This is a genomic window from Salinicola lusitanus, assembly GCF_038648475.1.
Lineage (GTDB): Bacteria > Pseudomonadota > Gammaproteobacteria > Pseudomonadales > Halomonadaceae > Salinicola > Salinicola lusitanus.
Genome location: NZ_CP151919.1, coordinates 2,334,536 through 2,392,206 on the forward strand (window position 1 = coordinate 2,334,536; position 57,671 = coordinate 2,392,206).

At 64.3% G+C, this 57,671-nt stretch carries 44 protein-coding genes (2 of these 44 running past the window's edge); 24 read left to right on the top strand and 20 right to left on the bottom strand.

Features of this window, described 5'->3' with window-relative positions:
• Nucleotides 1–212 carry the 5' portion of a nicotinate phosphoribosyltransferase gene (gene pncB, locus AAGT95_RS10775; protein ID WP_342596486.1) on the bottom strand. It extends 961 nt beyond the left edge of the window, so 212 of the gene's 1,173 nt are visible here — the first part of the coding sequence; the start codon lies at nucleotides 210–212; its stop codon lies beyond the left edge, outside the window.
• 72 nt (nucleotides 213–284) lie between these two features.
• On the bottom strand, nucleotides 285–584 hold the full coding sequence (locus AAGT95_RS10780) for a DUF4190 domain-containing protein (protein WP_232822170.1): 300 nt from the start codon (nucleotides 582–584) through the stop codon (nucleotides 285–287).
• 121 nt (nucleotides 585–705) lie between these two features.
• Between AAGT95_RS10780 and AAGT95_RS10785 the strand changes: the two genes are divergently transcribed.
• From AAGT95_RS10785 to AAGT95_RS10795, 3 genes are all read left to right on the top strand, one after another.
• Nucleotides 706–1,848, top strand: coding sequence for a GNAT family N-acetyltransferase (locus tag AAGT95_RS10785; protein WP_342596487.1), 1,143 nt, complete (start codon nucleotides 706–708; stop codon nucleotides 1,846–1,848).
• Nucleotides 1,849–1,951: 103 nt separating this feature from the next.
• Nucleotides 1,952–3,832, top strand: a complete 1,881-nt coding sequence (locus AAGT95_RS10790) for a monovalent cation:proton antiporter-2 (CPA2) family protein (RefSeq protein WP_342596488.1) — start codon at nucleotides 1,952–1,954, stop codon at nucleotides 3,830–3,832.
• A complete protein-coding gene (locus AAGT95_RS10795) occupies nucleotides 3,783–4,628 on the top strand; it encodes a fructosamine kinase family protein (RefSeq protein ID WP_342596489.1) in 846 nt (281 codons plus the stop codon). The genes AAGT95_RS10790 and AAGT95_RS10795 overlap by 50 nt, the downstream gene beginning before the upstream one ends.
• A gap of 13 nt (nucleotides 4,629–4,641) precedes the next feature.
• Here the strand turns inward: AAGT95_RS10795 and AAGT95_RS10800 are convergent, their stop codons facing one another.
• Nucleotides 4,642–5,598: an SMP-30/gluconolactonase/LRE family protein gene (locus AAGT95_RS10800; RefSeq protein ID WP_342596490.1), complete on the bottom strand. Its 957-nt coding sequence runs from the start codon at nucleotides 5,596–5,598 to the stop codon at nucleotides 4,642–4,644.
• Between the two features lie 128 nt (nucleotides 5,599–5,726).
• Nucleotides 5,727–6,377 (bottom strand): TetR family transcriptional regulator, encoded by a 651-nt coding sequence (locus AAGT95_RS10805; RefSeq protein ID WP_110601144.1) that lies wholly within the window; start codon nucleotides 6,375–6,377, stop codon nucleotides 5,727–5,729.
• A 168-nt stretch (nucleotides 6,378–6,545) separates the two neighbouring features.
• On the opposite strand from AAGT95_RS10805, the gene AAGT95_RS10810 reads away from it, so the two are divergent.
• The 10 genes from AAGT95_RS10810 (at nucleotide 6,546) to glgB (ending at nucleotide 26,138) form a co-directional block, all read left to right on the top strand.
• Nucleotides 6,546–7,835, top strand: coding sequence for an efflux RND transporter periplasmic adaptor subunit (locus tag AAGT95_RS10810; protein WP_240612391.1), 1,290 nt, complete (start codon nucleotides 6,546–6,548; stop codon nucleotides 7,833–7,835).
• Nucleotides 7,835–11,023: an efflux RND transporter permease subunit gene (locus AAGT95_RS10815; protein WP_110601147.1), complete on the top strand. Its 3,189-nt coding sequence runs from the start codon at nucleotides 7,835–7,837 to the stop codon at nucleotides 11,021–11,023. Before AAGT95_RS10810 ends, AAGT95_RS10815 begins: the two co-directional genes overlap by 1 nt.
• 461 nt (nucleotides 11,024–11,484) lie before the next feature.
• Nucleotides 11,485–12,975, top strand: a complete 1,491-nt coding sequence (gene glgA / locus AAGT95_RS10820; protein WP_342596491.1) for a glycogen synthase GlgA — start codon at nucleotides 11,485–11,487, stop codon at nucleotides 12,973–12,975.
• A gap of 80 nt (nucleotides 12,976–13,055) precedes the next feature.
• Nucleotides 13,056–14,315, top strand: coding sequence for an alpha amylase C-terminal domain-containing protein (locus AAGT95_RS10825; RefSeq protein ID WP_342596492.1), 1,260 nt, complete (start codon nucleotides 13,056–13,058; stop codon nucleotides 14,313–14,315).
• Nucleotides 14,312–16,165: a malto-oligosyltrehalose trehalohydrolase gene (gene treZ, locus AAGT95_RS10830; protein ID WP_342596493.1), complete on the top strand. Its 1,854-nt coding sequence runs from the start codon at nucleotides 14,312–14,314 to the stop codon at nucleotides 16,163–16,165. The genes AAGT95_RS10825 and treZ overlap by 4 nt, the downstream gene beginning before the upstream one ends.
• Entirely contained in the window at nucleotides 16,162–18,300 is a 2,139-nt protein-coding gene (gene malQ / locus AAGT95_RS10835; protein WP_342596494.1) for a 4-alpha-glucanotransferase, read from the top strand. Before treZ ends, malQ begins: the two co-directional genes overlap by 4 nt.
• The gene (gene treY / locus AAGT95_RS10840; RefSeq protein WP_342596495.1) at nucleotides 18,297–20,999 is read left to right on the top strand and encodes a malto-oligosyltrehalose synthase; all 2,703 of its coding nucleotides are present in this window, start codon (nucleotides 18,297–18,299) and stop codon (nucleotides 20,997–20,999) included. The genes malQ and treY overlap by 4 nt, the downstream gene beginning before the upstream one ends.
• Before the next feature lie 106 nt (nucleotides 21,000–21,105).
• Nucleotides 21,106–21,573, top strand: a complete 468-nt coding sequence (locus AAGT95_RS10845) for a DUF2934 domain-containing protein (RefSeq protein ID WP_342596496.1) — start codon at nucleotides 21,106–21,108, stop codon at nucleotides 21,571–21,573.
• Between the two features lie 125 nt (nucleotides 21,574–21,698).
• Entirely contained in the window at nucleotides 21,699–23,822 is a 2,124-nt protein-coding gene (glgX, locus tag AAGT95_RS10850; protein WP_240612393.1) for a glycogen debranching protein GlgX, read from the top strand.
• A gap of 36 nt (nucleotides 23,823–23,858) precedes the next feature.
• On the top strand, nucleotides 23,859–26,138 hold the full coding sequence (gene glgB, locus AAGT95_RS10855; protein ID WP_342596497.1) for a 1,4-alpha-glucan branching protein GlgB: 2,280 nt from the start codon (nucleotides 23,859–23,861) through the stop codon (nucleotides 26,136–26,138).
• On the opposite strand, the gene treF is transcribed toward glgB, so the two are convergent.
• On the bottom strand, nucleotides 26,109–27,665 hold the full coding sequence (treF, locus tag AAGT95_RS10860; RefSeq protein ID WP_342596498.1) for an alpha,alpha-trehalase TreF: 1,557 nt from the start codon (nucleotides 27,663–27,665) through the stop codon (nucleotides 26,109–26,111). The two genes, glgB and treF, sit on opposite strands and share 30 nt — an antisense overlap.
• A gap of 52 nt (nucleotides 27,666–27,717) precedes the next feature.
• Nucleotides 27,718–28,482 (bottom strand): SDR family NAD(P)-dependent oxidoreductase, encoded by a 765-nt coding sequence (locus tag AAGT95_RS10865; protein WP_110601160.1) that lies wholly within the window; start codon nucleotides 28,480–28,482, stop codon nucleotides 27,718–27,720.
• A gap of 264 nt (nucleotides 28,483–28,746) precedes the next feature.
• On the opposite strand from AAGT95_RS10865, the gene AAGT95_RS10870 reads away from it, so the two are divergent.
• The 3 genes from AAGT95_RS10870 (at nucleotide 28,747) to AAGT95_RS10880 (ending at nucleotide 35,011) form a co-directional block, all read left to right on the top strand.
• Nucleotides 28,747–30,975 (top strand): mechanosensitive ion channel domain-containing protein, encoded by a 2,229-nt coding sequence (locus AAGT95_RS10870; RefSeq protein WP_342596499.1) that lies wholly within the window; start codon nucleotides 28,747–28,749, stop codon nucleotides 30,973–30,975.
• 124 nt (nucleotides 30,976–31,099) lie between these two features.
• Nucleotides 31,100–34,459: an ammonium transporter gene (gene amt / locus AAGT95_RS10875; RefSeq protein ID WP_342596500.1), complete on the top strand. Its 3,360-nt coding sequence runs from the start codon at nucleotides 31,100–31,102 to the stop codon at nucleotides 34,457–34,459.
• A 390-nt stretch (nucleotides 34,460–34,849) separates the two neighbouring features.
• Nucleotides 34,850–35,011 (top strand): hypothetical protein, encoded by a 162-nt coding sequence (locus tag AAGT95_RS10880; protein ID WP_157958421.1) that lies wholly within the window; start codon nucleotides 34,850–34,852, stop codon nucleotides 35,009–35,011.
• Nucleotides 35,012–35,096: 85 nt separating this feature from the next.
• Here AAGT95_RS10880 and AAGT95_RS10885 read toward each other — a convergent pair whose 3' ends face one another.
• The gene (locus AAGT95_RS10885) at nucleotides 35,097–35,486 is read right to left on the bottom strand and encodes a hypothetical protein (protein ID WP_342596501.1); all 390 of its coding nucleotides are present in this window, start codon (nucleotides 35,484–35,486) and stop codon (nucleotides 35,097–35,099) included.
• 181 nt (nucleotides 35,487–35,667) lie between these two features.
• Between AAGT95_RS10885 and AAGT95_RS10890 the strand changes: the two genes are divergently transcribed.
• Nucleotides 35,668–35,997 (top strand): DHCW motif cupin fold protein, encoded by a 330-nt coding sequence (locus AAGT95_RS10890; RefSeq protein ID WP_110601165.1) that lies wholly within the window; start codon nucleotides 35,668–35,670, stop codon nucleotides 35,995–35,997.
• Nucleotides 35,998–36,012: 15 nt separating this feature from the next.
• On the opposite strand, the gene AAGT95_RS10895 is transcribed toward AAGT95_RS10890, so the two are convergent.
• From AAGT95_RS10895 to AAGT95_RS10905, 3 genes are all read right to left on the bottom strand, one after another.
• Nucleotides 36,013–36,918, bottom strand: coding sequence for a LysR substrate-binding domain-containing protein (locus AAGT95_RS10895; protein WP_110601167.1), 906 nt, complete (start codon nucleotides 36,916–36,918; stop codon nucleotides 36,013–36,015).
• A 74-nt stretch (nucleotides 36,919–36,992) separates the two neighbouring features.
• Nucleotides 36,993–39,017, bottom strand: coding sequence for a CocE/NonD family hydrolase (locus tag AAGT95_RS10900; RefSeq protein ID WP_342596502.1), 2,025 nt, complete (start codon nucleotides 39,015–39,017; stop codon nucleotides 36,993–36,995).
• Nucleotides 39,014–40,579, bottom strand: a complete 1,566-nt coding sequence (locus AAGT95_RS10905; RefSeq protein ID WP_342596503.1) for a BCCT family transporter — start codon at nucleotides 40,577–40,579, stop codon at nucleotides 39,014–39,016. Before AAGT95_RS10905 ends, AAGT95_RS10900 begins: the two co-directional genes overlap by 4 nt.
• 189 nt (nucleotides 40,580–40,768) lie before the next feature.
• Here AAGT95_RS10905 and AAGT95_RS10910 point away from each other — a divergent pair, with 189 nt between their 5' ends.
• Complete coding sequence (locus AAGT95_RS10910) at nucleotides 40,769–40,975, top strand: DUF3820 family protein (protein WP_110601171.1); 207 nt, start codon at nucleotides 40,769–40,771, stop codon at nucleotides 40,973–40,975.
• 46 nt (nucleotides 40,976–41,021) lie between these two features.
• Here the strand turns inward: AAGT95_RS10910 and AAGT95_RS10915 are convergent, their stop codons facing one another.
• The 3 genes from AAGT95_RS10915 to AAGT95_RS10925 form a co-directional block, all read right to left on the bottom strand.
• Complete coding sequence (locus tag AAGT95_RS10915; RefSeq protein WP_342596504.1) at nucleotides 41,022–41,429, bottom strand: hypothetical protein; 408 nt, start codon at nucleotides 41,427–41,429, stop codon at nucleotides 41,022–41,024.
• Nucleotides 41,422–42,435: a J domain-containing protein gene (locus AAGT95_RS10920; RefSeq protein ID WP_342596505.1), complete on the bottom strand. Its 1,014-nt coding sequence runs from the start codon at nucleotides 42,433–42,435 to the stop codon at nucleotides 41,422–41,424. The genes AAGT95_RS10915 and AAGT95_RS10920 overlap by 8 nt, the downstream gene beginning before the upstream one ends.
• 148 nt (nucleotides 42,436–42,583) lie before the next feature.
• Nucleotides 42,584–43,570 (bottom strand): sugar-binding transcriptional regulator, encoded by a 987-nt coding sequence (locus AAGT95_RS10925; RefSeq protein WP_342596506.1) that lies wholly within the window; start codon nucleotides 43,568–43,570, stop codon nucleotides 42,584–42,586.
• A gap of 206 nt (nucleotides 43,571–43,776) precedes the next feature.
• Here AAGT95_RS10925 and AAGT95_RS10930 point away from each other — a divergent pair, with 206 nt between their 5' ends.
• From AAGT95_RS10930 to AAGT95_RS10940, 3 genes are read left to right on the top strand one after another with little or no spacing between them, the layout of a single operon-like run.
• A complete protein-coding gene (locus AAGT95_RS10930; protein WP_342596507.1) occupies nucleotides 43,777–45,078 on the top strand; it encodes an MFS transporter in 1,302 nt (433 codons plus the stop codon).
• Nucleotides 45,079–45,110: 32 nt separating this feature from the next.
• Nucleotides 45,111–46,547: a sulfatase family protein gene (locus AAGT95_RS10935; protein ID WP_342596508.1), complete on the top strand. Its 1,437-nt coding sequence runs from the start codon at nucleotides 45,111–45,113 to the stop codon at nucleotides 46,545–46,547.
• A 14-nt stretch (nucleotides 46,548–46,561) separates the two neighbouring features.
• Entirely contained in the window at nucleotides 46,562–47,524 is a 963-nt protein-coding gene (locus AAGT95_RS10940) for a formylglycine-generating enzyme family protein (RefSeq protein ID WP_342596509.1), read from the top strand.
• Here the strand turns inward: AAGT95_RS10940 and AAGT95_RS10945 are convergent.
• From AAGT95_RS10945 to AAGT95_RS10975, 7 genes are all read right to left on the bottom strand, one after another.
• Nucleotides 47,499–47,996: a GNAT family N-acetyltransferase gene (locus AAGT95_RS10945; protein WP_342596510.1), complete on the bottom strand. Its 498-nt coding sequence runs from the start codon at nucleotides 47,994–47,996 to the stop codon at nucleotides 47,499–47,501. The two genes, AAGT95_RS10940 and AAGT95_RS10945, sit on opposite strands and share 26 nt — an antisense overlap.
• Nucleotides 47,997–47,999: 3 nt before the next feature.
• Nucleotides 48,000–48,437, bottom strand: coding sequence for a cytidine deaminase (locus AAGT95_RS10950; protein ID WP_342596511.1), 438 nt, complete (start codon nucleotides 48,435–48,437; stop codon nucleotides 48,000–48,002).
• Nucleotides 48,434–49,162 (bottom strand): purine-nucleoside phosphorylase, encoded by a 729-nt coding sequence (gene deoD, locus AAGT95_RS10955; protein WP_342596527.1) that lies wholly within the window; start codon nucleotides 49,160–49,162, stop codon nucleotides 48,434–48,436. The genes AAGT95_RS10950 and deoD overlap by 4 nt, the downstream gene beginning before the upstream one ends.
• Nucleotides 49,162–50,382: a phosphopentomutase gene (locus tag AAGT95_RS10960; RefSeq protein ID WP_342596512.1), complete on the bottom strand. Its 1,221-nt coding sequence runs from the start codon at nucleotides 50,380–50,382 to the stop codon at nucleotides 49,162–49,164. The genes deoD and AAGT95_RS10960 overlap by 1 nt, the downstream gene beginning before the upstream one ends.
• 13 nt (nucleotides 50,383–50,395) lie before the next feature.
• Nucleotides 50,396–51,727: a thymidine phosphorylase gene (gene deoA / locus AAGT95_RS10965; protein WP_342596513.1), complete on the bottom strand. Its 1,332-nt coding sequence runs from the start codon at nucleotides 51,725–51,727 to the stop codon at nucleotides 50,396–50,398.
• A gap of 27 nt (nucleotides 51,728–51,754) precedes the next feature.
• A complete protein-coding gene (gene deoC, locus AAGT95_RS10970) occupies nucleotides 51,755–52,528 on the bottom strand; it encodes a deoxyribose-phosphate aldolase (protein WP_342596514.1) in 774 nt (257 codons plus the stop codon).
• A gap of 114 nt (nucleotides 52,529–52,642) precedes the next feature.
• Complete coding sequence (locus AAGT95_RS10975) at nucleotides 52,643–53,914, bottom strand: NupC/NupG family nucleoside CNT transporter (protein WP_110601189.1); 1,272 nt, start codon at nucleotides 53,912–53,914, stop codon at nucleotides 52,643–52,645.
• Nucleotides 53,915–54,383: 469 nt separating this feature from the next.
• On the opposite strand from AAGT95_RS10975, the gene AAGT95_RS10980 reads away from it, so the two are divergent.
• From AAGT95_RS10980 to AAGT95_RS10990, 3 genes are all read left to right on the top strand, one after another.
• Nucleotides 54,384–55,391: a nucleoside-specific channel-forming protein Tsx gene (locus AAGT95_RS10980; RefSeq protein WP_240612395.1), complete on the top strand. Its 1,008-nt coding sequence runs from the start codon at nucleotides 54,384–54,386 to the stop codon at nucleotides 55,389–55,391.
• A 174-nt stretch (nucleotides 55,392–55,565) separates the two neighbouring features.
• Nucleotides 55,566–56,342: a DeoR/GlpR family DNA-binding transcription regulator gene (locus tag AAGT95_RS10985; protein WP_110601193.1), complete on the top strand. Its 777-nt coding sequence runs from the start codon at nucleotides 55,566–55,568 to the stop codon at nucleotides 56,340–56,342.
• A gap of 119 nt (nucleotides 56,343–56,461) precedes the next feature.
• A protein-coding gene (locus AAGT95_RS10990; RefSeq protein WP_342593802.1) for an NAD-dependent succinate-semialdehyde dehydrogenase crosses the window boundary here: on the top strand, nucleotides 56,462–57,671 show its 5' portion. The gene runs 275 nt beyond the window's last position; the window shows 1,210 of its 1,485 coding nt (coding positions 1–1,210); its start codon is at nucleotides 56,462–56,464; its stop codon lies off the right edge, out of view.

Here is a 57,671-nt window from a genome sequence, read left to right on the forward strand (position 1 = left end):
GTGGCTTCGAGATAGCGCTTTTCGGCGTCGCTCAGGACCAGGTTGGCCATCGCATCCACCTCGCGTCGTAGCGCGTCGCCAAACCCGTCGGGGAACTCATGCTCGCCACGATTGATGAAGGCGTAGCGGGCCTGGGCGTAGGGGAAGCGCTTGATCACGGCGTTCTGCATCGTGATCTTGTAGAAGTCGTTGTCGAGAAGCGAAGTCAGCATGGGAACTCGTCATCAGCGTAGGCAGAACCCGCGGTCGTTGTTTGCCGGCGAGCGTTTCTTCAATGAAATCGGCTACAGGAAAGCCATGACACCGAACATTGTCACGATGAAGCCGCCAAACAGCAAAAGTCCCGCCAGCGACAACAGGATCAACAAATAGCCTAGTATCAAGCCGGCCAGGGCCCAGCTATCGCCGGATTCCTGCTTTTGGCGAATCTGGCGTCGAGCGAGATGACCGCACACGACGCCGCCCAGCGCTGCAGGGGGGACGAAGGTGCCCAGCACGCTCAACGCGAACGCCGCCAGTGCCATGGTATTGGTGGGGCCTGGTGGCGGTGTCGGCTGGCCGGGAGGGGAGGCAGCGGGTGTCATCGTGCTGTACATCTCGCGAGCTGGAACTGTCGGTAGAGTATCGCACGCTTGTCCGCGGCTCTCGAAGTTTTCAACATGAGCAGCGGGCGACGGGAGTTGAATGAACGACGGGAGGAAGGGAATGGCATTGCGGGTCGAGAATATCGGCAGCCTGGCTGCCGTCAGTGCGTCGCGCTGGAATGCCGTGGTCGGTGCCCGCTATCCGTTTCTTCGCTACGAGTTTCTGGCCGCGCTGGAAGCTTGCGGATGCGCCCACACCGAGACCGGTTGGGAACCGGACCATCTGATGGTTTTCGAGGGCGAGCGAGCGGTGGCGGTGCTGCCGCGCTACGCCAAGTATCACTCGCGGGGAGAGTACGTGTTCGACTGGTCCTGGGCGGATGCCTGGGAGCGCGCGGGCGGCGATTACTACCCCAAGTCGCTGTCGGCGATTCCGTTCACGCCTGCGATCGGGCCGCGACTGGCGGTGGTCGAGGATGTCGACCGGCGTGCCGTCATCGCCGCACTGGCGCCGCTGATTCGCGACACCGGTCTGCAGAGCTGGCACCTGCTGTTTGCCGATAGCGACGAGGTTGACGACTGGCAGGCCGCGATCGGCGCGCCACTGCTGGAACGCCAGGCGGTGCAGTTCGCCTGGCAGGACGACGGCTTCGGCGACTTCGACGGCTTCCTGGCGCGCATGAGTTCGCGCAAGCGCAAGGAGATACGTCGAGAGCGGCGCAAGCTGTCCGATCAGGGATTCGTGTTCGAGCGCCTGACAGGAGACCGGATCGATGACCAGGTGCTGGCGCAGTTCTATCGCTGCTACTGCATGACCTACCTCGAACGAGGGCAGCGACCCTACCTGTCGCTCGAATTCTTCACTCGACTGCGTGACGGCATGGCCGACTGCCTGGTGCTGGTGCGTGCCAGCATGGCGGGTCGGGCGGTGGCTGCCGCGCTCTGTCTCCAGGGTGGCGACACCCTCTATGGCCGATACTGGGGGAGCGAGGTAGAGGCCGACTTCCTGCACTTCGAGACCTGCTACTACCAGGGGATAGAGCACTGCCTCGAGCGTGGCCTGACAAGGTTCGACCCGGGTACCCAAGGGGAACACAAGCTGACCCGAGGGTTCGCGCCGGTCATCAGCCGATCGCTTCACTATCTCGAACATGAGGGGTTTCGCGAGGCGGTCGCCGAGTTCTGTCGCGAGGAGCGGGTCTACGTCCACACCTATCTCGAACAGTGTCGGCTACGCCTGCCGTTCAAGGACCCGCCGTCATAGCCCGGTGATCGCGATGGCTGCACCCGGTCGCAGCCCCGGTTAGTGATACTCTGCACCTGGACCCACTTGGGCGGCGCTCCGCCGCGACGAGGATAGAAGGTAGATGGACTTTCTCAATGAGGCGGCCGTTCTGCTCGGGGCGGCCATCATCGCGGTGCCCCTGTTTCAGCGCCTGGGACTAGGGTCGATTCTGGGCTATCTCTGTATCGGCCTGCTGACCGGGCCATCGGTGACCGGGTTCGTATCCGAGCCGGAGTCAGTGCTGCATTTCTCCGAGTTCGGCGTGGTGATGTTGCTGTTCATCATCGGTCTGGAGCTGGAACCCAAGCGGTTGTGGTCGATGCGCAAGCGGCTGCTGGGACTGGGATCGTTGCAGATGGCCGGCTGCGCAGCCCTGCTGATGCCGATCGGGCTGCTGCTCGATCTGCCGCTGAGTATCGCCATCTTCCTCGGCTTGACGCTGGCGCTATCGTCGACCGCCTTCGCGCTGCAGGTCCTCAACGAGCGCCGGCAGCTGGCGACGCCACATGGCCAGAGCGCCTTCGCCATGCTGCTGTTCCAGGACCTGGCAGTGATACCCCTGCTGGCGCTGCTGCCGTTCCTGGCCGGACGCGCGGACGCGGCGCCGGACGATGGCTGGGTCATTGCGCGCAGCATCGGTGTGGTGATTGCCGCCATCGCTTTCGGCCGCCTGGTCTTCCCCCGCGTGCTGGCGTTGATCGCGCGAAGCGACGTGCATGAGATATTTACCGCCGCCGCGCTGTTCCTGGTGCTGGCGATGGCTCTGGTCATGCAGTGGGCGGGCCTGTCGATGGCGCTGGGCGCCTTTCTGGGCGGTGTCATGCTGGCCGATACCCCATACCGGCATGAGCTCGAGGCCAACATCGAGCCGTTCAAGGGGCTACTGCTGGGGCTCTTTTTCATCGCCGTCGGGATGTCGGTCGATCTATCGCTGGTGTTGGGCAACATCCTGCTGGTCTTGGGGCTCGCCGTCGCCATGACCCTGGCCAAGACCGTGGTGCTGGCGATCATCGGCTGGGTGACCCGGTTGCCTCGCACGGAAATTCCCAGGCTGGCGACGATCATCGCCCAGGGCGGAGAGTTCGACTTCGTGCTGCTGACCGCGGCCGTGGCTGCCGGTGTCATCGATCAACGCATCGCCAGCCTCTGCATCGCCGCGGTGACCCTCAGCATGGCCGCGACGCCGTTTCTGTACCAGTTGGGCGAGAAGCTTGGCAACCGACTCAAGGAGAGTCGCCCTTACGACACCGACTTCGGCGATGACACGCCGCCGGTGATCATTGCCGGTCTCGGACGCTTCGGGCAGATGGTGGGGCGCATGCTGAAAATGCAGGGCATCAACTTCACCGCGCTGGATCCCAACATCACCCAGGTCGAATTCATTCGCCGCTTCGGTTCCCGCATCTTCTACGCCGACGCCACGCGTCTCGACCTGCTGCGTGCTGCGGGTATCGACAAGGCCCGGCTGCTGGTGATCGCGGTCGATAGCGAGAGCGCCGCACTGACCATCGCCCGCCTGGCCAAGACCCATTTCCCGGAGCTGTCCGTCTACGCCCGTGCCCGCAACCGCCACCACGCCTGGCAACTGATGGAGATCGGCGTCGACGGCGTGGTGCGGGAAACGTTCGCCTCGAGCATGGAAATGAGCGTCGAGGTACTCAAGGGGCTTGGTTATCCCAGCTCGAACGCCATCAATGCGGTGCGAACTTTCCGCGACTTCGACAACCAGCTGCTCAAGGATACCTATGCCCACCGCAACGACACGGAGCGGTTGATGGCGACCGAGAAGGCGGCGATGGCGGAACTGAGGTCCTTGTTCCAGCAGGAGCTCAACCGGGGCCGTGGCAACAAGGAGAGCGCGCGCGAGGAAGCCGCTGCCAACGATAGCGATGACGTGAACGAGGAGGTAGGTGATGACACAGGTGCTGAGAGAGCGGCTGGCGGCCCTGGGAATGTCCGTTGATGGCGCCGCGATCACACCACTCTCCGGTGGCGACAGTGGGGCAGCGCTATGGCGGGTCGACGGGGCGACGCCCTGTATCGTCAAGCGGGATACGCCCGAGCGTGTCGCCGGCGAGGCCGACGGCCTGCGGGCGTTGAGTGGCGCCTGCCGCAAGCTAATCGTGCCGGAGGTGCTGGCCGAGGACGACGATCTGCTGGTGATGCAGTTCCTGGAGGGCACGGGGAAGCGTGATGGCGCGGCGCTGGGTGAAGGCTTGCGCCAACTGCACCGGGATTCCCGCGACGCTGACGCCGGGCATGGCTGGCCGCGGGACAACGCCTGTGGCTTGACCCCGCAGCCCAACGCCCCGCTGGCCGACGGACGTGCCTTTCAGCGCGACCGTCGTCTGCTGCCGCTGATGAGAGGCTGTCGCGAGCGGGGAGCGCTGGATGCCGCGCTCGCCGGGCGTGTCGAGCGGGCCGCCGACTCGCTGGAGCGCTGGCTCGAACAGGCACCGCCGTCGCTGGTACACGGTGACCTCTGGTCCGGTAACGTGCTGTTCACGCCGCAGGGGCCGGCAATCATCGACCCCGCCGTCTACCGGCACTATCCCGAGGTGGACGTGGCCATGCTGACGCTCTTCGGCGGGCCGGGCGACGCCTTCTTCGAAGCCTACTGGGATGGCGACCGACCCGCGGACTGGGAGCGGCGGGAAGCGCTGTTCCAGCTCTACCCGCTGCTCAACCATCTCTATCTGTTCGGCGGCACCTATCGCCAAGGTGTGGCGCGGGCGGCCGATCGCATTCTGGCCGGCTGACGGCAGTCGCCGATCAGGCGCGTGCCGGAGCGCGAATATCGGTAGGGGCGACGGCCTCGCCGATGACGTGATGCCCTCGGGTATTGAGGGGCACTGCGTAGAGCGACGTGGTGGCGCAGACGTAGAGCCGATTGCGGCTGATGCCGCCGAAGCAGACGTTGGCCACGGTCTCCGGGATCAGGATGCGACCGAGGCGAGTGCCATCCGGGGCATAGCAGTGAACACCGTCGCCGGCGCTGGTCCACAGGTTGCCGGCGATATCCAGGCGAAAACCGTCGAAGAGACCGCAGTCCGACACGGCGAACACCTCGCCGCCCTGCAGGCGATGATTCTGGTCGACGCGGAATCTCCGGAGATGTCGGGGCCCGTCGGCGCGATGCGTCGCGCCGGTATCTGACACGTAGAGCCAGGATTCATCGGGGGAGAAGGCGAGGCCGTTGGGCTTCTCGAAATCGTCGGCCACGCGGCGCAGTTCGCCGCCGGGGGTGAGGCAGTAGACGTGGCAATCCAGCTCGGAGCGTCGCTTGCCACCTTCGTAATCGCTGTCGATGCCGTAGCTGGGATCGGTGAACCAGACCGAACCATCGGACTTGACCGCGACATCGTTGGGCGAGTTGAGCCGGTGGCCCTCGAAGGCATCCGCCAAGGTGGTGATACGGCCGTTGTGCTCGGTGCGAGTGACGCTGCGGCTGCCGTGCTCGCAGGTGATGAGGCGGCCTTCCCGGTCCAGCGTCTGGCCGTTGCTGAAGGCAGCGGGTTGGCGAAACACGGAGACGTGACCGTCATTTTCGTCGTAGCGCAGGATACGGTCGTTGGGGATGTCCGACCAGAGCAGGTAGCGCCCGGCGGCGAAGTAGGCTGGCCCCTCGCACCAGCGGCCGGCCTGCCAAAGTCGCTCGAGCTGGCCGTTGGGCAAGACCAGCGAGGAAAAGCGGTCGTCCTCGACGACTAGCCAGTCTGGATAGGTCATGATCGAAAGCCTCCGGCACAAAGACCGCCCAGTGTCGAGGGTCGAAACGGTGGTGTCTTTGCGACGAAAGTCGTGTCTTCGCCGCCGCCGGCCTGATCGATGGCGCTGCCCGCCCGCGCGGCCGGCATTCAGGAAGAAGAGTGGGGCGGCGAGGTGCAGTGGGGCGTGCATGGCGAGATGCGCTCGAAGAAGGTGTCGATCATGCGCGGGCCGATATCGCCAATATCATAGCGTGTCGGATCGCGCAGCCAGTCGTGCATCAGGCCGCCGAACATCGACATGAGCATGCGGCAGGCGATTTCCGGTTCGATGCTCGCTATCATCGTGCCGGTACGGTTTGCCTCCTCGAAGCGTTCCAGCATGGTCTCGTGGCAGTCGTCGGCGAGCCGTTGATGCAGCTCGAGAATGTCGACGTCGCTGGAGGCCTCGCAGCAGTGAAACAGGATCGTGTGCACCCGCCGGGAGCGTGGACCCTGCAGCCGCTCCAATGCGTGCAGCGCAGCCAACCGCAGACTCTCCAGCGGTGCGCGCGGACGTTCGAGGTCCTCGACATCATCCAGTAACTGACGAAGCGGCATCTTGACGCGATCCAGCATGGCGTGGAACAGGTCGGACTTGTTCTTGAAATGCCAGTAGACGGCGCCGCGGGTCATGCCCGCCTGGCGAGCGATCTGCTCGAGCGAGGTTCTCGAAACGCCGCGCTCGAGAAAAATCACTTCGGCGGCGTCGAGCAGGGCCTCTCGGGTGGCTTCGGCTTCAGCCTTGGTGCGTTTGGGCATGGTGATGTCGTCGCTGGCGTGAGTGAGTCATGGCGAATGGCTTTTCTTATGGGCGGATTAAAGTCGGCAAGATGCAGCATAACGAATTATCGGCAAGTTTACATTCATGTATGTATGCCTGTAAGCTCGCTACATTCCTTTAGGCACCCCTTTCCAGGACGGAGACTCATGCGCCCTAATTTCATGAATGGCACCCTCGGTTTCGGTGGGGCGATGTTGCTGTCGTTGGCATTGGCCGCCTGCGGTGGAGACGATCAGCAGAGTGCTCAGCAAGGTGGGGGGCAACAACAGAAGCCGCCCACCAAGGCTGAAGTGTTGGAGGTCGAGGCCCACGATGTCGCGCTCTCCAAGGAGTATCCCGCCCAGCTTCGGAGTAACCGCGAAGTCACCGTGATGGGGCGCGTGGAGGGGATTCTCGAAGCCCGCCACTATCGCGAGGGGAGCATGGTCGAAAAGGGTGACAAGCTCTTCACCATCGAGCAGGCGCCCTACGAGGCGACGGTCGCTCAGAACCAGGCCGACGTGCAGAGCGCGCAGGCGGAGGTGTATCGCGCCCAGCGCGACGCCGAGCGCTACCAGCGTCTTTACAACCAGAACTCCGTCAGCCAACAGCAGCGCGATCAGGCCCAGGCGGATCTGCGGACCGCGCAAGCCGCCCAGGCCCAGGCCCAGGCGGCGCTGGACAGTGCCCAGATCGATCTCAGCTACACCCAGGTCAATGCGCCGGTCAGCGGCATGATCAGCTTGAGCGAGGTCAATGTCGGTAACCTGGTGCAGCCGCCTCAGGAACTGGCGACCATCACGCCGCTGAATCCGATCGAGGTGCGTTTTTCGCTGCCTGCCGATGATGCGTTTTCCCTCCGTCGCCAGCGTCAACGGGGCGATGCCGAACAGGCCGACGTTGCTGTTTTGACCGCACCGGGCACCGAAAGTGCCAGTCACGAGGCGCTTCAATTGCAGGGCAAGCTCGACTTCCTCGGGTCGAGAGTCGACGAATCCACCAGCACGGTCCAGGCCGAAGCCGTGTTCCAGAACGACGACCAGCTCTTCCTGCCAGGGCAGTTCGTGCGGGTCAAGCTGCCCAACGTGATGCGTTACGACGTCTACGCCGTACCCGCCATCGCGGTGACCGAGGGACTCAAGGGACCCCAGGTCTTCGTCGTCAACGGTGAGGGCAAGGCCGAGTCACGTTTCGTGTCGCTGGGCGAGATCGCGGGAGACTGGCAGATCATTACCGACGGGTTGAATCCGGGCGACCGAGTCGTCGTGTCGGGCATCGGTAGCGTCTCCGCTGGCGACGAGATCGACGCCCAAGCCTTCAACGGCCAAGTGCCGCAGCCGCAGAACAACGCCGGCGAGAATCCCTCCCAGGAGGCCGATGCCCAGGGCGGTGAGGGCGTCGAGGGCGCCCATCGCGATGCGCAAGAGGCGAAAGACGGACAGAACGGGGCCAATTGATGAACTTTTCCAGCGTTTTCATCAGACGCCCGATCTTCGCCACCGTCCTCTCGGTCATCATCACGCTGATCGGGTTGATGGCGATGCGGACGCTGCCCATCGAGCAGTATCCGCCTGTCGTACCACCGACGATCAGCGTCTCCGCGACCTATCCCGGTGCCAGCGCACAGACGGTCTCCGACACGGTCGCCTCGGTGATCGCCCAGGAGATCAACGGTACTCAGGACATGATCTATCTGACCTCGAGCAGTTCGGATAGCGGTCAGATGTCCATGAGTGTCTATTTCAACATCGGCACCGATCCGCAGACGGCGACGATCAACGTCAATAACCGGGTCCAGCGAGCGCTGTCGCAGCTTCCCAGCGAAGTGCAGTCCCAGGGGGTCACGGTCGAGCAGCGGTCATCGAGCATCCTGCTGTTCGTCGGCATCACCTCGGACTCCGATGCCTACGACTCCCTGTATCTGACCAACTACGCCAACATCAACGTGACCGATGAGCTCTCACGCCTTCCTGGCGTGGGGCAGGCCGAAGTACTGGGTAGCCAGGAGTTCGCGATGCGCGTCTGGCTCAACCCGGACAAGCTGGCCCAGTACGATCTGACCCCGGCCGAGGTCTCCTCGGCGATACAGGCGCAGAACGCGGTCGTGGCGGGTGGCAAGCTGGGCGCCGAGCCGCAGAGCGACCCCACCCCCTACACCTATACCATTACCACCCAGGGCCGTTACGAGAGCGTCGATCAGTTTCGCGAGATCGTGCTGCGAACCAACCCGGATGGTTCTTCGCTGCGCCTGAGCGATGTGGCGCGGATCGAGTTGGGGAAAAACAGCTACGGCATTCAGGCCTACGTCAACAACAAGCCGATCGCGCCGATCGCCATCTACCTGCAGCCGGGTGCCAACGCGCTGGATGTGGCATCGGAAGTGAAGACGGCGATGGCGGATCTGAAAACGCGTTTCCCGCCGGGACTGGATTTCGATATCCCCTACGACACGACGCTGTTCATCGACGCCTCCGTGCAGTCGGTGGAGCACACCTTCATCGAGGCCCTGGTGCTCGTGGCGGTGATCGTGTTCCTGTTCCTGCAGAGCTGGCGCTCCACCCTGGTGGCGATGTCGGTGGTGCCGATTTCGGTGGTGGGGACGTTCGCCGGGATGTACCTGCTCGATTTCTCGATCAACCTGCTGTCGCTGTTCGGCATGATACTGGCAATCGGGATCGTGGTGGATGACGCCATCGTGGTCATCGAGAACGTCGAACGCATCATGGAGGAGGACGAGGAGGCTACCCCGTTCAGCGCTGCGCTCGAGGCAATGAAAGAGGTGTCGGGCGCGGTCATCGCGACCGCCTTCATCATGGCCGCGGTGTTCGTGCCGGTCGGTTTCATGAGCGGCCTGACCGGGCAGATGTACCAGCAGTTCGCGATCACCATCGCGATCTCGGTGGCGATTTCGGCCATCGTGGCGCTGTCGTTCACCCCGGCCATGAGCGCGATCTTCCTGAAGAACCAGGATCGCCTCCAGCAGTCCGGCTTCGTCCGCGCCATTCGCAAGCCGTTCGACTGGTTCAACAAGATCTTCGACAAGATCACCGATTTCTTCATGGCGATCACCAACTTCATCATCCATCAGTTGTGGCTGGTGATAGTCGGTCTTGCTGCCGCGGGCATCGTATCCTGGTTGATCTTTGCCCAGTTGCCGGCGGCGCTGCTCCCTTCCGAGGATCAGGGCGTCGCGCTGGCTGCCGTCAACCTGCCCGCAGGATCGTCGGTGGCGCGAACCGATGCCTACGTGCAGGAGCTCAGCCAGCGCCTGCGCGACGAGGTGCCCGGGATCAATTTCGTCACCGGCATACCCGGCTTCGACATCCTGTCGAGCTCGCCCAATACCGCCAAGGGCACGGTCTTCGTGACGATGAAGCCCTGGCAGGATCGTGATATCACCGTCGATCAGTTGACCCAGAAGATCATGCAGATCGGGGCCCAGATCCAGGGGGGGCAGACCGTGGCGTTCAACCTGCCCCCGATTCAGGGCTTGTCGCCGACCGGCGGTTTCACCGGCTATCTGCAATCCTTCGGCGGTGATACGTCGCAGCAGTTGTCGGAGGCCGCCGGCAAGGTGATGCAAGCCGCCGCCAAGCGTCCGGAGCTCGCGGGTGTATTCACGTCGCTCGATGTCAATGTACCCTCCTACAAGGCCGACGTCGACACGGAAAAGGCGCGCAGCCTGGGGGTCGATATTGCCGACCTGAACACCACCATGGCGAGCACCTTCGGCAGTTCGTTCGTCAACTACTTCACCAGTTCGGGCCGTAACTTCCAGGTTTACCTGCAGTCGGAAGATGACTTCCGCCGCAACCCGGATGACCTGAGCAAGGTCTACGTGCGAGGTGGCGAGGGCCAGCGTATCCCGCTTTCCGAGCTGGTCACGCTGACGCGCGACAAGGCACCCACGGTACTGCAGCGTTACAACACCTATGCGGCCGCTCAGTTCTCGGGTGGGCCGGCACCGGGCTACAGTTCCGGGCAGGCGGTACAGGCGATGCAGGAAGTCGTCACCGATACGTTGGGCTCCAATTACGGAATGGGCTGGAGCGGCGAGGCCTATCAACAGGTCAACGTGGGCACGGCTGCGACACTGGCGCTCTCCTTCGGCGTGATCATGATGTTCCTGATCCTGGCGGCCCAGTACGAGAGCTGGACCTTGCCGCTGGCCGTCGTCTCCGCCGTCCCGTTTGCGTTCATCGGTGCAATTCTGGCCGTTTACCTGGCCGGGTTGAGCACGAGTGTCTACCTGCAGGTGGGGCTGCTGGTGGTGGTCGGCCTGGCGGCCAAGAACGCCATCCTGATCGTCGAGTTCGCCGAGCAGCAGCGCAAGCACGCCGGGTTGTCGGTGGTCGATGCGGCCAAGGTGGCGGCGCGCCAGCGGTTCCGTCCGATCGTGATGACGTCGCTGGCCTTTATCGGCGGCACCCTGCCGTTGGCGCTGGCATCCGGTGCCAGCGCGGCCAGCCGTAACCAGATCGGAACGCCGGTCGTGGGGGGCATGATCTCCATCACCTTGCTGGCCACGGTGTTCGTGCCGGCGACCTACGTGTTGATCATGAAGGTCACCCACGGGCTGCAGTCGAGGCTGGGCCGTGACAAGCGGCGCAACGATCGCCAGCCGACGCCGGACGAAAGTCACTAGCACGCTGTGTCGATGCTGCCGAGAAATCGGCTTTTCAGAGGCAACCTCCCACGGAGGTTGCCTTTTTTAATGGCCGCCGCTTCGAGGGTCGCGGCAGCGAGCCAAACAGGCTTTGACGCTATCCAGCCGGTGGCATATATGTGTAGGAGGGGGCGGCGTCAACGAGCGACGTTCGTCACCCGATCACGCCCGCGAATCATTGCCCGGCATTTCGGCACGGGCGACCGACCGTCGGTCTTTGCTATTAACGTCGGTTATGGCCGTCACGGGCTCCCGAGGCGCAGGATGATGTGTCGACGCTGGTTAAACTTGACTGGTGGACTCAATGTTCAGGGAGGCTGAACATGACGCAGGCCGCAGTTCGTGGGAGGCAAAGTCATACGGCTGCGAGATATGGGGAGGACCCCCTTTGGCTCGCGTCGCTATCCGGTCGATCCTCGTCCAGGGCCCCGGCAGGGGCATTGTCACGTCCGCTTCCCTCACCGCCGATTCGTAACCGCCGGGTACTGTTCGTCACCACCGAGATCGCCGACTTCATCAAGGCGGGTGGTCTGGGCGACGTCTCCGCGGCACTGCCCCGGGCATTGAAGCCCAATTATGACGTGCGGGTGCTGATGCCCGGCTATCGCCAACTCCTGACCGCCGGGCGTCCCATCGCCCACGTGGCCAGTCTTCCCGCCCGGCACGATTTGCCGGCCTGCGAGATCGGACGTCTCGTGTGCGAAGACGGCTTGATCATCTACGTCGTGCTGTGTCCCGAACTCTACGATCGGGTCGGCAATGCCTACGGGGACGAACTGGGGGTGGGCTGGCCGGACAACGACATTCGCTTCGCCAGGCTGGCGATGGCGGCGGCCGAGATCGTCAATGACGCGACGCTGCTCGACTGGCAGGTGGAGCTGCTCCATCTCAACGACTGGGCGACCGGTTTGACGGCGGGCTATGTCCGCTGGCTCGGCAAGCGCTACGTTCCCTCGGTCTACACCATTCACAATCTTGCCTATCAAGGAGTGTTTCCAGTGGAGCGCATGGCGGCGCTGGGCATTCCGGCGTCCGCCTTCCACATTGACGGCGTCGAGTTTTACGGCCAGATATCGTTCATGAAGGCGGCGCTCTCCTATGCCTCCCACGTGACCACGGTCAGCAGCAACTACGCCCAGGAGATCACCACGCCAGCCCTGGGGTGCGGGCTCGAGGGACTGCTCAAGAAGCGCGCCCTGGAAGGGCGGCTCAGCGGCCTGCTCAACGGCATCGACGACCGCTGGGATCCCCGTACCGATCCCCACCTGGCGCCAAATTTCGGCATCAACGACTGGCATGGCAAACGCGCCAACATCCAGCGTGTGCGTCGCATGTTCGGACTCGCGCCCAGTGGCGGTCCGCTGTTCGCCGTGGTCTCGCGGCTGGTGGCGCAGAAGGGGCTCGATCTGACCATCGAGGTCACCGACGCCATCGTGCGGGCCGGCGGCCAGCTGGTGGTGATCGGCCAGGGCGAGCACGCCATCGAGCAGTCGCTCGTCGAGATGGCGACGCGCTACCCGGGTCAGGTGGGCGTCAACATCGGTTTCGACGAGGGCGAGGCGCGTCAGATCTACGCGGGCAGCGACTTCCTGCTGATGCCCTCGCGATTCGAACCCTGCGGGCTCAGCCAGCTCTACGCTCAGCGCTTCGGTTCGCTGCCGATCGCCCACCGAACGGGGGGGCTGGCGGATACGATACAGGATGGAATCAATGGCTTGCTGTTCGACGACATGAGCCTGGACAGTTATCGCGCCACGGTGCTGCGTGCCTTCGATCTCTTTCGGGCCACCGACCTGTTCTACGCCATGCGCCGCGCGGCGATGGCCGGGCGGCTGCATTGGCGCCAGGCCGTGGTCCCCTATCGCCGGCTCTACGCTGACCTGCTGACCGAGACGTTCGTCCATTCCAAAGAGCAGGTGACTAGCCGATGAAGTACTCCGCAGGAACCAACGGGGCCGGCGCTGGCATGAACTCGATGCCACGAGTGAGCCTCGGGGTTGCAGGCGCTCGCATGAACGATCAGGACGGGACGCTGCCCCGCGCGGCGTCAGGTGTCGGGGGCGCCGCCGATGAGGGGGAGACTGAGGACGCGTGGCCCTGGGACGACGGGGAGTGGATGCGATCGAGAGCGGGGCGTCATGGCGGCGACATGCCATTGTCGCTCTACCGGCTGTGTGGGGCCGATTGGTACGCTTCCCGCTTCCCCCTGCCCCTGAGCTGGAATCAGCTTGCCCAGGAACTGGTGCCTTACGTCGCCGACCTGGGATTTACCCATATCGTGCTCGACGAGGGGATTGTCGCGGTGCCTTACGCGGTGGTCTGCCAGTTCGTCGAGACCTGTCATGTCGCGGGCGTGGGCGTCGTGGTCCAGCGTCCTGCGTCGTTATCGATGTCCGAGGCCGAGTTTCTCGCATGGTGTCAGCGCTGCCATCTCGATGGCATCGACGAAGGCGGCCGCGATGGCGGCTGTCGGTTGTTCGGCAGCGACACCGTCGGGTCGACGCTGACGTTGCATCGTCGACCGCGATGGCAGGTTGCCAGCGCCGACTATCTCGCGCTGGGTCCTACCGGACGCCATCTGCGACACCGCGACTGGGTCGAGGCGTTGACCCCGCGCGAGAGCTCGCGTGGATTGCTGGAGCAGGTGCCGGATGAAGGCTCGGCGCTAGGCCAGTGGCGACAGACAGTTCACGGAGACGACTGGCAGCGTTTCGCGGCGTTCAGGGCGTGCCTGGCGCTGATGTGGGCGCTGCCTGGTGACAAGCAGGTGGCGATGGGCGTGGAGCTGGGCCAGGTGCTGGCCGGCCCCTGGGAGGCGTCGCTGCATTGGCCACTGCTGTTCGAGACCCGGCATGCGGGGATACTGCGTCTCGTGGCCGATCTCAATCGGCTGTACGTCAACGAGCCGGCGCTGCAGATCCGTGCCGACGAGTCGCTCGGATTCGAATGGCTGGTCGACGATGACAGCGACAATAGCGTTGTCGTATTCGCCCGCCATACCGAGAGCGGGCATGCCAGCATGATCTGCCTCTGCAACTTCCAGGCGTGCGTGCACTATCGCTATCGGTTTGGTGTTACCGGCGCGGGCCGGTGGCGGGAGATATTCAACAGCGACAGCGTCTTCTACGGAGGGAGCAACGTGGGTAATGGCCATGGCGCGACGACCGAAGCGATTCCCAGCCACGGCCATGCCCAGTCGCTTGCCGTGACGGTACCGCCCATGGCCGCGCTGTATCTGCGTCACGAGACCTGGTTCGAGGAGGCACCATGAGCGCCAGCACCGAGGTGACCCGTGACGAGGCGCCGACACCCTGGGCGCCTTTCTACGGCGCGACGCCAATGGCCGATGGCCGTACCTGCTTTCGGTTGTGGGCGCCCAGCGCCCGGCGGGTGATGCTGGAGTGCGAGGGCCTGGCACCGCAGCCGATGGATCCGGTTGGCGAGGGCGGATTCGAGCTCGAGCTCGAGTGTCCTTCGCAAGCGGCCTACCGCTATCGTGTCTTCGTCGGGGATGACGATGACGGGATGCCGGTGCCCGATCCCGCCTCGAGAGCACTGCGGGGTGGTGTCGACGGCGCCTCCCTCCTGGTCGACCGCAATCACGAGTGGCGCCATGACGACTGGACGGGCCGTCCCTGGGAAGAGACGGTGATCTACGAGGTCCATCTGGGCGCCTGCGGTGGCATCGATGGCCTGCGTCGGCGCCTGCCGGCACTGGTCGAGCTGGGCATCACCGCCATCGAGCTGATGCCGGTCGCCGAGTGTCCCGGGCAGCGCAACTGGGGCTACGACGGCGTCCAGCCCTATGCCGTCGCGTCCTACTACGGCTCGCCGGAAACACTGAAAGCGCTGGTTGACGAGGTTCACGGGCACGGCCTGATGATCTTTCTCGATGTGGTCTACAACCACTTCGGGCCGGACGGCAACTTCCTGCCCCACTACGCCGAGTCTTTCTTTCGTGACGACCTGCAGACACCCTGGGGCGGCGCCATCGATTTCCGTCGTCCGCAGGTGCGGCGTTTCTTCATCGACAACGCGCTGATGTGGCTGCTCGAGTACCGTTTCGACGGACTCCGGTTCGATGCCGTCCACGCCATCAGCGAACGGGATTTCCTGGTCGAGCTGGGGCAGACTCTGCGCGAGCGCGTCGGTCCGACCCGCCATTGCCACCTGATCCTGGAGAACGAGAACAATCAGGCCAGTCTGCTGGAACCGGGCCTGTTCGACGCCCAGTGGGCCGATGACTGGCATAACGTGATGCATGTGCTGCTGACCGGCGAGCACGAAGGCTATTACGCCGATTTCGTCGAGAACGCCACGACGAAGTTGGCGACGGCGATGGCGGAAGGGTTCGTCTATCAGGGCCAGCGCTCGCGCAAGGGAGAGGCCCGGGGAGAGCCCAGCGGGAACCTGCCGCCCACGGCGTTCGTCAACTTCCTCCAGAATCACGACCAGATCGGCAATCGCGCCCTTGGCGAGCGTCTGTCCCGGTTGAGCGAGCCCGACGCGCTCGATGCCGCGACGCTCCTGCTGCTGCTCTCTCCCGCCATCCCGTTGCTGTTCATGGGCGAGGAGTGGGGGGCGCGGAGACCGTTTCTCTTCTTTACCGACCATCGAGACGATCTGGCCGATGCGGTGCGTGAGGGCCGTCGTCGCGAATTCGCGGACTTCAGCGCATTCGAGGATCCGGCCCAGCGCGAGCGGATTCCCGACCCCAATGCGGCGTCGACTTTCGCGGCTTCGCAGCTCGACGATCAGGAGGCGGCCATGCCCGAGCATCGCGACTATCGGGCGCGCTTCGCAGCATGGCTGGCGCTGCGTCATCGCTTCATCGTCCCCTGCCTGGCGGGCTGCCATGCGCGTGGCGCTCGGGTCCTCGGCGACAAGGCGGTGGAGGCCGTCTGGCAGATGGGCGACGGTCAAGAACTGACCGCCGCGATCAACCTCTCGCCAGGTCCGGTTGGCTTGGGCCCTCGTGGCGACCCGCTGGCCTGCTCGCGACCAGGCATCATCGACTCTCTCGGCGAGGGCCAATTGCCGGCCCGCGCGAGCGCGGTGTGGCTTGCCCCGGCGGATGCCAAGAGGGTAGCCGATGACGTGGCGGGAGCGCCCCATTCATGACGGACCAGGGTCAGCCTGTGATCGAACGTTCAGATTCGCTGCAACAGCTCGCCGAGTCGGTCGGGCTGCTGGTCGAGTGGACCGGTAGTGACGACCGCCGCCAGTCGCTCTCCGAGACTCGCCAGCGCCGCATGCTCGACTGCCTCGGCTGGCCGGCCGCCGATGATAAGGCGGTTGCGGCCAGCCTGGCTCGCTGGCGAGCCCGCCACCATCCGGTCGCTTTCGATCAACTGCCGCCGTTGCTGATCGCCGACCAGCAACGGCCTTTCCCGGTCCCGGTGGCCGAGGCGAGCGGATGCGGTTTCGCTATCCGGCTCGAGAGCGGCGAAACGTTGGACGGTCATCTCGATGCCGGTGGTCATCTGCCCGCCATTCACGAAATCGGCTACCACCGGGTGAGCTTTCTCACCGGCCGGGGCGACGACAGCGTCACCCGTCTGCTGGCAGTGACGCCAGCGCGCTGCTTCACCCTCTCCGATATCGCTGACGAGCGGGGAGAGGCGCGTCCGAGCCACTGGGGGGTTGCCGCGCAACTCTACGGGCTTCGGCGTGATGGCGATGGCGGGATTGGGGGGCTGGCCGCGCTAGATGAGCTGTGCAGCGCGGTGGCCCAGGCCGGGGCGGATGCCGTTGCCATCAGTCCCGTGCATGCGCTGTTCGCGGCGCACCCCGAACGATTTAGTCCCTATTCGCCCTCCAGCCGGCTGTTTCACAACGTCTGGCACGCCTCGCCGGAGAGCCTGTTCGACGACGAGATACTGGATCGGGCAAGAGCGCCCTTCGTCGAGAGCATGACGCGGCAGGAGTCGCTGGCGCTGATCGACTGGCCAGCCAGTGCCCGTCTCAAGCTGGCGATGCTGGAGCGGCTATTCCAGTACGTCGAGCATGACGAGAGCGCACTGGAGTGGCGATCTCGACTGGTCGCCTTCCGGCGTGACGGGGGGGAAGGGCTGGAGCGTCACTGCCGCTTCGAAGTGCTGCAGGCGCATGCCGACGAGGCCGACTGGCGCCAGTGGCCCGAGGAGTGGCGTGATCCGGACAGCGAGGCGGTCGAGGCGTTCGCCGAGCAGCACCGGGAGGCGATCACCTTCGCCGTGTTTCTGCAGTGGCTGGTGGCCGCCGGGCTCGAACGGGTACAGCAGAACGCGCGACGCGCCGGTATGGCGGTGGGATTGATCGCCGACCTGGCGGTGGGTGTCGATCCCGCCGGCAGCCAGGCCTGGAGCGATCCCGCTGAACTCCATCGGAGCTTGAGCGTCGGCTCGCCGCCGGATGCGTTCAATGCCCACGGCCAGAACTGGGGGGTGGCGGCATTCTCTCCGGAGGGGCTGGTCGATTCCGGGTATCGTGGCTTCCTCGCCATGCTGCGGGCCAGCCTGGCCCACGCCGGCGGCCTGCGCATCGATCATGTACTGGGACTATCGCGGCTATGGCTGGTCCCCGAAGGTGAGTCGTCCCAGCAGGGGGCCTATCTACGCTACCCGCTGGACGATCTCCTGCGCCTGGTCTCGCTGGAATCCTGGCGCCACCGGGCCATCGTCATCGGCGAGGACCTGGGAACGGTCGAGGATGGGCTTCGCGACACCCTGGCGGATCGCGGCGTGCTGGGCATGAGTGTGATGTGGTTCGAACGCGAGGGGGATGCCTTCCTCCCGGCCGGTTCATGGCGCGAGGGCACGATGGCGACGACCAGCACCCATGATCTTCCCACGGTGGCGGGCTGGTGGCTCGAGAACGATCTGCAGTGGCGCGACCGCCTGGGACTGCTCGCCGAAGACGAGACGCTAGCCGAACTCAGGCAGGCGCGAGGCGAGGAGCGGCGACGGCTGGCCACTGTCTGCGGTCTTGGCGTCGACACTGACACCAGCCAGCCCCTGGGCTCCGGTGCCGTTGAGGTCAACGACGTCATCGATGCGGCGCTGGCGCACGTGGCGAGAACGCCGACGCCGCTGGCGCTGTTCCCGCTGGAGGATCTGCTGGGCTTGCTGGAGCAGGCCAATTTGCCGGGTACCCTCGATGAGCATCCCAACTGGCGGCGCCGGCTACCGGTCCCGGCGCCCCAGGCGCTCGAGACTCGGGCCGTACGGCAACGGCTGACGCGCATAGACCGCATCCGGCGGGGAGATCGATCATGAGAGCCGTTCGCGCCACCGTCAGATTGCAGTTGCACGCCGACTTCACCTTCGATGACGCTCGACGGCAGGTGGACTACTACGCCGCGCTGGGTGTCAGCCACTTCTATCTGTCGCCCTTCCTGACTTCGAGAAAAGGATCGACCCACGGTTACGACGGCGTCGACCCGACCCGGATCGACCCGGAGCTGGGCGGCGAGGCTGGCCTTGCCCGTCTGGTCGAGGCGCTGCATGCCGCGGAGATGGGAATCGTGGCCGATATCGTGCCCAACCATCTGGCGGTGGGGGCAGAGAACCCCTGGTGGCAGGACATGCTGGCTCTGGGGCGCGCCAGTGACTACGCCCGCTGTTTCGACATCGACTGGGAGCAGCCCGGTGCCGACGGCAAGATCCTGCTGCCTTTTCTGGGGGATCGTTATGTACGGGTCCTGGAAGATGGCGAGCTGGTGCTGGCCTGGGATGCGACCCACAGCGTCTTTTTCGTCGCCTATCACGAGCATCGGTTTCCGATCGACCCCGACCAGACCGAAGCGCTGCTGGCGGCCTCGTCAACGGACGCTCGTGAGGCAACCGCCCTCCCGCCGAGGGAGGCGCTAGCCGAGGACCATCCGCTGGTTGCGGCGGTCATTGCGGACCACGATGCCAAGACTCGGGCGGGATGCTCGCGCCTGCACGCACTGCTGGAGCGTCAGCCCTATCGGCTTCTCCACTGGCGTACCGCCAACGATGCGCTCAACTGGCGCCGATTTTTCGATATTACCGAGCTGGCGGGGGTGCGGGTCGAAGACGAGAGCGTGTTCGATCTCTCTCATGCATACATCCTGGCGCTGGTGGAGCGCGGCTGGATCGACGGACTGCGTATCGACCATATCGATGGCCTGGCCGATCCGCGCGGTTATGCGCTGCGGCTGCGCGGTCGTCTCGATGCGATCTCGGAGCGGCAGGGCGCCGGGAGCCAGCGATTGCCGATCTATGTCGAGAAGATCCTGGGGGATGGCGAACGCCTCCACGCCGACTGGGGCGTCGACGGCACCACGGGCTATGAATTTCTCGATCTCGTCTCGGGTGTCCAGCACGACCTGGCAGGTCGCGAGCCGTTGACTCGGCTGTGGCGGGAGGTCAGCGGTCGCACCGCGGATTTCGCCGCCGAGGTCGAGATTGCGCGTCAGGAAATGCTGCACGGGTCGCTGACTGCCGAATTCGAGCGTTGCGTCAGGGCGATGCGGGCCCTGGCTGACGCCAGTCCCGCCACCCGCGAATTCAGCCTGCCCGCGATTCGACGTGTCGTTGCGGCGCTGGCGATCGGCTATCCGGTCTATCGCAGCTATACCGATCGCAACGGTCGTCCCGAGGCGGATGTCGGCGCGTTCGATCACGCCATGCAGGCGGCGCGGTCGCGGTTATCCGCCGCCGACGCCTCGTGGCTGCCGCTGGTGGATGACTGGCTCGGCGGCAAGGCTCCCGACGCGTTCGATTCGCCACAGCGCGAGTTGCGCTTGGGTGCGATCACCCGCTTCCAACAGCTGACATCGCCACTCGCGGCGAAGGCCGTCGAGGACACTGCCGGCTATCGCTCGGCAGTACTGCTGTCGCGTAACGACGTTGGCTGCGAGGGGGCTCACTTCGCTTATCCGGTCCAGCACTTTCATCAGGAAAACCGGCAGCGTCTGGCGACATTCCCCCATGCCATGCTGACGACCGCGACACACGATCACAAACGTGGCGAGGACGTCCGTGCGCGATTGGCGGCATTGAGCGAATGGAGCGATGTGCTGGCCCCCAAACTGCGTGCCTGGGCCAGAGACTCGCGTCTTTATGACAGTCACGCCGCACCCTGCGGCGGGGACCGCCTGATGATGCTCCAGTTGCTGCTGGCGGCATGGCCATTGGAGTTGGCCCCAACGCAGGCGCGCAGCGAGGAGTCCGCTTCCCGCGAGCGAGAGGCACTGCATGAGTACGCCGATCGTCTCGTCGCCTGGCAGCGCAAGGCGATGCGCGAGGCCAAGCTCGCAAGTCACTGGCTGGCCCCCGACGAGCACTACGAGCAGGCGGGCGAGGACGCCATACGGCGTGCGTTGACCGGCGATGCACTGACCCGCGAGCTGGCCTCGGCAGCGGCGGTGCTCGACATGCCCGGCGCGGTCAATGGCTTGGCGCAGACGGTTCTCAGACTCTGCTCGCCGGGCATTCCCGACCTCTATCAAGGCACCGAGTTCTGGGACCTTTCCCTGGTCGATCCCGACAATCGTCGCCCGGTCCACATGGCGGCGCGCCGGGAGGCCCTGGATAACGCCGAAACGCCAGTGGCGGCCTGGCGTCACTGGCGGGACGGCGCCGTCAAGCAGGCCGTCTTGCAGCGGTTGTTGAATTTGCGCCGTGACCACCCCTCACTTTTCGACGACGGGGAATATCTGCCACTGCAGGCGACGGGGGCCCACGCCGACCGCCTCATCGCGTTTGCACGCCGAGCGCAGGGCATGACCTTGCTGGTGGTCGTCACCCGGCTCTCTGCGGCGCTGATGGACGAGACCCTCGAGGGTCGGCTCCAGTGGTCGGATACGGCGTTGTCGCTTGAAGCATTGAACCTGAAAGGTGTCGGTCAGGGCTGGCTGACGCCGGCGCCGGTAGCGGCCGAAGCGGAGCTGCCGCTGCATCGCCATTTGTCGGATTTCCCCTGCGGAGTTTGGGTGTGGGCGTCTTGAACCCGCTATCTTGAAGTGAGGCGCCGGCCCTGTCGGCGCTGGTATCGAATGAATCAGGTGGGGTAGGGATGCCCCGTCGAGCCACGCAAACAGAAAGGAGCGCATCATGATGACCGGTCGTGAACAACGTATACGGATGCTGGCTTATCGCATATGGGAGTCGGAAGGGCGCCCCGACAGTCAGGAGGCGCGTCACTGGGAGATGGCCGAACGTATCGTCGAGGCCGAGAACGCCCGAGAGGAAGAGCAGGAGTGGCGCGCGGCGTCCGACGAACCCTCGCCGCTGGAGGGAGAGGATCCGCCCGCCGAGCCTGACGAACTGGGTATAGACGAGCCGCGTCTGCCACTGGACGATCCCGAGACCGAGGCGCGCAAGGAGGCGGATACGGGGGTCGAGATACCGCCAAGCCAGCCTCGACCCCGGGCCCCGGCGCGGCGCAAGGCGGCGAGTGGCGACGAAAGCGCCTCGCCGGCGCGTAAACGGAGTCCGGCCAAGGCCACCGAGGGCAGTAGCAGGAAAACGGTTGCCAAGCCGCGCAAGCCCCGCGGAACGAACGGCGACAAGAGCGAATAACCGACCCACACTGGGTATCACAGGGTGACAGGGATGAACCTGGCTCGCCCGGAGGGTAGTCGATGACCGATATGCGTTGGGGACGGGATGGAACGATGGGGCAGGTCGTTCAGGAGGCAGGAACCATGCGGTCTCGGATCCGGGAGGGGCTGCCCTACCCGCTGGGGGCGACATGGGATGGGCTCGGCGTCAACTTCTCGCTGTTTTCGGCCAATGCGACTCGAGTCGAGCTCTGCCTCTTCGATGAATCCGGACAGGAGGAGCTGGAGCGGGTCGTGCTGCCGGAATACACCGATGAGATCTGGCACGGCTATCTGCCGGATGCCCGTCCAGGCCAGCTCTATGGCTATCGGGTCTACGGCCCCTACGATCCGGAAGCCGGCCATCGTTTCAATCATCACAAGCTGCTGATCGACCCCTACGCCAAGCAGCTGGTCGGCGAGTTGATCTGGGACGATGCCCTTTATGGCTACACCATCGGCCACGAGGATGGCGATCTCAGCTTCGACGAGCGAGACAGTGCGCCGTTCATGCCTCGCTGTCGTGTCATCGATCCCGCCTTCACCTGGGGGCGATCCACCGAGATCCGGGTGCCGTGGAGCGACACCGTCATCTACGAGACGCATGTGCGCGGTTACACCATGCGCCACCCGGCGGTACCGGAAGCGCTGCGTGGCACCTTCTCGGGGCTAGCCGTGCCGGAAGTGATCGACTATCTCGTCGATCTGGGCGTCTCCTCCCTCGAGCTGATGCCGATTCACGCCTTTGCCGACGACCGGCACCTGCAGGAGAAGGGGCTGCACAACTACTGGGGCTATAACACCCTGGCTTTCTTCGTGCCGCACCCGAACTACATGTCGACCGAGACCGTCAGCGAGTTCAAGCAGATGGTGGCGCGCTACCATGCTGCCGGCATCGAGGTGCTGCTGGACGTGGTCTACAACCACACGGCGGAAGGCAACGAGATGGGGCCGACGCTGTCGTTCAAGGGCATCGACAACGCCTCCTACTATCGCCTGATGCCGGATGAGCCGCGCTTCTACATCAACGACACCGGCACCGGCAATACGTTGAACCTCTCCCATCCCCGAGTCCTGCAGATGGTGACGGACTCGCTGCGCTACTGGGCCGACGAGATGCGTGTCGACGGCTTCCGTTTCGACCTGGCCACGATCCTCGGGCGCGAGGCCGATGGCTTCGACGAGGGTGGCGGGTTCCTCGACTCCTGTCGCCAGGATCCGCTGCTGTCCCAGTGCAAACTGATCGCCGAACCCTGGGACTGCGGTCCGGGTGGCTATCAGGTCGGCAAGTTTCCGCCCGGTTGGGCGGAGTGGAACGACCGTTTTCGCGACGACATGAGAGCGTTCTGGCGGGGAGACGAGGGTCGCCTGCCTGCCTTTGCCAACCGCCTGACCGCCTCGGCCGATCTGTTCAACCACCGCGGCCGCAAGGCGTTCTCGTCGATCAACTTCATTACCGCCCACGATGGATTCACGCTCCGCGACCTGGTGAGCTACAACAACAAGCACAACGAGGCCAATGGAGAAGACAACAAGGATGGCCACGACGACAACGTGTCCTGGAACCATGGCGTCGAGGGGGAGACCAGCGATACCGCCATCCGCGAGCTGCGCATGCGCCAGATGCGCAACCTGCTCGCCACGCTGATGCTGTCCCAGGGCACGCCGATGCTGCTGGCCGGAGACGAGTTCGGCCGCACGCAGGGCGGTAACAACAACGCCTACTGCCAGGATGGGAACATCGGCTGGGTCGACTGGAACCTGTCCGATGAGGGACGCGGTCTGCTCGCGTTCACTCGCCAGCTGATCCGGCTGCGGCGCCAGTATCCGATCCTGGAACGCGGACGTTTCATGACCGGCAAGCTGGACGAAAACCTGGGCATCAAGGACGTCTCCTGGCTCACGCCAAGCGCGGAGGAGATGACGGTGGACCATTGGCACGACGAGGAGGCCAAGGCGATTGGCGTCATCCTCAACGGGCATGCGCAACCCACCGGGATCTGCCGCTTCGGTTCCGATGTCACGGTGTTCCTGGCACTCAATGCCTCCGACCAGGACGTCGATTTCGTGCTGCCGGACGTCCCGGGGGGGAGCGAGTGGCTGAGACGCGTCGAAACCTTCGATCCAGCCGCCGGGGACGTGCGCTGTCCCATGGAGAGTGGCTACCGGGTCAAGTCGCGTAGCCTCTCGCTGTTCGAACTGATCGAAGAGGAGACATCGGATGATTGACCGCTCTCTCGACATCCTGCGACCGGCAGGTGGCTCATGACACCGACTCACGTTCGCGGCGCGGTCGGCGAGAACGATGCCGAGCTTCCCGTTACACCTTCGCCCAGCCTGGCGGGAGTGAGTGCCTCTCGCCTTGGCGTGGCGGATCTCGAGTCGCTCGCGCATGCGACGCACGCCAACCCTTTCGCTGTACTGGGGCCCCATGTCACGGCCGGCGGCGAGCTGGAAGTCAGCGCCTACCTGCCAGGTGCGCTGTCGGTATCGCTGGTGGAGCGCGACAGTGATCGCTTACTGGGGGAGTGTACACTCGGCGCCATCGATGGATTTTTCGTCGGAAAAATGGCAAAGCCTTGTGCCTACCGGCTGCATGTCCGGTGGCCTGACGGGGAGCAGATCGTCGCCGATCCCTACGCCTTCCCGCTATTGCTGGGCGACACCGATCTCTACCTGATTGGCGAGGGAAGCCATCGGCGCCTGGGTGAATGCCTCGGGGCCCGCGCAATGACGGTCGAGGGCGTCGAGGGGGTACGTTTCGCGGTATGGGCGCCCAACGCGCAGCGGGTGGCAGTGGTCGGCGACTTCAACGGCTGGGATTCGCGTCGTCACGGGATGCGCTGCCGTTACCCCTCGGGGGTGTGGGAGATTTTCATCCCCGGGATCGGCGCCGGTGAGCGCTACAAGTATGCCTTGATCGACATCAACGGCGAGCGTCTGCTCAAGGCCGATCCGATTGCGCTCTCCACCGAGCCGCCGCCACTGACGGCGTCGGTGGTGGCCGACGCGACGCCGTTTGCCTGGCATGACCAGACCTGGATGGCCGAAAGGCCCGGACGCCATGCCCCCACGGCGCCGATCTCGATCTACGAGGTGCACGCTGGCTCCTGGCGCAAGCATGGCGGCGACGACGGCGGGATCTATGGCTGGCGGGACCTGACCGAATCGCTGATCCCGTACGTGCTCGAGATGGGCTTCACCCATATCGAGCTGATGCCGATCATGGAGTATCCCTTCGGCGGCTCGTGGGGATATCAGCCGCTGTCACTGTTCGCGCCCAGTGGACGCTTCGGTTCGCCGCAGGAGTTCGCGGCGTTCATCGATGCCTGCCACATGGCGGGCATCGGCGTGATCCTCGATTGGGTCCCCGGGCATTTCCCCTCCGATCCTCACGGCCTGGCGCGTTTCGATGGCACTGCGCTCTACGAATACGCCCATCCCTTCGAGGGCTATCACCAGGATTGGAACACCTACATCTACAACCTGGGGCGGCGCGAGGTCCACGGCTTCATGCTGGCCTCCGCGTTGCACTGGTTGCGTGACTTCCATATCGACGGCCTGCGGGTCGATGCGGTCGCCTCGATGATCTATCGCAACTACTCCCGCCGCGAGGGGGAGTGGATTCCCAACCATCTCGGCGGCCAGGAGAACCTCGAGGCGGTGGCCTTTCTCCAGCATCTCAACCAGGTCGTTCAGGACGAGGTGCCTGGCGCGATCGTCATCGCCGAGGAGTCGACGGCCTGGCCCGGTGTCACGGCGCCGGTCGAGCAGCATGGCCTGGGTTTCAGCTACAAATGGAACATGGGCTGGATGCACGACAGCCTGAGCTACATGAGTCACGATCCACTCTATCGCCGCTATCATCACGATCAATTGACGTTCGGCCTGATCTACGCCTTCAACGAACGCTTCATGCTGCCGATTTCGCATGACGAGGTGGTACACGGCAAGGGATCGCTGCTGGACAAGATGCCTGGCGATGACTGGCAGCGATTTGCCAACCTGAGGGCTTACCTCAGCTTCATGTGGTTGCATCCCGGCAAGAAACTGCTGTTCATGGGCTGCGAATTCGCCCAGGGCCGAGAGTGGAGCCATGACCGTGAACTCGACTGGTGGCTGTTGCAGGAAGCGCCCAACGCCGGCATTCGGCACCTGGTGGGTGATCTCAATGCCCTCTACCGCTCGCATCCGGCGCTTCACGCACTGGACTGCGAGGCGGATGGCTTTCAATGGGTCATCGGTGACGACAGCCACAACAGTGTCTTCGCCTGGTGGCGTCGGGACCGCCACGGTCGCGAGGCCCTGGCGGTGGCGAACATGACGCCGCAACGGCTCGGCGGCTATCGCATCGGGGTGCCTACCGCCGGGAGCTGGCAGGAGCGTTTCAACTCCGACGCGGCATGCTACGGCGGCAGTAATGCAGGCAACGGTGGCGGTTTGCAGACCGAGGCGGTCGCCGCCCACGGCGAGCCTCAGTCGCTGGTGCTGACGCTGCCGCCGCTGGGAGTGATCCTACTGATGCCCGGCGCGCTGGGCGAGTAGCGCCCGGGTGACGCCGTTGGTCCAGCCGAAGCCGTCCTGAAGCGGGTATTCGCCGCCGGTGGCGAAATCCGCACCAGGGTAGAGGATGTATTTTTCCACCAGCTTGCTTTCGCGGCGGTAGAGCTCCTCGACCAGGGCCAACCAGCGGTCGGCGATGGTGTCGGCGAGTTCGGTGAAGCCATAACGTCGCAGTCCCTCGATCGCCATCCACTGCAGCGGTGCCCAGCCATTGGGATGATCCCACTGCTGCTGGCTATCGGTGATCTCCGTGGTGGCAAGACCGCCCGGCGTCACGAGTCGGTTGGCGATGATGTTGGCGACACGTTCGGCCTGGGCGTCGGAGGCCGCGCCGACGAACAGCGGAGCGACGCAGGCGGCCGTCAGGTGAACGCTGCTCTGGCCGCGCACGAAGTCGTAGTCGTAATACGCGCCTCGGGTATCGCTCCAGAGATACTTGTCCATTGCCGCTTGCCGGCGCAGCGAGCGGCGGCGGAAATCTCCGGCCTTGGCGTCGTCACCCGTGGCGGTATGGAGGCGACACAGCGTCTGCTCGAGATGGAAGAGCAGCGCGTTGAGTTCCGGCGTGATGAAGTGAGTCGTGCGAATGGTGCTGAGATCCGTCACATCCTCCAGCCATCGCCCGCTGAAATCCCATCCGCTCTCTGCGCCGGCGCGAAGATCCCGGAACAGCGCCTCCGCGGGGCGGGCAGCGCGCTGGGATATCTCGATGTCCTCCCGGAACGACTCCTCACGCGGCGTGGCGCGATCGTCCCAGTGCCGATTCAGCCGGTTTTCCTCGTCGAGGCGCACGCAACGTCGATGGCTCTCCCCGGGGGCCAGCGTCTTCTCTCCATCCATCCAGAAAGCGTACTCCCGCTCCAGTTGGGGTAGATAGTCGACCGCCTTGCGCAGACCCTGGCGCTCGGTCAGTTCGACCATCATCGAGAACAGCGGTAGCTGGGACCGGCTGAGATAGTAGGTGCGGTTGCCATTGGGCATATGGCCGTAGCGCATGATCAGATCGGCGCAGTTATCGGTGACCGCGCACATCAGGTGGTTCTCGCCGCTGGCGGCGAGCCCCAGCATGGTGAAGTACGAGTCCCAGTAGTAGTACTCGCGAAACCGCCCGCCGGGCACCACATAGTCGTGGCACAGGGCGAGCAACGAGGACCAGCGCGGATGCTGACGCGAATTGCGGGTCAGCACCGGCCACAGGTTGTCGATATGTTCGATCAGGTCGTGCTCGGGGCGGGCTTCGTAGCCCCTGCCCGGAACCATGTCGCTGTAGAAGTGATCGGAGACGAAGACGGCGAGATCGAATCCCACCTGCCGTCGCTGCTGTTCGTAGGCCTCCATGATCTCCTCGGGCGGCTGTCTCGGAATCGAGTCGGCGAAGGTCTTGGAGTCCTCGAAGATATGCGCCAGCGCGACCGCCTCGAACAGCTCGCCGAAGCGGTCGTGGGGGGTGATCGCCGCTTCGTCGATCGAGCAGGCGCTCCCGGATGACATCTGAAAGCTGTCGAGCATGTCGGTTTCCCTGCATAACGTGGAGCGTACCGGAGACGACATGGCCCCCTGGTTATTCTTCATATTGCCACAGTAGCCCGCCATCCACCGGTAGTGATGCGCCAGTCATGTAGGCGGCATCGTCGGATGCCAGAAATTCGACCACGCCCGCCACGTCCTCGGGCCTGCCCAGACGGTTGAGCGGAATGTTGCCGAGAAGATGGCGCAGTTTCTCCGGGTCCTCTTCGAGCGCCGAATTCATCGGGGTCTTGATGGCGCCGGGCGCCACACTGTTGACGGTGATGCCCAGCGGCGCCAGTTCGATGGCCAGGTTGCGGGTCAGCATGCGCATGCCGCCCTTGCTCATGCAGTAGCTGGTGAAGCCTGGGAAGGGTAGATCCTCGTGGACCGAACTCATGTTGATCACGCGGCCGCCACGGCCTTCGTCGCGCAGATGACGGACGAAGGCCTGGGTAGTGAAGAAGACGCCCTTGAGATTGGTGCGCATGACGTTGTCGTAGTCGGCTTCATCGACGTCAAGGAAGGGGGAATCTATCTCGAGGCCGGCATTGTTGACGAGAATGTCCAGGCGGCCCAGCGCCTCGACGCTCTCCGCGATCAAGCGGCGATTGGTATCGATATCGCCGATGTCTCCGGTCACGATCGCAGCCCGACGGCCATGGGCGCGGACACTGCGCGCGGTCTCCTCGGCGCGCTCCGAGGGCCGGCTACCGCTGACGACGACATCGGCGCCGGCCTGGGCGAGACGCTCGGCAATGGCGCGACCAATGCCCTGGGTGCTGCCGGTCACCAGGGCGACTTTACCTGAAAGGCGCATCTGTCTCTCCTTGCGTGATTTCGCTGGCCCTGCGTGAGCGCCCGAGCGAGGTGTGGGAAATGATGATGGAATCGATGACGGCGGCGGCTGGGGTCGGTCAGACCTCCGTGCCGAGCGCGCCCGTGAGGCAACGTCTCCATTGAAGATAGAGCAGCTTCGACCTTTGGACCAAAGAGTCGAAGCGTTGTTCTGGCCTCGCGTGGATAGCATGATGTCTGGCGACAAGCCCTCGACGGCTCGATATTGATGCGGACAGGAGTCAACGTGACGGGATTGAGAAAGCTGGGATGGATCTTGGGACTGGTCCTGACACTGCTGGTCAGCCTGCCGGCATCGGCGCAGTCCTTGACCTCGCTGATGGGCGGCAAGCAGAGCAGCGGTACTCAGTCGGCACCCGCCCCCACCCCGCAGGAACTGAGTAGCTCGCTCGATCAGATCATCACCACGCTCGAGAACAGCGACCAGCGCCAGTCGCTGCTGGAGCAACTCAAGCAGCTGCGTGATGCTACGGCGGCCGATGCCAGGCAGGAGGGGAGGTCGGAGGGATTGCTGGGCGCCCTCGCTCAGTCGTTCTCTTCCCTGGAAACCGACGGACTCGACAATCCGATCCGCTACTGGTCGACCCGCGCCGACCAGGCCGGAGACGATCTCTCGACGCTGGTCAGCGAACAACGGCATTGGCCTAGAGTCTTTTTCGAACTGGCTTGGGTCACCGCACTCTGGGTCGGGGTGACGTTGCTCGTGGCAACGCTCTGGCGTTGGGGTGTCCGCCAATTGGGGCTGACGTGGCATTTACCGGCGGAGCCGACGACCTGGACGCTCGTTCGCCATATCGTGCGGCGCGTGGTACCTCTGGCAATCGGCTTCGTTGCCGCGCTGATGACCGTGCATCAGGTCACGACCGGCACGGTGGGTCTGACATTGGCCATGGTCGCGGCGTACGCCACGCTTTGCGGCGCGGTCTTCTCGGCGATCTGTGAAATCGTGTTCTCGCTTTTCGGCAGCGGACACCGTCACACCGCGCTGCGCATCCTGCGGCGGCGTGGGGCCCGCTGGCTGTTTGCGCTGGGGGCACTGGTCGCGCTGGGCGATGCGGCCAATGCCGAGGCGATGGTCAAGCCGCTGGGCGCAGGGGTCACGACCTTCCTGTCGCTGATCGCCAATGTGTTGGCGGCATCGCTGCTGGGCGCTTTCGTTCTGGTGTTCCGGCGACCCATACGACATTTGATTCGCAACCGCCCCTATTCTCAACGTCAGCAGCGTCGCGCGACCACCGAACTGATCCGGGCGTTCAGCCGGATCTGGCACATCCCCATTCTGGTCATGGTGGCGGTATCGCTGATCGCGATGATCATGTCGGCAGAGGATTCGCGCAGTGCGTTCTTCCGGGCGGTGGTGACGGCTGGGCTCATGATCGCGACCCTGGTGGTTACCGGCTTGATACATCGGCGAGGCGCCAACGTTCGCGAGAACCCCTCCTCGGAATACTCAGCACGCCTGGCGCGCTTCGGCTTCACCCTGGCCCATCTGGCCAGTTGGATGGTATTCGCCGAGCTGGCGATGCGGGTCTGGGGCTCGTCGCTATGGGCGGTGGGCGCTTCCGCCGGCATCGGGCAGCAGATCGTCAAGGGCGTGCTCGGGCTGGGCGCGACATTCCTGTTGGCTTGGCTGGTATGGATTCTGGCGGATACCGCGATCAAGCATGCGCTACTGCGCAGTAGCCGTCGCCACGGCCGGCGGGTCAACGCCAGCGCCCGCGCCCAGACCATCACGCCGTTGCTGCGCAACACCGTGTTCGTGACCATCGCCGTGATCGCATTGATCATCGCGCTGGCCAATCTGGGCGTGAACGTGACGCCGCTGCTGGCGGGTGCCGGTGTCATTGGCCTGGCGGTCGGCTTCGGTGCGCAGACGCTGGTCCAGGATCTGATCACCGGCCTGTTCATCCTGATCGAGGACTCACTGGCGATCGACGATTTCGTCAATCTGGGAACGCACAGCGGCACGGTGGAGGCGTTGAGCATTCGCACCGTCAAGCTGCGAGATCTCGACGGCATCGTGCACATCATCCCGTTCAGTCAGATCCAGGGGATCCAGAACTACTCCCGCGAGTTCGGCATTGCCCTGCTGCGGATTCGGATCGCCCATCACATGAAGATCGACGATGCGATCGAGATCGTGCGCGAGATAGCCGACGATCTGCGCAGCGACCCGATGATGCGCCACCACATCTGGTCGGCACTGGAGGTTCAGGGCATCGAGAGCTTCGATGCCGGGGCGGCGATTCTGCGCGTGCGGATGCGCACCGCGCCGATCATGCAGTGGGACGTGGCCCGCGCCTTCAACCTGCGTCTGAAGCAGCGCTTCGACCAGGATGGGTTGGACCTGGCAATGCCGCGAATGAGTGTGGTGATGGAGCAGACGCCGGTGCCTGCCCGCGGCGAGACAACCCGTGAGTCGGTAACGGCCCCCGGCGAGCCGGACGCCCAGTAGAGTCGAGATACCGTGGGCTTCCCCGGAGAGTGAGATACAGTCGCGCATCTGGCGGCCGATAACGCTTCTAATGAACAATATCATGTGACCAACAACAACAAGAATACGGACCAGGAGCGTTACGATGAGCGAATCGGTGGCGGCGGTCGATGCGCTGTGGGTCACCCTTGGCGCCATACTGGTATTCATGATGCAGGCCGGATTCCTTTGCCTGGAAGCCGGCGTCACGCGCAGTAAGAATGCCATCAACGTGGCGATGAAGAACGTCTGCGATTTCGCGGTGGCGATGCTGGTGTTCTGGTGCGTCGGTTTCGGCGTCATGTTCGGCAGCAGCCAGAGCGGCTGGTTCGGTACGACGTTCTTCTTCCCCGAGTTCGAGGGCACCTACTGGCTGGCGCTCTTCTTTCTCTTCCAGGTCATGTTCTGCGCCACGGCGGCAACCATCGTCTCCGGTGCGGTCGCGGAGCGCATGCCGTTCCAGTCCTATCTGATCATCACCCTGATCGTCAGTGGCCTGATCTACCCGGTCTTCGGCCATTGGGCCTGGGGCGGTGGTTACACCGGTGAGCCGGGCTGGCTGGCCGCGCTCGGCTTCATCGATTTCGCTGGCTCCACCGTGGTCCACAGCGTTGGCGGTTGGGTGGCGCTGGCCGCCGTATTGCGGATCGGGCCAAGACGTGGGCGCTTCGTCTCCGGGCAAGCCACCAAGCTGATGCCGGCGGGCGATCTGCCGCTCGCCATGCTGGGCGTGCTGGTGCTGTTCATCGGCTGGTTCGGATTCAACGGCGGCAGCACGCTGGCGTTCGATGCCAGCGTGCCGGGCGTCCTGATCAATACCGTGATCGCGGCCGTCTCCGGCGTCATGTCGGCCTTGCTGCTGGGCTGGAAACTGCGCGGTTTCGCCGAGGTGCTCTACGCCCTGAACGGTGCGATCGCCGGGTTGGTCGCGATCACTGCCGGCGCTCATGATCTCTCGGTCGATGCGGCGGTGGTGACGGGTGCCGTGGGCGGAGTGCTGATGGTCCTGGTGAGCGAATGGCTGCTGCGATGGCGTATCGACGATGCCGTCGGCGCCATCCCCGCCCACCTCGCTCCCGGTATCTGGGGCACGTTGGCCGTGGGGGTGTTTGGCGACGCCGATCGTCTTGGCACCGGCCTGGGTTGGGCCGCGCAGTGCGGCGTGCAGCTCTTGGGTGTGGTGGTGTGCGGGCTCTGGGCGTTTCTGGTGAGCTGGCTGCTGTTCGGCATGCTGGGGCGGTGGCTGCCGCTGCGCGTCTCGGCCGAGGCCGAGGAGATAGGGCTGAACATGGCCGAGCACGGCGCCCGTACCGAGCTGTTCGAGTTGCTCGACGCCATGCGCCAGCACGAGGAGCATGGCGAGATCGGCGCGCGGGTCGCGGCCGACCCGTTCACCGAGGTCGGCCAGATCGCGGCCAGCTACAACCGGGTGTCGGCGGCGCTGGAGCGGGCGATGACACGCACCCAGGTGATCATGCGCAACCTGCGCGACGGCATGCTGACCTGGCGAAGCGATGGCGTTCTGACCGCGATCAATCCGGGGGCGGAGGCGCTGTTCGGTGTCAGCGCCGAGGCGGTGATGGGGACCTCCGTCGAGGCCTTGATTCGTTGCCGGGTTCCGGCGCCCGGTCAACGTCGCGAGCTGCGTGTCCGCACGGCAGCGGGGACACGCTCCCTGGAAATCCAGGTCAGCGAGGGAGCGTCCGGCTCGGAAGCGGAATTCGCCGGTATGGTGCGTGATATCACCGAGCGCAAGCGAATCGAGGAGCAACTGAGCCGCGAGCGGGAGCTCGCCCTGGTGACACTGGCGTCGATCGGTGATGGGGTGATCACCACCGATCACAGCGGTCTGGTCACTTTCCTCAACGCCGAGGCGGAGCGTTTGACCGGCTGGACGCTGGAGGCTGCCCGGCAACTGCCGGTGGGCCAGATCTACAGCCTCATCGACGAGGCGTCGAACACCCAGGTCGACAATACCGCCCGCCAGGTGCTCGCCAGCGGCAAGGCGATCGCCAGTCTCGAGACGCGCCTGCTGGTCGCGCGCGACGGCAGTCGCTGGCCGGTGCAGGACTCCGCCGCCCCGATTCGCAGTCGCGGCGGCTATACGGTGGGAGCGGTCGTCGTCTTCCAGGACAAGACGCTGACCCGTGAACTGACCCGTAAGCTCAACCATCAGGCCAGCCACGATGCGCTGACCGGGCTGGTCAATCGGCGTGAATTCGAGCAACGATTGCAGGCGGCGCTGCTCGATGCGCTAGGTTTCCATGTGCTCTGCTATCTGGATCTCGATCAATTCAAGATCGTCAACGATACCTGTGGCCACGGGGCGGGAGACGAGCTGCTGCGCCAGCTATCGATGCTGCTTCGCGCCCGGGTTCGGGATACGGACCTGCTGGCGCGACTGGGCGGCGACGAATTCGGTATCGTGTTCTTCGAGTGCGATCTGGACGATGCGCTACGGGTCGCCGAGGGTATTCGTGAGGCGATCGACGATTTCCGTTTCAGCTGGGAAGGGCGGACGTTCTCGCTGGGCGCCAGCATCGGCCTGGTTGCGCTCGACGTGGGCCGCTCGGTCGTTCTGAGCGACGCGCTGAGTAGCGCCGATGCCGCCTGCTATGCCGCCAAGGAGGCGGGACGCAATCGCGTTCATGTCTACCAGCCGGACGACCGTCAGTTGCTCGATCGTCATGGCGAATTGCAGTGGGTGCCGCGCCTGCAGGCGGCGCTGGACCAGGATCGCCTCCGGCTTTACGCGCAATCGATCGCCTCGGTGGCCAATCCCGGCGACATCCATCATCACGAGATTCTGGTACGGCTGGAGGAGAACGGCAGACTGTATGCGCCGGGTAGTTTCATGCCCTCGGCGGAGCGTTACAACCTGATTGTGCGGATCGATCGCTGGGTGGTGCGCAACACGTTGGCGTGGCTGTCGGATCGGTATCGTCACAAGGCGCGCGCTGGTATCGACACCTGGTCGATGAACCTGTCCGGCGCATCGCTCTCCGACGAACGCTTCTGTGAAGAGCTGGCGGTGTGGGTGCAGCAGGCGGCACTGCCGGCCGGTACGCTCTGCTTCGAGATTACCGAAAGTGCGGCGATCTCCCAGCTATCCACGGTGACACGGTTGATCCATCGTCTCAAGCAGTGGGGCTGTCGGTTCGCACTGGACGATTTCGGCGCTGGCCTCTCCTCGTTCGCCTATCTGAAACAGCTGCCGGTGGATTACCTGAAGATCGATGGTGCCTTCATCAAGGATATCGATACCGACCCCATCAATCGGGCCATGGTGGAAGCGATCAACACGGTGGGACACACCGTGGGGCTGAAGACGATCGCCGAATTCGTCGAAACGCCCGAGATCATGGCGCAGTTGTCGCAGCTAGGCGTCGACTTCGCCCAGGGCTACCTGATCGATCGTCCGCAGCCGCTGGAGAACCTGTCCGATGTGAGAGTCATGCCGCGCTAGACGTCTCTTCGCTTTTTGGCAGAAGTCTGGCTCCACGGCAGGTTTTCGGTCGCCGCGATCCCATAGCCATTGGTCTGACCCACCAATCGCTAATGGCTGATCAGCATCCGTTAATTTATAATTTGTGTTATTAGGTAACTTTAAAGTATCAATTGATTTTTTGTGCATCGGATTGTAAATTTGCCGGGTAGCCTCGAAGTACGCTGCCGACACAACCGATACGAGCAGGGCAGCGCGATCTGAACCAGGCAGGCATGACCAAAAAGTGACGTCGATCGCGCCAGAGCGGCGTCGAAAAACCGGATAGCGGACACCGAATCTCACAAGCCTCGAATTCGGGGCATTGCGGTCCAGCCCGGTAGACAACGATTTCGATACGTGGGGTGCGCAATGAGTCTATTCAGTGTGGGTTGTATTGCCGTCGGCTTCGTCGCTTTCGGGTTGTTCGTCGCGCTGCGTCTGTGCAGCAGCGACAAGTCCCCGCCCGAGGCGCGAGACCGCCTGCAGGAGCCGAATCCGTCGCACAAGGCGGGCGCCGGGCACCGCGCCTGATCGACTATCTGCGGAATGAATGGATGAAAACCGGCAGCATCAGCGCTGCCGGTTTTTTGCGTTCTGGCCCGGGAAATGGAGCGATTCAGGCGCAGGGCGCGATTGGCGCCGTGAGCCCTGACGTTGGGGACCCCGACGGAACGCCGGCCTCGTTGATCTCCTGGCGATGGAAGGCAGGCACGCCGCGAATGAAGGCGCTGGTCAACCAGGCCAGCGGAGCGAGCTCGGCACCGAAGGCGTTGAAGCAGCCCCAGCGCAGGGCAATGAAGGGCCGCATGAAGATCGGCAGGCGCCGATGGGCACGCAATCCGACGATACGGCGGGTGCGCGTCACCAGCAGATCGACGCGACCGCGCTCTCCCCGGGTGAGCGCTCGGTAGTCGGCGGTGTCGGTAGCAGAGGGAATCTGCCCCTTGGCCGGGTCGCAAGGCTCCAGCAGCAGTCGGGCCAGTTGCTTGACGCTTTGATGTCGCATCCGTTTCTCAGTGTAAGTTCGTGTAGTCTGATGGCTGATTGTCTCTCCCGAAGGCGCGATTGAAAACCGGAGCAGGCATGGAGAAGCGCTGCAATTCGCAAGACGATCCGGCTTCGCTGTGGCAAGGTCCCGATTCGATCCTTTTCTTCGTTCAACTCCCTTCCAAGAGAGAGCAGAGTCCATGCAGCTCGACGACATACCTTTCGCTACGACGGACTGGTCGACGATCACGCCGACCGAGCACGCTGGCGAGACCGGCAAGGCACTCTGGCGAACCCGGCAGTTCGGCGCTGTCCGCGTGCGAATGGTCGAATACACGCCGGGTTACCTGGCGGATCACTGGTGTTCCAAGGGCCATGTGCTGTTGTGTCTCGAAGGTGAGCTCGTCACCGAACTGGAGGACGGCCGAGTCTTTCGACTACTGCCGGGACAGAGCTACCAGGTTGCCGATCAGGCCGAACCGCACCGCTCCTCGACCGAGAGCGGCGCCAAGCTGTTCATCGTCGACTGACTCCGCGGGTGGCGCTCAGCCCAGCACCCACTCCCGGAACGCGCGCATCGGTTCGGTAAGATGTCGGTGCTGCGGCGTCAGCAATGAGAGCCGGCCGCGACTGGGGATCTTGTGCGGGAGGGCGTGAACGAGATTGCCCTGGGCGATCTCGGCAGCCAGAAGGCGGGTCCAGCCGAGCGTGACGCCTTGGCCGGCCAGCGTCGCGTTCATCAGCAGCTGGAAGCTGTTGGCGCGCAGGGTATGAAGGGGTGGCTGCCAGTCGAGTTCCAACGCCTGGAACCAGAGTTCCCAGGTCAACCAGTCGTGATAGTGATCCTCGACCACCATCAAGGTGTGTCGGTTCAGCAGGTCCTGCGGATCGGCGATGCCCCCGTGACGCTCGAGATAGATCGGGCTGCAGACGGCGGCGACGTCTTCCTGGGCGAAGATGGCATCGGCGGTGAGGCCCGGCGGGTCGACCTCCCGGGGCACGTGGTAGTAGATGCCGAGATCGAATTCGGCCAGGTCGAGGCGGTGAGGGTCCTCGACGGTGAGAATGCGGATTTCGATATCGGGATGGGCGCGCTGGAAGTCCGGCAGTTGGCGGGCCAGCCAGATCGAGGCGATGGTCGGGCTCGACGCCAGCGTCAACTGACGATCGTCGCCGCGACGCCGCAGGCGAGCGGTCTCGTCGCGGAGCTCACGCAACAGGCGTTGTACCACGCGGAAATAGTGCTCGCCGGCCGGGGTCAGTCGCAGGCCGTCATAGTGGCGCTCGAACAACGGGCGCCCCAGGTCCTCCTCGAGCCGCTTGATCTGCCGGCTGACGGCGCTCTGGGTCAGGCTGAGTTCGCTCCCCGCCTGAGTGAAGCTGCCATGACGGGCGGCCGCTTCGAAAGCGCGCAGGCAGGTGAGGGGTGGCAGGGCATCGCGCGTGGACATGGAGGCTTCCGCAACCGTGGAATGACGGCTGCGGAGCATAACATGGGCGTCGTGCGATGCCCCGAGAGGCACGATCAGATGGCGGTTCGCGGAATCTCCCGCTCCCATGATCTATCGCTGATCAACGTTTCACCTTCGAACGCACGCTGCTCGGCACTCAGGTAGAAGGTGGTCTCGTCGCAATGCAGGTGATAGCGGCTGGTCACTTCCACGGAGAACCGACCCTCGCCCTGCTCACGGCTGGCACGATAGACCCACTCGATATCGGCACGGGTACGGGTGGCATCGGTGGGGTGGCTCGAATAGACCTCTTTCGCGCGCTGCTCGACACGCAGGCCGTGGCTCTCGAAGCGCATGTCGCCCATGTCGTCCTCGATGGTGACGGTCACCTCGCCGCTGCCCACGTCTTCATGGATCGTGCGCCTGGGTTGACCGGCGCGCAGCGTCTCGACCCGGCACGGCGTGGCGCTCTCCGGCGGTTCGAACGGCATCGGGATGGTTTCGGCTCGGCATAGCGGCAGTTCCAGTGTCGGCTTGCCAGCCTTGAGCGTCAGGTCGGCACGCTTTTGGGGTGACCAGATCAGCGGAAAACTGGCGCTGGAGAGCGCCAGACGCAGGCGGTGTCCCTTGGGCAGGCGGTAGCCGATCAGATCCAGCGGTAGCCGCACGTCCATCGGCCCACCGGGAATCGGCGGAGTGATCCTGTCCGCATCGTCGCGGAGATTGAGATTGAGCGTGCCGTAGGTGATCAGCGCGCTCTCGCCGCTCGGCGCGACATCGCACAGACGCACGTGGAACTGACCGCAAGCTTCCGCGCTGGCGATCGTCGCGGCGACCGTCGGCTGGCCCAGGATATCCAGGCCCTCGGCGTAGGGTTCGGAGTCGAAGGTCAGCGACAGGCCATCGTCGCGGCGCTGATCCGGCGGAAAGTCGGCGCCGAACCACAGCGGGATGTACTCGCCCTGCAGCGAGCCTGCCGTCAACGGCGAGGCGATCAGACGATCGCCGCTCAATTCGCCGTCGGGGTTCAGGCCACGCTCGCTCAGCGCGAGAATCGTCGTCTCGATCTCGTCGGTTGGCGCGGGCCAGTTCGAGGTGCGTACCCACTCGCCCGGCCGTTCCAGATACTTGGGCGCCGGCGGGACACCATCCTGCAGATAGAAGGTGCAGGGTGGCTCGTCCATGATTCCGGTGTCGATGCCCTTGAGCCAGTAGTCCCACCAGCGCAGCGCCTCCTGCAGAAAGCCGATAGCCGGATCGGGAATCGCGAAATGGGGGTACTTGTGCATCCAGGGCCCGAGCAGCGCCTTCTTCGGGCAGGAGAGATTCTCCATCATCCGCGGGATCGTATTGACGTAGGAGTCACCCCAGCCGCTGATCATGTAGACCGCGGCTTCGATGTCGCCGTAGTTCTCGCAGATCGAGCCATGCTGCCAATAGGCGTCGCGCTGCTGGTGGCGCAGCCAGGGCTCGGCCAGCAGCGGCATGTTGTCGAGACGATGCTTCCACATCTCTCGCCAGCGTTCGCCGACCAGCAGCGGATCGGGCACCGCGGCAGAGAAGCTCAGCATGGTGGCGGCCCAGCCGAGATTCTCGAGCAGCATATTGCCGCCCTTGTAGTGGATATCGTCGGCGTAGCGATCGTCGGTGGAGCAGAGGGTGATGATCGCCTTGAGGGGGGCGGGTCTGAGCGCAGCCACCTGCAGGCCATTGAAGCCGCCCCAGGAGATACCCATCATCCCGAGCTTGCCGTCGCACCACGGCTGCCGGGCGATCCAGTCGATCACCTCCAGCGCGTCGGCCTGCTCCTGCGCCGCGTACTCATCCTCCATCAGTCCGTCCGATTCGCCGTTGCCGCGCATGTCGACGCGCACGCTGGCGTAGCCGTGGCCGGCGAAGTAGGGGTGGGTCAACTCGTCGCGCACCGCCGTGCCGTCCCGCTTGCGGTAGGGCAGATACTCGAGGATCGCCGGCACCGGGGTCGTTTCGGCATCCTCCGGCAGCCAGATTCTGGCAGCCAGGCGGGTACCGTCGGCCAGCACGATCCACTGGTTCTCGATTTCGCGCACGCGGTGCGGAAAGTCCTGCTTGATCTTCATGCCTTGTCCTTGGCTGTGGAAGGGGTTGGCGGTGTCGGTACGCTGTCGAGTCGCTCGGGATGCTTGAGCCAGGCCCACAGCGAGCCGGTGGCCAGCAGCACGATCAGCATCGCCGGGAGGCCGCCGAGGTTGGAGAGCATCTTGATGCCGTCGATTCCCACGAAACTGACCATGACCCAGGAGACCACGCCGACGATCACGCCCCAGATCACCTTCATCGGGACACCGGCGTTGAGGTCGGAGTCGGCGGTCAGGCCGCGGGTGCAGAGGTTGCCGATGGCGTCGGTCTGGGAGTCCGCCGCGGTGACGTAGGAGATGTAGGCGATGAACAGCAGCAGCGGTATCCACACCTGGGAGAATGGCAACTGACGGAACAGCGCATAGAGCACGTTTTCGACGCCACGATCGTTGAGCACGGCATAGAGGTCGGCGCCGCCCGTGCCGGCATGAGCCTGGAAGTAGAGCGCGGTGCCGGAGAAGATCAGGATCCAGACGCTGGCGAACAGTGCCGGATAGAGCAGATTGACGCGCAGGAACTCGCGCACCGTGTAGCCGCGGGAGATCTTGCCCAGAAACAGCGCCGCCACCGGTGCCCAGGCGAACCACACCGCCCAGTAGAAGATCGACCACCACTGCGGCCACGGGTCGTTGCCCGCGGCCCCGGTGAACAGGCTCTTGGTGAAGAAGTTGTCGAGATAGACGCCGAACGATTCGACACCCAGGGCCAGACAGAAGACCGTCGGGCCGACGATGAACATGAAGACGCCGAGAATCGCGAGCAGCACGGCATTCAACGACGACAATCGGGCGATGCCCTTCTGCAGGCCGCTGGCGGCTGAAATCACGAAGGTCACCACGATGATGGCGATGATCACGCCGAGTCGCAGCGGACTGGTCTCGCCGCCCAGATACTGGCCCGCGCCGCCGGCCAGGGTCAGCGCGCCGGTGCCCAGCGACGAGGCCATGCCGGCCACCAGCGCGTAGAGCGAGATTGCATCGATCAGGCCGCCGAAGCGCTTGATCCTGGGACCGAAGACCGGCTCCAGCATGCTCGAGATCGAGAAGCGCAGGCGCAGATTGTAGAACGCCAGCGCAAAGATCAGCGCCGGCACGGCGTAGATCGCATAGGGCGTGAACGACCAGTGCAGGAACATGGTCGACATGGCGAACAGCATGGCGTCGCTCGATCCCGCTTCCAGCCCGCTGGAGTCGGGTGGGCCCATGTAGTGGTAGAGCGGTTCGGCGGTGGTCCAGAACAGCACACCCACGGCGAGCGTGGTGCACAAGGTGATCGAGAACCAGCGCAGGCGCGACAGCAGCGGCGTGGCATCCCGGCCGCCGATGCGGATACGGCCGAGCGGAGAGAAATAGACGATCACCGCCATGACCAGCAGATAGAGGCTGCCCAGGCTGAACAGCCATGAGAAATTGGTCAGTACCGCATCGTTGAGCGCGCTGGCCGTGGCCAGAAACCCGTCCAGGTCGACATAGCTGGCAATGACCGCGACCAGCAGTATCAAAAAGGTCGGCCAGAATACCAGTGGCCGCAGCGAAGTCTGCATACCCGTCTCCCGTTATGATTGTCGTAGGCGTCGAGGCGCCGTGCTTATGGCGCTATAACCTAACGCCTTTACTGTCCGGTGGAGCAAGCGGCCGCTGGGAATGACGGTATGCATCTGGGTCATGGGGTGGTGGCGGCGACTGTCATCGAACCCTGTAGAATGCGGCCGGGAATCGACGAAGGAGGCACAATGGAGCCCGAAGACCTCACCAGACTGGTCACCCGCAAGATGCCTTTCGGCAAGTACGAGGGGTGGCTGATCGCCGACCTGCCGGGCCCATACCTGAACTGGTTCGCCCGGGAGGGCTTCCCCGACGGGGAGATCGGGCGGCTGCTGGCGCTGATGCACGAGATCGATCACAACGGCTTGAGTTCGCTACTCGAGCCGTTGCGCTGAAGATGTCCTTCTTGCGCTCGAGCGGAAATGGCAGATCGGCGTTGTGCTAACTCAGCCAGCGGCCAACGCCATAAGCGGCGAGCCATCCGATCAGTACGACCAGGGCAAGCCAGGACCAGCGCCTCCAGCGCGTCTGATGGCGGCTGAGTGCGATTTGCAGCTGTTGCGTCAGCAGTTCCTGGCGAACCACGATGCGTTCGGGTGACGAGGAGAAATCGTTGGCGGTGTCCCCTTGCCAGTGGGGGGCATGGGTCATGCCCAGACCCGCCCGCAGCCTGCCGAGGTCGTCCAGCAGGTCATGCAGATCGTCATAGGCTTCGCGATGCGCCGCGTCGCCGAGAGCGCTCAGCGCATCGGCCTTCAGCGTCCGATTGCTGCAGCGTTCTGCAGCCCGGACGATGGTTTTGGGCGTTGCGTCCTTGGCGATGCCGAGTCGGCGATAGAGGTCACGCATGTTGCATCAACAGGTCGTAGGCGTTCTTGATCCGCTGGAAACGCTGCGAAGCCAGGGATATTCGCAAGTCGCCCTGGCCGTGGAAACGATCGGGATGGTGGCGCTGTGCCAAGCGACGGTAGGCTCGTTTGATATCGGTCGAGGAGGCATGCTCGTCGAGTTCCAGGACCTGCAAGGCCAGCCGGATTCGATAGTGGGGTTGGGGCATGCCGGCCGCCTGTCGCCACTGGCGTTGTCGTCGCTGCTGTTCTTGACTTGAGGCTTCTTCCTGACGCGCTCGCTCTCGGCGCTGGGCGTCGGCCTGACGCTCCTCTTCCTGGCGCTGGGCTTCGGCCTGGCGTGCCCGTTGCAGGCGTTCTTCTTCCTGGCGCCGCCGCTCCGCTAGTTGACGTGCCTGCTGGCGCAGGCGGTCACGCTCAAGGCGATTCTCCCGTCGCCGCGCATGCGCGGCCAGGATTCGGGCTCGCCAGCCTAGCCAGCGGTGAGTCCTGCGCGGGGAGGGAGCTGTGGTGTCTGCCTCGGCTGCCGGCTCGGCCTGCTCTTGCTGCTGCCAGTACGCCTGTCGGCTGGGGTCGCCGGGAGACGTCAGGGCGCGGCCGGCCACCTCGCGGAACAGCCGTGCAAAAGCAGCGGGCGTCACGCCGGAAAGATCGGAGAGAAAGCGCAGAATGTGGTGATTTCGCAAGCTGAGATCGCCCTCGCTCGTGGCCAGCCCGATCGCGCGCCGCAGGAAGGGGTGCGACTGTTCATCGACGCGTTCGCGTAACACCACCTCGGCGGCCAGTTGGATGGCCTTCAGATCGGCTCTGGCGATCGCCAGCAATGTGTCGAGATCCCGGGAATGGCGATAGCCGTTGGCCAGCACTTCGAGATAGCGCCGGTCCTCGGCAAGCACGGCTCGCTTGTTGACGTAGACCCACGTCAACAGCAGCAGAGCCGCGGTATCCGGCGGGTAACGACTTTTCAGCAGCAGAATCTCGAAAGCGGAAAAGCGCGCTGGGGCCATCGATGAATCCAAGCGGAAAAAGGGTTGTTGTCATCATTGATTGGATTCCGAGTATACCCAAACTCGACGAAGAGTCGTCACCGCTGCGTCACGCCGATAGGTTCTGCCAAAGCATAAGCCAGTGCTGCAAGTCGAGACACCGAGCTGCTCATGCGTTGGTGGTTAACGACCCGGTAAGGTCGAGAATGGCCTGGGCCAGACTGCGGTCGACAATGAGCGTATTGAACAGTCCAGCCTTGGCTGCGGCGATCGTTGCCTGGGCTCGATAAGCACCGGCACCGGTACCGATGACACGGGGCACCCTGCGTAATTGGTCCACCGAGATACCGAGAACGCGCCGGTCCAGTTCGCTTTCTATGGCCTGTCCATGCTGATCGAAGAGTCGACCGCTGATTTCGCCGCAGGCGCCTTTGTCGGCTATCTCCTCAGCCTCGCTCGCTGTCAGCAAGTTGTAGAGCGCCGAGCCGGAGGGGCGCCAGGCACCGACCGATACGACGGCGATATCCAATTCCTCGATACGGGCCAGCGAGCGGGCGATATCGGGTTGGCGCGCCAACGCCCTTGCTGTTTCGGCTTCCTGCAGTACCAGTGGTGCATAGATGGGGTATGCGGTGCCATTGGCGGCTTCTGCGATGATGCGGATGATCTCCACCGAACCGAGTCGGTTGCCGGTGAGGTGGATGGCTCCGGCGAGCTGCACGACCTCACAGGTGGGCAACTGGCGGATCTGGCGTGCCATCGACTCGATCACACGACTCCAGGTCATGCCGACGGTCTGGCCGGGTTTGATCTCGTCGTCGAGCACTATGGCAAGGCGATGGGCTACGGCTTCGATGGTGGATTGGTCGCTACCCGGTGTGCGGTCCACAACGATGGCATGTTCGATCCCCAAGGCCGCGGCCACGTCCAAGCCCATTTCCGGTGAGAGTTGCGCGGGATGGCGAATGCTGATCATAACCAACCCCGTTTCCCGGGCTTCCTTCAACAATCGCGCGACCTGAAAACGGCTGATACCGAAGTGACGCGCCAGGTCGCTCTTGGATTCGTCTTCCAGGAAATAACGACGAACCATCTCGAATATTTGATCCTCGCCGACAGAAGCCCTTCGTGGCCGAGTTTTGCTGGCGTCCGTCATAAAGACTCCCTGTACATCCTTAGTTGTAGTCGTCGGTCGAAAACTTGCCCTGAGCGATAGTACCAGCATACGCTTTTGCTCGTTTGAGACGTTTATTGCTCATTCGAGCGTCTTCATGGGCGTCTCTTAGTGACTAGATCACCAACGACAACTTGGGTCATGGGTCCGCTGCCTCCTGCCGGAGCCCGCCAAACGAGAGGAATGTCATGAGCGTCGATGATCGGCAGGACCCCACACGGTCAGAGGGCAAATCCAGGAAAGCAGCATTTGCGGCGTTCAGCGGTGCCTTCATCGAATGGTATGACTTCTATCTCTACGGCATCGCCTCGGCGCTGGTGTTTCCGCAACTATTCTTCGCCGATGCCGATGCTTCCGTCAGCCTGATGGCCTCGTTCGGCGCCTTTGCCGCCGGTTTTATCGCCCGCCCCATTGGGGCGTTGCTGTTCGGCCACTTCGGAGACCGGCACGGTCGCAAGACGATGCTGATCATCACCGTTCTCATCATGGGCGTATGCGCGCTGTTGATGGGGCTCGTGCCGACTTACGAATCGATCGGCTGGTGGGCGCCCGCGGCGCTGATTACCCTTCGTATCGTGCAGGGGCTGGGAATAGGCGGTGAATTCGGCGGCGGTGCGCTGGTTGCACTGGAGAACGCGCCGAGCCGAAAGCGCGGGCTGATGGGCAGCTTTCACCAGTTGGGTACGCCGATGGGGTTGCTGGTCTCTACCGGGGTCTTCTCCCTGGTCCAACTGTTGCCGGAGTCGAGCTTTCTGGCGTGGGGCTGGCGGATTCCGTTTCTGTTGAGCGGTGTCTTTCTCGTCTTCGCCCTGTTCCTCCGCAGTTCGCTGCCAGAGACGGAAGTCTTCCGCAAGCGGAAGACTCAAGAGCCCGCGCGCCACATCCCGTTGATGAGCCTGCTTCGCGAGCAACCGGGCCATCTGTTGCTCGGGCTCGGCGCGCGCATGGCCGATGCGGTGACCTTCAACGTCATCAATGTCTTTGGTATCGCCTACGCCACGTCGACGCTGGGATTGTCGCAGCAGATGATGCTGACCGGTTTCGTCATGTCCGCCGCGGTGCAGGTCTTCCTGACACCGCTGATCGGCATGTTCTCCGACCGGGTGGGGCGCCGTCCGGTCTACATGGCGGGCATCGTCGTCTGCGCCATCGGGGGGCTTGCCTATTTTCCCCTGCTGTCCACCGGAGAGGCCTGGGTCGTCTGGCCGACCATCATCGTGGTGCAGGCGGTGGGCACGGGGCTGATGTTCACCATTCAGGGCACCTTCTTCGCCGAGATGTTCTCGACGCGCGTGCGCTACACCTCGCTCGGCATGATCTATCAGGGCTCGGCGCTGTTGGGCGGTGCACCGACGCCGTTGATCGCCGCCGCGCTGGCCAGTGCCTTCGCCGGTAGTTACTGGGGGCCGGCGCTCTATCTGTTCGCCATGACATTGGTCAGCCTCGCCTGCGTCATCGCGATCACCGAAACCTATCGCAGCGAGCTGTGAAATCGCCATCAATGGAGCAAGGAGCCGCGTCCATGTCAGAGAGGAAAGTTCCCAATATCATGTTCGTGATCACGGACCAGCAGCGATTCGACACGATCCACGCACTGGGACATGAGCACGCGATCACTCCGAATCTTGATCGGCTGGTTCAGGAGGGCACTACCTTCGCGAGAACCTACGTCACGGCGCCATCCTGCGCACCGTCACGAGCCAGTCTGTTCATGGGCCTCTATCCGCACAGCACCGGTGTGTTCCGAAACGACGAGCCGTGGCGGCATTCTTGGGTCGAACAACTGGCGCAGGCGGGCTACCGCTGCGCCAACATCGGCAAGATGCATACCTTCCCGTACGAGACGCCGCTCGGCTTCCACGAGCGCCACGTGGTCGAGAACAAGGATCGCGACCATCCCAACCTGCCGTTCTTCCTCGACCAGTGGGACAAGGCGCTGTGGGCCCGGGGCGTCGACAAGCCGAGCCGGGTGACCTACCGTCACCGCGCCGACTATGACGATCGCCTGGGAGCTTTCGTCTGGGAGGCGCCTGCCGAGCTGCATGCCGACAACTTCGTCGGTGACTTCGCGGCCATGTGGCTCGAGCGTTATCCCGGTGACGAGCCGTTCTTTCTGCAGATTGGGTTTCCCGGACCGCACCCTCCCTACGATCCCACGCCTGAATACCTCCAACCGTTCGAGACGCGTGACGTGCCGATGCCGGTCGGCGACGCGGACGACATCGCCGGTCAGCCGGCGCCGCTCAGGGCGCTGCGCCAGAACCATCTCGACAGCGATCATGACGCGGTCAAGCATCTGGAGCATCCGACCCCCGAGCAGATGGTCCGCCAGCGGCGCCACTATCATGCCAACGTGACGATGATCGATGCGCAGGTCGGGCGGCTGCTCGACGCCTTGGAGAGGCGGGGCGTCCTCGAGGACACCATCATCGTATTCACCTCGGATCACGGCGACTGCCTCAATGACCACGGTCATAGCCAGAAATGGAATATGTACGAGTCGAGTGTGCATGTCCCCGCGATCGTCTGGGGGCCGAAGTTCGTGCGAGGGAACCAGCGCCTCGAAGGTTTGACCTCGCTCATGGATCTGGGGCCGACCGTTCTCGAGTTGGCGGGTGTCGAACCGCCGGCCTGGATGGAAGCGCAATCACTGTTGCCGGCGCTGCAGGGCAAGGCGTGGGCGGGTCGCGAGCATGTCTTCGCCGAGCACGCCCGCGATTTCATCCTGACCGACACCGAATTGATGACCATGGTGCGTGACGACCGCTGGAAGCTGGTGACCTTCGTCGACAGTGACGAGGGGCAGCTCTTCGACCTGGAAAGCGATCCCGACGAGCTCGACAACCGCTGGGACGACCCCTCCTGCCGGGCGCTGCGCGATCACCTCCAGCAGGTGATCGCGCGTTGGCGGGCCGAAAGCGCGACCCATACGTCGACATGGGCGGCGCCTTGGCGCTGAAGGGGGCGTCTCGAATGGCATCGAACGGTCGTGCCTGCTGTACCCCGTCCTTGGCACGAAAGAACCCGGAGGCCGGGGCCGCCGGGCTTCCGCGTCGACTGGCGGGAGCCGGTAACCATTCGATCGAGCAGGTGGCCATTCCCGCCGGTTCGTTCGTCATGGGGGAAGGTACCGATATCGCCAACCGTCGCGATGGCGAACACCTGACGCATGCGGTCTATCTCGACGCGTTCGTCATCGATGCGACCACCGTTACCAACCGCGATTTCGCGCGTTTCGTCGCCGCCACGGGATATCGCACCGATGCCGAGCGGTGGGGGATCTCGGCGGTGTTTCGCCATCAGGTCCAGGCCTCGAGGGAGGACGTGCTCGGCGCCCTCGACGGCATGGCGTGGTGGGTCGCGGTACGGGGTGCACATTGGCGCGCCCCGGGCGGAGCGTTGTCGACGGTGGATGACCTGCTGGATCATCCGGTCGTGCACGTCAGCTGGCGCGATGCCGTGGCGTACTGTCAATGGGCGGGGCGCTGGTTGCCCAGTGAAGCACAATGGGAGTACGCCTCGCGTGGCGGACTGGCGGGATGCCGCTATCCCTGGGGGAACGAAGTGACGGACGACTGCGGGGCATGGCGCTGCAACATCTGGCAAGGCGACTTCCCCCACACCAATCTCATCGAGGATGGCTGGCGTTTCACCGCGCCGGTCGAGGCCTTCGCGCCCAATGGTTATGGCCTGTATCAGACGGTCGGCAATGTCTGGGAGTGGTGCGGCGATGGCTTCGACCCCGATTACTACGCGCGCTCGCCGTTGAGCAACCCGCCGGGACCGCCCGACGTCGCGCGCCGCGTGATGCGAGGCGGCTCGTTTCTGTGCCACGACTCGTACTGCAATCGCTACCGGAACGCGGCGCGTACCTCGAACACACCGGCAGCTTCGAGCAGCAATATCGGGTTCAGGACGATCGGCGTGAGATCTTGAGCGACTTCTGCATCACCCCGCGCTTCAACCTCACCCCGCTGCGATGAGCGTAGTCATCGATGGCGAGCAGTTCGTAATCGTGGGCGAGATAGAAGTCGATGGCGTTGAGCGCGGCGGAGAGCGTCAAGGTGACGATGCCTTCCTGGCTGGCCAGCTCCTCGGCCCGGGCCAGCAACTGCGAACCACAACCGCGCCGGAAATGGTCCGGGGCGACGAACAGCGCTTCCAGCTCCCGTTCGCCGACGTCGACGACGGTGTAGCCAACGATGTTCCGCCCTTGTTCCGCCACGATCGCGTGACCCTGTCGAAGGAGATGTCGGAAACCGTCGCTCGGTGCGGCAGCGAGCCAGGTCTCCAGTGCGGCGGGCGGGTAGTGCCCCGCGCACTGAACCCTTGCCGCCCGGTTACGGATCGACCAGAGCGCCGGCAGGTCGTCGGGCGCTGCCACGCGAAAGGCGAGCTCGTTGCACATCGCTCAGCGCATCCCCGAGGTCTTGTTCAGATTTTCCGGACCGAAGGAGTCGGGCAGCAGTTCGTCCATGGTATAGCGCTTGAGCGGGCGGCCCTCGCCGTCGAGAACCACGATCCGGGTCTCCGGCGTGGCAAATTCGCGAATGCGCTGACGGCAGTCGCCGCAGGGCGTGCAGAGGTGCTCGCCGGGTCCGATGACGTAGATCTCATGTATCTCGCGCTCGCCGCTGGAGATCAGCCCGGCGATGGCGCTGGCCTCGGCGCAGAGTCCCTTGTAGTTGGCGCTCTCGACGTTGCAACCCGCGTGGGTCCGGCCGCTCTCGCTGATCAACACTGCGCCCACCGGATGGCCGGAATAGGGCACGTAGGCGTTGTCGCGAACGTGCAGCGCCATCCGCCGGACTTCATCGGACACCTGGATATCGCTCACGGCCGGTTTCATCGATTCGTCTCCCGATCATCGCGCAACAATCCTTCCAGAGTGATCGCCATCATCTCGGAAAAGCCGGTCTGGCGCGCCTGGGCATCGAGGGCCTCGCCGGCGAGGATATGGTCGGAGACGGTACACACGGTCAGTGCGCGGGCGCCGAATTCGGCGGCGACCCCATACAGGCCGGCGGCCTCCATCTCGACGCCGAGAATGCCGTGGCGCTTCATGGTCTGAAAGAACTCGACGTTCGGCGTGTAGAACAGATCCGCCGAGAACAGGTTGCCGACCTTGATCGTCGTGCCGCGTTCGCGGGCGGCGTCCGCCGCATGGCGGACCAAGTCGAAATCGGCGATGGCGGCAAAATCGTGACCGCCGAAGCGCGCCCGGTTGACGCCGGAGTCGGTGCTCGCCCCCATGCCGATGACGATATCGTTGACCGCGACGTCGTCGCGCACCGCACCGCAGGAGCCGACCCGAACCAGTCGCTCGACGCCATATTCGGTGATCAGCTCCTTGGCGTAGATGGAGCAGGAGGGAATGCCCATGCCGCTACCCATCACCGAGATCCTGCGGCCCTGGTAGGTGCCGGTGAAGCCGAGCATGTTGCGCACCCGGTTGATGCATTCGACATCGTCGAGAAAGGTTTCGGCGATGAACTGGGCGCGCAGCGGGTCGCCAGGCATCAATACGGTGTCGGCGAAGGCGCCCGGTTGGGCGTCGATATGCGGGGTTGCCATCATTTGTCTCCCTGGGGCGATTCCGTCAGTAGTGAACGCCCATGGTCCATCGAGGTCAGTCCGAAATGCTCGGCCAGCGTCTGGCCGATATCGGCGTAGCTTTCGCGGCGGCCGTAGTTGCCGGGGGCCAGCCTGTCACTTGCGATCAGGATGGGCACCTGCTCACGGGTGTGGTCGGTCCCGCGCCAGGTCGGGTCGTTGCCGTGATCGGCGGTGAGGATCAGCAGGTCGCCGGGCTCGAGTCTTGCCATCACCTCCGGCAGACGCCGGTCGAAGGCCTCCAGGGCGCCGGCATAGCCTTCCGGGTCGCGGCGGTGGCCGTAGAGCGTGTCGAAATCGACGAAATTGGTCATCACCAGCGTCCGGTCTCCGGCGTCGCCGATCGCCTTCAGCGTGGCGTCGAACAGCGGCTCGAACCCGTGCGCCTTGCGTACCTCGCTGACGCCGCAGTGGGCGTAGATATCGCCGATCTTGCCGACACCGAGTACCCTGCCACCATCGTCGTGCAGCTTCTGCAGTACGGTCGGCGTCGGCGGTTCGATGGCGTAGTCGCGGCGATTGCCGGTACGTTCGAAGGTCTCCGGCGTTTCGCCGATGAAGGGGCGGGCGATGACGCGGCCGATGTTGTAGGGCATCAGCAGTTCGCGGGCGATCTCGCACAGCCGATAGAGGCGGTCGAGACCGAAGTGGGTTTCATGGGCGGCGATCTGGAACACGGAATCCGCCGAGGTGTAGACGATCGGCTTGCCGCTGGCGACATGTTCCTCGCCGAGGGCCTCGATCACCGGCACCCCGGAGGCGTGGCAGTTACCGAGCACCCCGGGCAGCTCGGCGCGCTCGATCAATGCCTCGAGCAGTTCCGGCGGAAAGCTGTTCTCGCGGTCGGTGAAGTAGCCCCATTCGAACAGTGCCGGAACACCGGCGATCTCCCAGTGGCCGGAGGGGGTGTCCTTGCCGGAGGAGATTTCGCGGGCACAGGCCCAGGCGCCCGCGACGGTGTCGGGAACGTCGACGCCGGCCGCCCACTCGCCGGCACTCAGCCGATGGGCGTGATAGAGCCCGAGACGAGCCAGGTTGGGTAGCGCGAGCGGCCGGCCGGCATCGGCGCGATAGCGGGCGATATGGCCCAGCGTGTCGGAACCGGCATCGCCGAAGTCCGCGGCGTCCGGGGCGTTGCCGATGCCGAAGGAGTCGAGGACCAGCAGAATCGCGCGTTTCATCTCTTTGCCTCGTTCATGACAGATCTTCCTGGCGCAGCGTGGCGTGAACCAGCGGGGGCGGCTCGACGGGTGCATCGCCGAGGTCGAAGGCGTGACGCAGGCGTTGGCTGACGGCGTCGGCATCGGCCCGATCCGCGGCATGGATGCGTAGCAGCGGCTGTCCCGGTTCGAGGTGCTGGCCGAGCGGGGCGATGTGTGACAGGCCGACTCGGTGATCGATGGCGTCACCCGCGTTACGTCGGCCGCCACCCAGCTCGACCACGCCCAGGCCCAGGGCGCGAGTGTCGATGGCGCGGAGGAACCCCGTCCGATCCGCCTCGAGATCGAGCGTGACCGGGGCGGTGGGGAGATAGTGGCCGGCGCGCTCCGCCAGATCGCCAGGGCCGCCGAGACCCTGCACCATGCGCGAGAAGCGCTCGAGCGCCTCGCCGGAGTCGAGCGCGCGATCCAGGCGCTTGTCGGCATCACCGGCATCGCTGGCCAGGCCGGACTGGATCAGCATCTCCCGGGCCAACGACCGCGTCACTTGATGGAGGCGGCTCTCCTTGCCATGACCGCCAAGCAGCCGCAGTGCCTCGAAGACTTCCAGTGAATTGCCGGCGCAGTCGGCCAGCGGCTGGTTCATGTCGGTCAACAGTACGCTGGTCCGGGTGCCCGCGCCGCATCCGATGGCGACGATCGCCTCGGCCAGCTCGCGCGACGCTTCCGGCGTCGGCATGAAGGCGCCGCTGCCGACCTTGACGTCCATCACCAGCGTCTCGAGGCCGCAGGCGAGCTTCTTGCCCAGAATCGAGGCGACGATCAGCGGGATCGACTCCACCGTGGCGGTGACATCGCGAACGCCGTAGAGACGCTTGTCGGCCGGCGCCAGCGACCCGGTCTGGCCGATGATCGCCACGCCGACCTCTTTCACCAGGCGGCGGAAAACGGCGTCGGACGGGGTCACGTCGTAGCCGGGAATCGATTCGAGCTTGTCCAGGGTGCCGCCGGTGTGGCCCAGGCCGCGACCGGAGACCATCGGCACGTGGCCACCGCAGGCGGCGACCCAGGGGCCGAGGACCAGCGACACCAGATCGCCGACCCCGCCGGTGGAGTGCTTGTCGAGCACTGGGCCGTCAAATGCGAGGTCGTCCCAGCGCATCACCTGCCCGGAGTCGCGGATCGATTCGGTCAGCGCCACCGCCTCGTCCCGGTTCATGCCGTTGAGATAGACGGCCATGGCGAACGCGCCGATCTGCGCGTCGCCGATGCTGCCGTCGGCGATGCCGCCCATGACCAGGTCGAGCATCTTGCGGTCGAGGGTCTGTCCATCGCGCTTACGTCGAATGATTTCCTGCGTCAGCATGGCGCTCTCCGCTCATGATCGACCGTGTCAGTATCCGCCGCGGGTCGGTTGGGTGTCGTCGCCCGAGAGTGTCGCGAGCAGCGCGTCCAGTAGACCGGAAGCGCCGAAGCGGAAGTGCGCGGGCGTGAGCCACGCCTCGCCCATGATGCCGGCGGCCAGGTCCAGATAGGCCTTGGCATCGTCGCTGGAGCGGATGCCGCCGGCGGCCTTGAATCCGACGTCACGGCCACTGTCGCGAATGGCGCCAAGCAGTATCTCGGCGGCTTCCAGCGTGGCGTTGGTCGCCACCTTGCCGGTGGAGGTCTTGAGGAAGTCCGCACCGCACTCGAGGGCGATGTCTGCCGCCTGGCGGATCAGCGCCGGGTCCTTGAGTTCGCCGGTTTCCAGTATCACCTTGAGCAGGCGGTCGCCGCAGGCGTCGCGGCAGGCGGAGACCAGAGCGCGTCCCGACTCGGCATCGCCGCCGATCAGCGCCTTGTAGGGAAAGACCACGTCGACCTCGTCGGCGCCGGCCGCGACGGCTGCCCGGGTCTCCCGGCAGGCGCGCTCGACGTTGACGCTGCCGTCGGGGAAATTGGTCACCGTGGCGATCCGCACCCGGTCGCGGATTCCCATCGCCGTCAGCTCGCGATCCGCCGCGTCGATGAAGGCGGGGTAGAGGCAGACCGCGGCAGGGGCGCCGTATGGCGTGTCGGTACGACGACACAGGGCTCGAATGGCACCCTCGTCGTCGTCATCGTTGAGCGAGGTGAGGTCCATCATTGCCAGCGCCTGGCTGGCGGCGTGCTCGAGACTGCTCATCCATTTATCTCCTTGTCCGGCGTCTTGCGCCGGTTTCCTGCCGGGCCCGGCTCCCGGCGCGATTCCGTCCAGTCTGCCGGGGCTTCGTGGTGATTGTGCGTCAAGCACTCCGGGTCAGGCGGTACCGGCCAGCGACAGAAAGATCCCGGCCAGGGTGGCCGACATCAGGTTGGAAAGGGTGCCGGCGAGTACGGCCTTGAGGCCGTAGCGGGCGATCTCGGGCCGGCGACTGGGCGCCAGCGTGCCGAGGCCGCCGAGCAGGATCGCGATCGACGAGAGGTTGGCGAAGCCGCACAGCGCGAACGACAGGATCGCGGCGGTGTGGGGGGACATCGCCTGCCCGGTCGACTCGACCACGGTATCCCCGCTGATATAGGGGGCCAGGTTGATGTATGCCACGAATTCATTGACCACCAGCTTCTGGCCGATGAACGAACCTGCCAGCGTCGCTTCATGCCAGGGAATGCCGAGCACGAACGCCAGCGGCGAAAACAGCCAGCCGAGGATCATCGACAGGCTCAGCGAATCCATCCCGAACCAGCCGCCGACGCCACCGAGGATGCCGTCGATCAGGGCGATCAGACCGATGAAGGCCAGCAGCATCGCGCCGACGTTGGCGGCCAGCATCAGCCCCGAAGAGGCACCGGAAGCGGCGGCATCCAGCACGTTGGCCGGCTTGTCCTCGGCTTCCAGGACCTCCTTGGCCTGCTGGGTGCGATCGTCGGGCGTCTCCGTTTCCGGCATCAGAATCTTGGCAAACAGCAGGCCACCGGGCGCCGCCATGAACGAGGCGGCAATCAGGTACTCCATGGGGATGCCGAGTTCCGCGTAACCGGCGAGCACCGAGCCGGCGACGGACGCCAGGCCGCCGCACATGACCGCGAACAGCTCGGAGCGCGTCATGCTGGCCAAGAACGGCCTTACCACCAGCGGCGCTTCGGTCTGGCCGACGAAAATGTTGGCCGTGGCGGAAAGCGATTCGGTGCGCGAGGTGCCCAGCACCTTCTGCAACGCGCCACCCAGGATGCGCACGACCCACTGCATGATGCCCAGGTAGTAGAGCACCGCCGTCAGCGACGAGAAGAAGATGATGATCGGCAACACCTTGATGGCGAAGACGAAGCCGACATTGGTCGGGTCGGCCAGGTTGCCGAACAGGAAGCCGATGCCGTCGTTGGCGTAGCTGATGACCTGGCTGACGGCGCTGGAGACGGAGCCCAGCACGCTCTGGCCGACAGGTACGTAGAGCACGAAGGCGCCGATACCGGCTTGAATGGCGAAAGCGCCGATGACGGTCCGCAAGCGAATCGCCTTGCGGTCGCTCGAGAAGATCAGCGCGATCAGCAGTAGCACGATGACGCCGACCAGACCCATGAGGAGTGTCATGTTGTTGTCCTTGGTGTTGGCCTTTGTGGGTAGGAAGCGCACATGCAGGGCATCGGCGAGAGGATCCCGTGGCCTGGCGCCTGCGGTCATGGACCGATATGACGGAGGCCGACACTCGAGTAGCGCAGTTCCTGAGATATTTTTAACATTTTTGGGTTTTGCTCGTCACTTATTGTTTTTCTTTTAACAAGCCCATAAAGTAGTTTTGAGCCGTGGGTAGGCCTATATATGGTGTTTTTCAGGCTACTTCGTTACCAGACTTGCTTGTGTCAAGTCGGTGTCGGTCGACGGTGCAGATGAAAAAATAGTCACAAAATCAAGACGGCCATGCCGTAGGCCCTGTTTGAAAAATCGATGAGCGTCGTTCAGCCAAGGCAAGAATCGGCGCAAAGACGCCGTGTGGGTGAGCGCAGGGATTTTTCAGACCAATCGAACAACGATGTCACAACAAACAAGGTAGGGGGATCGCATGATAGAGCGACTTGCATGGCCGAGGGTGGATTCGGTGCGGCCGGCAGACGGGGGAATTCGTCATTCGCGACTGACACTGGCGGCAGGGTTGGGGGCGATGCTACTCGCCGTCTCTCCGGCCTGGGCCGCCGATGACCAGGGCGGTGCGCCGGTCATCGAGCAGGAGACGCCGGACGAGGGGCCGACCGCCGAAGGGCAAACCGCCGATGGCCCCTATCTTTCCGACTGGTATCATCAGAACCTCACCGTCATCGGCAGCAAGAATATCCGATTCGGGCCGCAGCAGGTCGACGATATCTATCTGGAGTACGAGTTCTTCGGTCGCAAGGGGCCGCTGGATCTCTACGGCTATATCGATTTTCCGAAGTTCTTCGGCGTCGGCAACGCGGCGGACAGCGGCATCTTCGACAAGGGGTCGCCGGTGTTCATGGAGCTGGAGCCGCGCCTCTCCATCGATGACATGACCGGCCAGGACCTCAGTTTCGGCCCGTTCAAGGAGTGGTTCGTCGCCTTCGACTATATCTTCGACTGGGGGCACACCACCGAGAGCCGCCAGAACACCCTTTATGCCGGCCTGGGCACCGATATCGACACCGGCTCGCCGCTCGGGCTCTCGTTCAATCTCTACAAGCGTCGCCAGTGGGAAAACTACGGCGCCGCCAACGAGCACTCCTGGGATGGCTATCGCGCCCAGTTGAACTACTCCTACCCGCTGGGCAGCTTCGATAACGGTGCGTCGCTGGTCTACGTCGGTTTCACCAACCACGACTTCGGTTCGGACCTGGGCGACAACGACCCGACCCGTACCAACGAATCGACCGTGGCGACCAACGTGCTGCTGTATCAGTTCACGCATCTGCGGTTCATGGCGGTGGCGCGTTACTTCCACAACGGCGGCCAGTGGAACGATGGCGAGATGGCGCCGTTCCCCAACAGTCACGGCGACAGTTTCGAGTTGCGCTCCACCGGCTGGGGTTACTACTTCGGCGTCGGCTGGCAGTTCTAACCTGGCGGGGAGGGATTCGCCGACGGGGAGCCTGCGGGCTCCTCGCTGCGTTACAGGGTATGATCATCGACCGACGGCAATACCGCGCTGCCTGCTGCGCCTCCAAGGAGGAGTCCTGCCGTGCGAGACACTGTCGCGACACCCTGATCTGGAAGATGATGTCGGGAGAACCCCATGAATGGCCGCAGCGCCGTAAGGCTCGAGAGACTCCGTGAAGCGATTCGGCGTCACGGTGCGCTTCCGTTGGCGGACGCGGCGACGCTGTGCGATGTCTCCGAAATGACGGTGAGGCGAGATATCGCCGCCAGCAATGGCGCTATCGTCTCTTTCGGCGGCCATCTGGTGATGGCCGATAACCCCCAGTTCGCGGTCGCCTACAATCTCGATGCGCAGAGAGACCGCTACGCGAAGGCCAAGCAACGTCTCTGCGAGGCGGTCGTGTCGATGATCGAGGAGGGTGATACCGTCTTTGTCGATTGCGGCACGACGTTGATGCCGTTCTGCGCGTTGCTGCCGCGCGAGATGAACGTGACCATCGTCACCTACGCCCTCAACGTTGCCAACGCGTTCAGCCAGCGCGACATGCCCAACATGCGCTTGGTGGTGCTCGGGGGGCTCTACTACGCCGCTTCCGACTCCTTCGGCGGGCAGGACGTCACCACGGCGATTCGACGCCTGGGCATCAACAAGGCGTTGATCTCCGCCGCCGGCGTCCATGCCGAAAAGGGAGCCAGCTGTTTCCACTTCCATGAAGTGGCGCCCAAGCAGGCCGCCATCGAGCATGCGGAGCGCAGGATCCTGGTCGCCGACGAGAGCAAGCTCGACGTGATGCGTGCGGCATTTTTTGCCGAACTGTCGGATTTCGACACCCTGCTGACCAGTGGCGATCCCGGCCGGACCTGGCGCGACCGGATGCCCGCAGAGGTGGGCGCGAAGATCGATGTGGTCTAATCATCCTGCTTTTGGTAGAGATATCTGACGGATAATACCTGTTTTCAGTAGGAGGAATTCGTGTCGGCCTAGGGGTAGGATGGCCAGACTTCCTACGTTTCGAACAGGTGCCCGGATCGATGTCTGCTACCTCATCGTCTTCTCAGAATCCCGCCGTATCGCTTCGCCCACCCGCCGACGCCAGCTACTACGCCGCCTCGATCGTCGGCTTCGATGCCGCTGATGCCGGCCGCTACGCCTTGCGTTCCCCCGCCACCGGGGAGGTGATCGCCGAGGTCGCCGACTGCGGCGTGGCGCAGGCGAAGCTGGCTGTCGACAACGCCCAGCGCGGCTTCGAGGCGTGGCGCAGGACCACCGCCTTCGAACGGTCAGCTCTGCTCAAGGCTTGGCACCAGGCGATGATGGAAGCCAAGGAAGTCCTCGCCGTCACCATGTCCCGGGAGATGGGCAAGCCGATCCGCGAAGCCCGCGGTGAAGTGGACTACGCCGCCAGCTTTCTGGAGTGGTATGCGGAACAGGCCAAGCGTGTCGATGGCGACATTCTGCCCAGCCAGCATCCGGACAAGCGCCTTGCCGTGCTGCGTCAGCCGGTCGGCCCGGTACTCGCCATCACGCCGTGGAACTTCCCGGCCGCGATGATCACCCGCAAGGTGGCGCCGGGGCTGGCGGCCGGCTGCTCGGTGATCGTCAAGCCGGCGGAGCAGACGCCGGTCACGGCGCTGCTGCTGGCTCAGCTCTGGCAGCAGGCCGGCGGGCCGGCGGAGGTGTTCCAGGTGATCACCGCCGAACGGCCGGCAGCGGTCAGCGACGTGCTGATGGAAGACCGACGCATCCGCAAGGTGACCTTCACCGGTAGCACGCCGGTCGGCAAGCATCTCTACGCCAAATCCGCCGCCACCATGAAGCGCATGTCGCTGGAACTGGGTGGGCATGCGCCGTTTCTGGTCTTCGACGACGCCGACATCGAGGCCGCGGTGGCCGAGGTGATGGCGAGCAAGTTCCGCAATGGTGGCCAGACCTGCGTCTGTGCCAACCGCATCTACGTTCAGCGTGGCATTCTCGACGCCTTCTCCGAGCGTCTGACGGCCGCGGTCGACGAACTGCGCGTGGGGCAGCCGGAAGACGAGACGACCCAGATCGGTCCGCTGGTCAGCCAGGCGGGGCGCGACAAGGCGCAGTCTCATATCGACGATGCCCTGACCAAGGGAGCCCGTCGCCTGACGGCCGAGCGTGAGGTCGACGGGTTCTTCGTTGCGCCGACGGTGCTCGCGGACGTTACCAATGACATGCAGATCATGCAGGAGGAGACCTTCGGTCCCGTCGCCCCGC

What these genes read in the sequence shown, in the direction of transcription:
- deoD (WP_342596527.1), bottom strand. Translation starts at nt 49,162, where the DNA reads ATGGCAACCCCGCATATCGACGCCCAACCGGGCGCCTTCGCCGACACC.
- deoA (WP_342596513.1), bottom strand. Translation starts at nt 51,727, where the DNA reads ATGCTGACGCAGGAAATCATTCGACGTAAGCGCGATGGACAGACCCTC.
- AAGT95_RS10805 (WP_110601144.1), bottom strand. Translation starts at nt 6,377, where the DNA reads ATGCCCAAACGCACCAAGGCTGAAGCCGAAGCCACCCGAGAGGCCCTG.
- AAGT95_RS10785 (WP_342596487.1), top strand. Translation starts at nt 706, where the DNA reads ATGGCATTGCGGGTCGAGAATATCGGCAGCCTGGCTGCCGTCAGTGCG.
- AAGT95_RS10780 (WP_232822170.1), bottom strand. Translation starts at nt 584, where the DNA reads ATGACACCCGCTGCCTCCCCTCCCGGCCAGCCGACACCGCCACCAGGC.
- AAGT95_RS10975 (WP_110601189.1), bottom strand. Translation starts at nt 53,914, where the DNA reads ATGACACTCCTCATGGGTCTGGTCGGCGTCATCGTGCTACTGCTGATC.
- AAGT95_RS10895 (WP_110601167.1), bottom strand. Translation starts at nt 36,918, where the DNA reads ATGTCCACGCGCGATGCCCTGCCACCCCTCACCTGCCTGCGCGCTTTC.
- treF (WP_342596498.1), bottom strand. Translation starts at nt 27,665, where the DNA reads ATGCTCGACAGCTTTCAGATGTCATCCGGGAGCGCCTGCTCGATCGAC.
- AAGT95_RS10910 (WP_110601171.1), top strand. Translation starts at nt 40,769, where the DNA reads ATGGAGCCCGAAGACCTCACCAGACTGGTCACCCGCAAGATGCCTTTC.
- AAGT95_RS10865 (WP_110601160.1), bottom strand. Translation starts at nt 28,482, where the DNA reads ATGCGCCTTTCAGGTAAAGTCGCCCTGGTGACCGGCAGCACCCAGGGC.
- AAGT95_RS10960 (WP_342596512.1), bottom strand. Translation starts at nt 50,382, where the DNA reads ATGAAACGCGCGATTCTGCTGGTCCTCGACTCCTTCGGCATCGGCAAC.
- AAGT95_RS10900 (WP_342596502.1), bottom strand. Translation starts at nt 39,017, where the DNA reads ATGAAGATCAAGCAGGACTTTCCGCACCGCGTGCGCGAAATCGAGAAC.
- AAGT95_RS10940 (WP_342596509.1), top strand. Translation starts at nt 46,562, where the DNA reads ATGGCATCGAACGGTCGTGCCTGCTGTACCCCGTCCTTGGCACGAAAG.
- AAGT95_RS10810 (WP_240612391.1), top strand. Translation starts at nt 6,546, where the DNA reads ATGCGCCCTAATTTCATGAATGGCACCCTCGGTTTCGGTGGGGCGATG.
- AAGT95_RS10935 (WP_342596508.1), top strand. Translation starts at nt 45,111, where the DNA reads ATGTCAGAGAGGAAAGTTCCCAATATCATGTTCGTGATCACGGACCAG.
- glgB (WP_342596497.1), top strand. Translation starts at nt 23,859, where the DNA reads ATGACACCGACTCACGTTCGCGGCGCGGTCGGCGAGAACGATGCCGAG.
- AAGT95_RS10980 (WP_240612395.1), top strand. Translation starts at nt 54,384, where the DNA reads ATGATAGAGCGACTTGCATGGCCGAGGGTGGATTCGGTGCGGCCGGCA.
- AAGT95_RS10985 (WP_110601193.1), top strand. Translation starts at nt 55,566, where the DNA reads ATGAATGGCCGCAGCGCCGTAAGGCTCGAGAGACTCCGTGAAGCGATT.
- AAGT95_RS10915 (WP_342596504.1), bottom strand. Translation starts at nt 41,429, where the DNA reads ATGCGTGACCTCTATCGCCGACTCGGCATCGCCAAGGACGCAACGCCC.
- AAGT95_RS10890 (WP_110601165.1), top strand. Translation starts at nt 35,668, where the DNA reads ATGCAGCTCGACGACATACCTTTCGCTACGACGGACTGGTCGACGATC.
- AAGT95_RS10920 (WP_342596505.1), bottom strand. Translation starts at nt 42,435, where the DNA reads ATGGCCCCAGCGCGCTTTTCCGCTTTCGAGATTCTGCTGCTGAAAAGT.
- AAGT95_RS10925 (WP_342596506.1), bottom strand. Translation starts at nt 43,570, where the DNA reads ATGACGGACGCCAGCAAAACTCGGCCACGAAGGGCTTCTGTCGGCGAG.
- AAGT95_RS10815 (WP_110601147.1), top strand. Translation starts at nt 7,835, where the DNA reads ATGAACTTTTCCAGCGTTTTCATCAGACGCCCGATCTTCGCCACCGTC.
- AAGT95_RS10845 (WP_342596496.1), top strand. Translation starts at nt 21,106, where the DNA reads ATGATGACCGGTCGTGAACAACGTATACGGATGCTGGCTTATCGCATA.
- AAGT95_RS10945 (WP_342596510.1), bottom strand. Translation starts at nt 47,996, where the DNA reads ATGTGCAACGAGCTCGCCTTTCGCGTGGCAGCGCCCGACGACCTGCCG.
- AAGT95_RS10885 (WP_342596501.1), bottom strand. Translation starts at nt 35,486, where the DNA reads ATGCGACATCAAAGCGTCAAGCAACTGGCCCGACTGCTGCTGGAGCCT.
- amt (WP_342596500.1), top strand. Translation starts at nt 31,100, where the DNA reads ATGAGCGAATCGGTGGCGGCGGTCGATGCGCTGTGGGTCACCCTTGGC.
- deoC (WP_342596514.1), bottom strand. Translation starts at nt 52,528, where the DNA reads ATGAGCAGTCTCGAGCACGCCGCCAGCCAGGCGCTGGCAATGATGGAC.
- AAGT95_RS10880 (WP_157958421.1), top strand. Translation starts at nt 34,850, where the DNA reads ATGAGTCTATTCAGTGTGGGTTGTATTGCCGTCGGCTTCGTCGCTTTC.
- AAGT95_RS10825 (WP_342596492.1), top strand. Translation starts at nt 13,056, where the DNA reads ATGAACGATCAGGACGGGACGCTGCCCCGCGCGGCGTCAGGTGTCGGG.
- AAGT95_RS10950 (WP_342596511.1), bottom strand. Translation starts at nt 48,437, where the DNA reads ATGAAACCGGCCGTGAGCGATATCCAGGTGTCCGATGAAGTCCGGCGG.
- treZ (WP_342596493.1), top strand. Translation starts at nt 14,312, where the DNA reads ATGAGCGCCAGCACCGAGGTGACCCGTGACGAGGCGCCGACACCCTGG.
- AAGT95_RS10905 (WP_342596503.1), bottom strand. Translation starts at nt 40,579, where the DNA reads ATGCAGACTTCGCTGCGGCCACTGGTATTCTGGCCGACCTTTTTGATA.
- AAGT95_RS10795 (WP_342596489.1), top strand. Translation starts at nt 3,783, where the DNA reads ATGACACAGGTGCTGAGAGAGCGGCTGGCGGCCCTGGGAATGTCCGTT.
- AAGT95_RS10800 (WP_342596490.1), bottom strand. Translation starts at nt 5,598, where the DNA reads ATGACCTATCCAGACTGGCTAGTCGTCGAGGACGACCGCTTTTCCTCG.
- AAGT95_RS10790 (WP_342596488.1), top strand. Translation starts at nt 1,952, where the DNA reads ATGGACTTTCTCAATGAGGCGGCCGTTCTGCTCGGGGCGGCCATCATC.
- glgX (WP_240612393.1), top strand. Translation starts at nt 21,699, where the DNA reads ATGCGGTCTCGGATCCGGGAGGGGCTGCCCTACCCGCTGGGGGCGACA.
- treY (WP_342596495.1), top strand. Translation starts at nt 18,297, where the DNA reads ATGAGAGCCGTTCGCGCCACCGTCAGATTGCAGTTGCACGCCGACTTC.
- AAGT95_RS10930 (WP_342596507.1), top strand. Translation starts at nt 43,777, where the DNA reads ATGAGCGTCGATGATCGGCAGGACCCCACACGGTCAGAGGGCAAATCC.
- malQ (WP_342596494.1), top strand. Translation starts at nt 16,162, where the DNA reads ATGACGGACCAGGGTCAGCCTGTGATCGAACGTTCAGATTCGCTGCAA.